Below are 55,804 nucleotides of genomic sequence, written 5' to 3' on the forward strand. Positions count from 1 at the left end.
CGGATCCGAGAGCACGGCGCGCGACCCCGGCCGGCAGATGGTCGCTCCGGGTGCGAACGCCTGCAGGTCGAGCGCGTCAACGTTGAGCTCGCGCGACACGGCCGGGTAGCTCGTGAACAACACCTGAAAGCCGCGGTCGAGCGTGAACCCGTCGACCGTGCGCGTGTCGACGCGCCCGCCGGTCGCGTCCGCCCGCTCGAACAGCGTCACGTCCGCGCCGGCCTCGGCGAGCCGAGCCGCCGAGACGAGCCCGGCGAGGCCGCCGCCGACGACGATGGCGTCTGTGTCCATGCGTCGGGGTTCGGTCGGCACGGATATAATGGTCGGCGAGTCGGCCTCGCCTCGTCGCGCGCGACGGCGAGAGGGAAGCGCTTAGTCGCCGCCGCCACAAGGGCGCACATGGACACGACGGAGGCGTTCGAGGGACTCGAGAGCGCGTCGTCGGGGCGCGTGTACGAGACGGCAGACCCCGCCGAACTCCCGGACGACGTGGGAGCGGTCGAACCGGCCTACGACTACGACGCCGTGGATCCGGACGCGTTGCTCACCGGAACCGCGGGTGACGGGGGTCCGACGCCCGGACACTGGCGGTACGACGCGTTGTTGCCGTTTCCGGCGTCGACGGCGGTTTCGGCGAGCGAGGGGCAGACTCCCCTCGTGTCGACGGCTCGGCTCGCCGAGGAGCTCGACGTCGCGGCCGTCTACGTCAAAGACGAGGGGCGTAATCCCACGGGAACCGTCCTCGACCGCGGCTTCTCCGTCGCGATGACCGCGGTCGCCGGCGTCGCCGAGAACCGAGACATCGAGCCGCTCGCGTGTGCCAGTCCGGGCGCCGGCGGGCAGTCGATGGCGGCGTACGCGGGCCGGGCCGACCTCCGATCGTACGCCTTCGTCCCCTCGCGGTGTCCGTTCTCCTGTAAGTCGATGACGAACGTTCACGGCGGCGACATGCGGGTCGTCGGGGGGCGGTATCCGGACGCGGTCGCCGCCGTCGACGACCAGCTCGAGACGACGTACACGGACCTGACCGCGTTCGCCACGCCGTACCGTCACGAGGGGACCAAGACGGTCGCGTTCGAGGTGGTGGCCGACCTCGGAGCGGCTCCAGACGTCGTCGTCGTCCCGACCGGGTCCGGCGAGGTCGTCACCGGGGTGTACAAGGGGTTCACCGAACTGACGCGGGTCGGCGCGATAGACGCGGTTCCGCGGGTCGTCGCCGCCCAGCCGAGTGGGTGTGCACCGGTCGCGGCGGCCGTCGAGCGAGGACTCACCGAGCCGGAGCCGTGGTCGACGCCGGACACGATCTGTGGCGAGTTGGAGGTGCCCGATCCGGCGGGCGGCCGGGCGGCTATCGAAGCGGTCACAGAGAGCGGCGGCACGGCGGTGGCTGTCGACGACGACGACATCTTGGCGAGCGCGGTCGCGGTCGCACAGAACGAGGTGATCGAGATGGGCGCGACCGGCGGGGCCGCGCCGGCCGGTGCGTGGGCGCTCGCTGAGGCCGGCGAGCTCAGCCCTGACGACACCGTCGTCCTCCTCAACAACGACGCCGGGCTCAAGACGCCAGACGTCCTCCGCAGCCACCTGATGGGTCAGGGTATCTGAGCGGTCAGGGCCGGTGCCGGGTCGCGCCGAGAAGTCCGAGTAGCACGGCGAGGACGGCGACCGGAAAGCCGAAGCCCGGCGCTGCGGCACCGGTCTCGGACGCCGTCGAATCGGCTTCTCCGTCGGCCGTGTCGGTCGACGTCCCGCCGTCGGCGCTCGGCGTCTCCTCGAACGCCGCGACCGCGTCCGCGATGGTCGTCGTCGCCTCGACGACGCTCCGCGGGGCTGGCTGGTTCATCCACTGAACCTCGACGACCACGACGCGGTCCGTCCGTCCCGCGGTCGTGCTGGCGTACGGCTCTTCGTCGAGGATCGGTGCGTCCGGGTCGGTCACCACCAGCACGTCCGGGTCCGCCTGCAAGACGACCTCGTCGGAGAGCTGCGGGTAGCCGGCGTACTCGGCAGCGACGTTCTCGAGTCCACCGACCTCCATCACCGCGGTGATGAACGTATCGCCCCCGGCGACGAAGCCGCCGCCGAGCGGATACAGTGCGGCCGGCCGGTCGATCCCCGCAGTACGGTTCCGCGTCGTGTTCACGGCCGCGCGCATCTCGGCGTTGGTGTCGGCCGCGGCCGCACAGGCGCCGACGAGTCGCCCGGTCGTCGTCGTCTTGTCGGCGATGTCCGCGATACTCGTCGCCGCGGGGAAGTGGTACACGGTGAGTCCGGCCTCACGGAGCGACTCGACCTGATCGGCGGAGGCGTTCGGTGCCATCACGAGATCCGGGTCCGCTCCGACCACTCGCTCGACGCTGACGCCGAGGCCCGCCGCGGAGACGTTCGTCCGGCGCGCTGTACCCTCGAGGTACGAAGCGTACTGAGTGACGCCGACGACGCGGTCGCGCGCACCGAGCTCCCACAGGGTCTGTGCGGCCGACGGGTTCGTCGTGACGATGCGCTCTGGAGGCGACTCGAGCGTCACGGTCCGGCCCGTCGCGTCCGTCGTCGACAGCGGGAACGAACAGGTCCCATCGTCGGTGTCGGTCTGTGGCACAGGAGCCGCCGATTGCGACGTCACCCCGGGTGACCGGTCGCCGGCTCCGGTCGGGTCGTCGGCTGCCGCCATCCCGACGGCACCGCCGACGAGGGCGACCACCACGAGCACGCCGGCGACGACCGCACGTTGGGTTCGCATCGGATCACCGAGGCGGCCGTGTCAATAAGTATTTACCTACTACAAGCGGTGTTGGATACCGAATGCGCGTCCGTCGTCGTGCGACCCTGTGGTCGCTCGCGCTCTCCGTCATACTCGCCGTCGCGGTGACGGTGAGCGCTGGCGTCGGACCCGTACGGATTCCACCGGCGACGGTCCTGCGAGTCGTCGCGAACGCGGTCGCGATCCCGGCCGGCGTCGAGTTTGGGACCGCCGGGGCCGGTCCGTTGGCGCTGCCACGGCTCGGCGTGGTGTATCAGTCGCCGTTCGCGTTCCCCGTCGACGACACACACCGTCGCATCGTCGTGTTGGTCCGGCTGCCGCGCATCCTGCTCGCAGCGCTCGTCGGCTTCGCGCTGGCAGCCGCCGGCACCGTGATGCAGGGGTTCTTCCGGAACCCGATGGCAGACCCCTCGATCATCGGCGTCTCGTCGGGTGCGGCGGCCGGCGCGGTCGCGTTCATCGTCTCGCCGGTCGCGCTCGTCGGAACGCTCTGGATACCGGGAGTCGGCGCGGTCGACGTCAACCTCTCACACGGCGCGGGGGTCAGCCTGTTCGCCTTCGCCGGTGCCCTCGTGGCCGCGTTCGGCGTGTACGCCATCGCGACCCGCCGGGGACGGACGCCGGTCGCGACGCTGCTCCTGGCGGGTGTGGCGGTCCAGACGTTTCTTGGCGCCGTCATCTCGTACCTCCAGCTGCAGGCGGGCGAGTCGCTCCGGCGGATCGTCGCCTGGCTGATGGGCCACCTCTCCGGTGCGACCTGGAGTGAGGTGCTCGTCGTCGGACTCGTCGTGCCGCCGTTGTTCGTCGTGCTCCTCGGGTACACCCGCGAGCTGAACGTCATGCTCCTCGGCGAGTCGGAGGCGCAGGGGCTCGGCGTCGACGTCGAGCGAACCAAGCGGGTGTTGCTCGCCGCGAGCGCGTTGGTGACGGCCGCCGGCGTCGCCTTCGCCGGGATCGTCGGCTTCGTCGGGCTCGTCGTCCCACACATGCTCCGGCTCGTCGTCGGGCCGGACCACCGGGTGTTGCTCCCGACGGCCGCACTCGCCGGCGGGACGTTTCTCGTCGCGGCCGATACAGTCGCCCGCGCCGGCGCGACCGAACTTCCGGTCGGCGTCGTCACCGCCGCCGTCGGGGCACCGTTCTTCGTCTACCTGCTCGACCGTCGCGAGGTGTACGAGCTGTGAGCGACGAGGTGTCAGCCACGGACGACGGTGCCAACGACGAGGCCGACGCGGAGCACCCCGTCGTCGTCCGCGACCTCGCGGTCTCGTACGGCGACGGCACCGTCGTCGAGGGGGTCGACCTGACGCTCGAGGCCGGCTCACTCGTCGGACTCGTCGGCCCGAACGGTGCCGGGAAGACGACCGTCTTGCGGGCGATACGGGGAGTCGTCGAGCGAGACGCGGGCTCGGTTCGACTCGACGGTGCACCCCTCGAGACGCTCTCGGCGCGCGCCGTCGGCCGTCGCGTCGCGAGTGTCCCCCAGGAGACGGGACTCTCGTTCGCGTTCACCGTGCGAGCGGTCGTCGAGATGGGACGGACCCCACACCGCGGGCGGTTCGAGGGGCCGGACGCGAGTGACGCCGACGCGGTCGAGAACGCGCTGGCGCGCACGAGGACGACGGCGTTCGCCGACCGACCGATAACCGAGCTGTCCGGCGGGGAGCGAAGTCGTGTACTCCTCGCACGCGCGCTCGCACAAGAGACGCCGGCACTGCTGCTCGACGAGCCGACGGCGAGCCTCGACGTGAACCACGCGGTGGAGACGATGGCTCTCATCCGGCGACTCGTCGACGACGGGCGCGCCGCGATCGCCGCGATCCACGACCTCGAGATGGCGGCCCGATACTGCGACCGGGTCGTGGTGCTCGCGAACGGCCGCGTCCGGGCGGCCGGCCCACCCGATGCCGTGCTCGATGCGGACACCGTCCACGAGGCGTTCGACGCCGAGGCGTTCGTCGGCCGCGCCCCTGCAACCGGCGGGCGAGCGGTGACCGCGTACCCGTCAACGGACGCCGCCGCCCATCGGGTTCACGTCGCCGGCGTCGGACCCGAGACGGCCCGGATCGTGGCGCGACTCGGCGCGGCCGGACACGACCTCTCGGTCGGCGTCGTCCCCGCCGGCGATGCCGCCGCACTCGCCGCCGCCGACGTCGATGCGACGGTCGTCTCGGTCCCGCCGTTCGCCGACGTGGACGAGTCGGCGCAGGCGACGGCGGTGGAACTCGCCGAATGCGCGGCCGTCGTCGTCGCAGTCACGGACGGCTCGGGGACGCTCACGGGTGCGATTCGCGAACGCGCGGACCTCGTGGTCGACACGGCGGACCCGCCGACCGACGAGACGCTCCTCGCGCGCGTCGCTGCGGCCGCTGGCTCGGACGCGTGAACCGCGGCGTGGTCGGCGCAGTCGACACCGCGACGACTTCCCGGAACGGATCGCCGCGGTCACACCCCGAGGCGGTCGAAGCGTCACGCTTTATCGCTCCGACCGTCTTCGTTCACCGATGACCGTTCCCTGCGTCGCGGTCGCGCGCGAGCGCGGCGAGGCCGTCCGGGCGCGACTCGCCGAGGCCGACGTGCTCGACGGGGACCACCAGATCGTCGTCGACGACGGGACGATCTACCTGCCGGTCACGGACCCGGCCGGACTCCCGGACCGCCTCGCCGATCGGGTCGTCGAGCGCGACGTCGCGGCACGAGACCGCCAGCGAACGCCCGCCGACGTGCTCGGCTTCGAGCCGTCGCTGGAGCGACTCGGTGACATCGTCATCGTCGACGAAGACGACCCATCGCGTGCGCGAGCCATCGCCGATGCGGTGATGGCCTCCGACCTCTCGTGTACGACCGTGCTCGACCGAGCGTCGCCGATCGAAGGCGCCCACCGCGTCCGCGAGTGGGACGTGCTCGCGGGCGAGGACACCGAAACCGTCCACCGTGAGTACGGCCACGCGTTCGCGCTCGACGTGGCGCGGGTGTACTTCTCACCGCGGCTCGCCACCGAGCGACACCGGGTGACGACGCAGGTGTCCGCCGGCGAGTGCGTGGTCGACATGTTCGCCGGCGTCGGGCCGTACGCGATCCCGATGGCCGACCGCGGGGCCGACGTCGTCGCCTGTGACGTGAACGAGGTCGCGGTGGCGTACCTCCGAGAGAACGCGGCTCGAAACGGCGTCGAAGACCGCGTGACGACGGTCGTCGGCGACGTTCGTGCGACGACCGACGCGTACGCGGACACCGCCGACCGCCTCGTGATGAACCTCCCGCACTCGGCCGACGACTTCCTCGAGACGGCCGTGTCGCTCGCGAGCGACGAGTGCGTGCTCCACTACTACGACATTCAACACGACGCCGACCCCTTCGGACCGGGTCGACGAGCGATCCAGGAGGCGGCCGGTTCGACGTACGACGTGTCCGTCGAAACCGAACGGGTCGTCCGGTCGTACGCCCCACACGAAGAGAACGTCTGTCTCGACGTTCGGCTGACGCGGCGGTGAACGCGGCCGCACGACGAACCATCGAAACCGTGACAAATTATATGATGGTAGAGCGCGAATCGACGCTTGCATGAGTGCCGACGACACCCCCGAGGCGCGAATCGAAGAGACGACGAGCTGGCCCGACCTGGCGATCAGCCTGTACGACCGGCTGACCGGTCGAAACGCGGAGATCATCTACGAGTTCGACGACATGAACGTCGAGGTGCCAAGCGGGACCGGCGACGACGCAGAACACGCGCACTGGCGGCTCGACGGGACCGTGCGAGTCACCACCCGTGAACAAGAGTGAGGCGCCGCTGAGCGTCGTCACCGACGACCTGTCGCTGGCCGTCGACGGCACCGAGTTCGACGTGCGGTCGACCGGTGATCGGCTCTTCGTGGAGGTGCCGACGGTTCGGGCGGCCGTGCGGCTCGCCCGGTCGCTGGCGAGTGAGGTGGACGCGGCCGGGCCGACCCGACTCCTCGTCGCGACGGACCTCAGCGTGGAGGTGCGCGTCAGAGGGCGAACCGTCGCCGTGCTCGGCTCGACCGCCCGGCCCGGTCCGGTGGCCCGGTGGCTCGACGTCGCTCCGGCCGAGCCGCGGGTCGCTGGCGTCCTCGGCGCCGGGTGGGACGGACTCTCGGCCGCCGTCGACACGGCGCGTCGAGTCGTCAGGTAGCGACTCACCGGATCGGTCGGGCCGCGGCGACCGACCACGACCGCGTTTTTTGCCGTCGTCCGTGGACGGCCGCGCCGCTCACGATGTGTCGCTCGCCGCAAGTGGGGTCGTCGTCCCCGGAGAGAGGCGGGGACGAACGCGTGTGCCCGGTACATGACAAGGATCCACAGCCGTGGACCGTCGGGGCCAGAGGCGACCTCGCGCTTGGCACGTCGGAGACGTCCGTCACACGTCGGCTGTGCTGACAGTGGAAGCCCGCGGCCGACGACCGGTGGGGTCGATCGCCGGCGCGGTCGTACCGCCCGACACGGGCACCGGTCGGGCAGACACCGTCGTGAAACCGTCCTCGAAACCGTGGCATGCGATCGGTGTCGTACGGCATACGCTCGAATTTCACACACATATTTAGCTGTTGTCCTTATACGTGATCCAATAATCGAGAGGATACTATCCGTTTCGTTCGTTCTCGTCGACGACCTCGATCCGGACGTCGGGCGGTCCACCCCGCGACGACGTCGGCCCCGTTCCGGAACCCTTATTTTCGTCTTCGGGGTATATTCGGTCGCGCGCCGGGGTAGCTCAGCTGGCAGAGCGATTCCTTCGTAAGGAATAGGTCGAGGGTTCAAATCCCTCCTCCGGCTCTTTTATCCGAACGACGTCAACTCAACCGGCCGTAGAAAACGCCCAATCGAGGAGTCGACGACGCCAGCTTGGTACGTGGCGCGCGCCTCGCGGGCCGCCGAAGGCGGGCTCGCGAGCGCGTGCGAGGGATGAGTGAGGGAGCGAAGCGACCGAGCGAATCGGCTGGGGAGGGTGTGGCGGTAACTGGTGTCCGGCTATCGCAGAGTCGTCTCGGTCACACAGCTACCGTCACACGCGTATTGGGGAGGGCGTGGCCTAGATGCTGTCCGTGTGCCGTGCGGTCATCTCACTCACACAGTCACGCTCACACGTGTATTGGGGAGGGCGTGGCAGTAAGTGGTACCCGGCGGTCGCACAGTCGTCCGACCCCCACAGCCACTACCGCGCGCACGACGCCGCTGCCTGCTCGAACGCAAGCCCGCGCGTGTCCTCGTCGGATCCAGCCATGTACCCGGCAGTACTCGGTCGTAATATAAACCCTCGCCGCCGATCCGACGAACGTGCGGTGTGTGACGACGACACGCCCACGTCCGCCGGCGATGATCGAACGTACACCGCTGCTCCGAGAGACGATCGATCAATATTAAGAATATAACGGCGGTCGTTATTACTTCAGAAGCGGTATCGGCGACGTATGCGTCCAACGTGTGAGACAGACGGCCGAACGGTGTACGAGTGTGTAGATTGTGGTGACCGAGCCGAGTCTCCGGGGCGGTGTGAGTGTGGCGGCGAGCTGTGGAACCTCAGTCAGTCGCGAGACCTGTGAGGGTGCGACAGCCCGCCCGACTCGCGCCAGGGTGCTCATCACGGTCCTGCGTCTGCTGTGTCGTCGCCTCCAGCGTCGGGCGGCGAGAGTCCGTTCTCTCGGCCGAGCCTACATCCGTCTAGGCTCCCGTCGTCCCGGAGCCCCGTGGCTGGTCTCCGTCGCCGTCCACTCGAGCTCCGCTGCGACTGCGCCCGTTTCATCGTGGCTACCTCCGCCCGAATCCGTGCGGTCCGTGTCGCGCAGGTCCCGGGATCGAGCGTGCCGTTCGCTCGACGGGGACATACTTCGGCGGCCGCGACGCGAGTTGCGCCGATCGTGGCCCGGTATCGGCGGACGTGCCCGACGTGGTGACGACCGACCGTCGGCTCAGTACGACTTCGCGAAGTACGCGGTTCGCTCTGCGGGGGCGTCACACACGGCACACGTCTCGTCGTGATCGTCGGTCACGAGCGGGTCGTCGGACTCGAACGGCACCATGACGATCTCGGCGGCCATCGGTTCTTTGATCGGTTCTTCACACGCTTCGTCGCCACACCACGGCGTCTTCACGTACCCGCCGTGTCGACCGAGCGTGCCGAGGATCGCCGCGCGGTCGTCGGCTTCGCGGACGGCCCCGTCGAGCGTCTCCTCGGCGGCCGCGTACAGCTTCGCGTACACCGCTTCTAGGTGCGACTCGACCGCGGCCTCGACGTCTGCGCGGGCCTCGACGGTCCGCTCACCGTCCGGGCGGTGGACGACGGTGAGCTCCTCGTCCGTGACCTCGTTCGGCCCGATCTCGACCCGGAGCGGAATGCCGTTGAGTTCGTGTTCGTTGAATTTGAACCCGGGGTTCCGCTCGTCGCGGTCGTCGAGGTCGACGCGGATGCCGGCGTCTTCGAGGGCAGCGGTGATAGCCTCGGCGTACGCGTGGACCTCGGCCTTCGTGTCCTCCTGCCAGATGGGGACGACGACGACCTGTGTCGGCGCCACCGTCGGCGGCAAGACGAGCCCCTGTTCGTCTGCGTGGGTCATTATCAGCGCGCCGAGCGCGCGCCAGGAGAGCCCCCACGACGTGGTGTGGGCGGTTCGGTCGGTCTCGTCCGTGTCCACGTACGTGATGTCGAACGCCTCCGCGAACGACTGCCCGAGGTGGTGTGAGGTCGCGCCCTGCACCGACTTCCCGTCGGGCATGAGCGCCTCGACCGTCGTCGTCGTCTCTGCGCCCGGGAACGCGTCGTGGTCGGGCTTCTGGCCGCGGAGTACGGGAATCGCGAGGCAGTCTTCGTACACCGACTCGTACTGGTCGAGCCGCATCAGCGTCTCGCTCCACGCGTCTTCAGCAGACGCGTGGGCCGTGTGGCCCTCCTGCCAGAGGAACTCTTTCGTGCGGAAGAACGGCTTCGTCTCCGTGGCCTCCCATCGGACGACCGAGCACCACTGGTTCACCCGCAGCGGCAGGTCGCGGTGGCTCCGGACCCACTGTGAGATGTACGGCGTGATGATCGACTCGGAGGTCGGCCGCACCGCGAGTCGTTCGTCGAGTGCGGCGGTCCCCGCCTCCGTCACCCACGCTACTTCTGGGTCGAATCCCTCGACGATGTCCTTTTCGCGCTCGAGGTACGACTCCGGAATGAACAACGGAAAGTACGCGTTCTGTACCCCCGTCGATTTGAACTTCGCGTCGAGGAAGGCTTGAAGCCGCTCCCAGACCGCGTACGCCCGCGGACGGGTGACGATGAATCCGCTCATGCCTTCGGGACCGTAGTCTGCGAGTCCCGCCTTTTGGACGACCTCGGCGTACCACTCCCCGGTGTTGTGCGATTTGGACTCGGTGATCCCGAGCTCTTGATCGTCGTCGCTCATTGTCCTTCAAAGCGAGAGTCGCGGGCTTAAAACGTCCGAAGGCGCGCGTCGACCCACCACACGGCTGCCGAGCCACACACCGAGTCATGCGCACATCGAGCCACATACCGAGTCACGCGCACATCGAGTCACATACCGAGTCACGCGCACATCGAGTCACGCGCCGACAGTGGACCACGGCCGACATACGGCGTGTTCCCCCGAGCCGACGCTGCGACCAGCGACAGCGACCGACGGCGCCGCTATCCGGTCCGTCCACGGGGCGCGCGCCTCGCGGGGCCGCCGCAGGCGGCCTCGCGAGCGCGTGCGAGGGATGAGCGAGGGAGCGACGCGACCGAGCGAATCGGCTGGGGAGGGTGTGGCTGAAACTTGTGTCCGGCGGTCGCGCGGTCGTCTCTGTCACACAGCCGCCAACGACGTATGCGAGTGAATCGGCCCGGGAGGGTGTGGCTGAAACTCGTGTCCGGGTGCCGTGGGTCGTCTCGGTCACACAGCCACCAACGACGTATGCGCGCGAATCGGCCCGGGAGGGTGTGGGGCTGAACGGAGCGTCCGGAAGTCGCGCGGTCGTCTCGGTCACACGGCCACTATCACACGCGCAGGGAGTGGGTGCGGCCACGTGGTGTCCGGGTACCGTGGAGCCGGCTCGATCACACAGGCGCCATGATCGCACAGGGTCGGTGCGCAAAGATGCGACGGGCGTAGGCACCGCATTACTAAAATCCGATCGCCACAATGCCTGCCCGATGACTGCCGATCACCTCGCCAGCGTGGACGAGCTACTGGACGAAGCCCTACGAAACGCCACCGACGCCGAGGTACGGTACGCGATTCGGAGTGCCCAACAACACCTCGTAGCAGTGTCACGAGATCCTGCCGACGACTGAACCCGACGGCGACGAGACGGAACGAACGCCCTCCGCTACCGGCGGTCAGTGCGGCGATTCGTCAAGTGTATCACTGAGTAGTATGCAGTGACGCCCATGCGACTCCCCCTCGGCTCGCGTTCGAGCAGCGAAGCGGCCCGCCCCGCGGGCAGTAGTGTCACACCGACCGCCGGTGGCCCCGCCGAGAGTGTCTACACGTCTCTCGTCGACCCGGTACGGATCGGCCGGACGCGCCGGATCGTAGCCGGCCGGTACGAGCCGCACGGAGAGGCGCTGGAGGTTGCGGTATGACCGTCGACCTCGAGGAGGCGATGGACGTCGTCGCGACCGACTCGCCGTTGGTCAACGCCGTCACGAACGCCGTCACGGTGAACGACGTCGCACAGGTGATTTTACATTGGGGCGGGCTACCGGTGATGGCCGACGACGAACGCGAGGTCGGCGACATGGTTGCTGCATCGGAGGCGTGTCTGTTGAACATGGGAACCGTAAGCGAGACAGGAGAGACGACGATGCTGGCTGCCGGCCGGGCGGCGAACGAAGCTGGCGTCCCGGTCGTCGTCGACCCCGTCGGTGCCGGCTCGACACCGACGCGGGACCGCGTCGCAACGCGGCTCGTCACCGAACTCGACGTGGCGATACTCAACGGAAACTACGGCGAGATTACCGCACTCACCGGCGACGAGGCGGCGGTCCGCGGCGTCGAATCGGTCGGCGAGTACCACGACATCGCGACGACGGCGGTCGCCTGCGCCCGCGAGTACGACACCGTCGTCGTCGCGTCCGGTGAGACCGACGTCGTGGCGACGCCCCAGACGGCGCACGAAGTGAGTGCCGGCCACCCACAGATGGGCACCGTCGTCGGAACCGGCTGCATGCTCGGCGGGTCACTCGCGACCGTCGCGGGCGCAGTCGAGGACCCCGAGCGAGCCGCGTTGGCCGGAACCGTCGGATTCGGCCTCGCCGGTGAAGCTGCGGCTGCAGGCGAGTTTGGTGCCGTCCACGGCCCGGCCAGCTACAACGTGGCGTTCAAAGACGCCGTCGCCGGCCTTCGCGACGTCGCCACCGACCCGGTAGACGACCGGATCGAGCAGGTCCTCGGTGTAGAACGCTAACCGAGGCCTTCCCGCCGGGGACGACTCGGGCCGCCACAGGTCGTACAGCGCGCCGTACGTTACAGGTCGTACAGCGCGCCGTACGTTACAGGTCGTACAGCGCGCCGTACGTTACAGGTCGTACAGCGCGCCGTACTTCGCTTCGACGTACGCGAGGAACGCGTCCGCGGCGAAGTCCTCGCCGGTCGCCTGCCGGACCAGCTCGTTCGTCTCGTAGCGGGACCCGTGTCGGTGGACGTGCTCACCGAGCCACTCGCGGAGCGGTTCGACGTCGCCGGAGGCGACCGACGACTCGAGTCCGTCGACGTCGTCCGTCGCCGCGTCGTAGAGCTGTGCCGCCATCACCGAGCCGAGCGAGTAGGTCGGGAAGTAGCCGAAGTTGGCGTGGCTCCAGTGGATGTCCTGGAGACACCCCTCCGCGTCGGTCTCGGGGCGAACCCCGAGGTACTCCTCGTACGCGTCGTTCCAGGCGGTGGGGACGTCCTCGACGGCGAGGTCACCGCGCACCAGGTCGCGTTCGATCTCGAAGCGGATCACGATGTGGAGGTGGTAGGTGAGCTCGTCCGCCTCGACGCGGATCAGGTTGTCCTCGTACACCTGGTTGACCGCCTCGTAGGCGTCCTCGACCGTGGCGTCGGTCGTCTCCGGGAGGCGGTCGTGTACCGCCGGCAGGAACGCCTCCCAGAACGCCCGGCTCCGACCGACGTGGTTCTCGAAGAGCCGCGACTGCGACTCGTGTACGGAGAGGTCCCGCGACTCACCGAGCGGCGTGCCCCACGCCTCTTTCGGGAGGCCCAGGTTGTACTGGGCGTGGCCGAACTCGTGGATCGTCGAGGTGAGCGCCCCGAGCACGTCGGACTCGTCGAACCGGGTCGTCACCCGGCAGTCGAACTGGTTCCCCGAGGTGAACGGGTGTGAGGAGACGTCGAGTCTGCCGCGGTCGAAGTCGTACGCCAGCAGCTCGAGCGCGTCGCGTGCGAGCGCCTCCTGGTCGTCGACCGGGAACGTCCCTTGGAAGGTGTCGACGGCGAGGTCGTGGTCCGACGCGCGGATCGCGTCGATCATCGGGACGAGCGCCTCTCGAAGCGACTCGAGTATCGACTCGGCCTGTGTGAGCGGGAGGCACGGCTCGTAGTCCTCGAACAACACCGCGTACGGGTCGCGGTCGGGGTCGATGTGTGTGGCGTACTCACGTTTGAGTTCGACGTTCCGCTCGAGGTACGGCGCGAACGCCTCGAAGTCGTCGGCGGCCTTTGCTTCTTCCCACGCCGCGAGCGCCTCGGTGCTCGCCTCGGAGATCTCCTCGACGAGTTCGACGGGGACGGCCGCGGACCGCTCGTGCTCGCGGCGGATCTCGCGGACGGCGGCGGCCTGTTCGTCGGTGAGCGACGCCGACTCGAGGGTGTCGAGCAGCGCCGCGGTGTCGTCGTCGGTGAGGAGGTCGTGACGCAGCGACGAGAGCGTCGAGAGCTGCTTCGAGCGGGCGGGCGTGCCCTTCGGCGGCATCATCACCTGCTGGTCCCACTGGAGGACGCCGGCCGCGCTGCCGACCGTGTTCCACCGGCGCGCGCGCTCCACGAGCGCCTCGTACGCGTCGGGGGCGGTGTCACCCTCGTCGGTGTCTACTTCGGTAGCCATCGTGGGCGTCCGTCCGTGCCCGAAGCGTAAGGAATCGACGGTCCCGGCGGCCGAGGAGTATTTGAGCGTGGGCGTGTACCTCCAGCTATCGAATGGCGACAGACAGCTACATCGACCTGCGCTCTGACACCGTCACCCGGCCGTCCGAGACGATGCGTGAGGCCGCCCGCGACGCGCCGGTCGGCGACGACGTGTACCGCGACGACCCGACCGTCGAGCAGCTCCAGGAACGAGCCGCCGAGGCCGTCGGCGCCGAGGCCGCCCTCTACGTTCCCTCCGGAACGATGGCGAACCAGATCGCCGTCAACGTCCACACCGAGCCGGGACAGGAACTGATCGTAGAGCGTGAGTCACACATCTACCGCTGGGAGCTCGCCGGGGCGTCGACGCTCTCCGGCGTCCAGACGCGCACGATAGACGCGGGTGACCGCTGTGTGCCGACGCCAGCGGCCGTCGCGTCGGCGCTCGTTGAGGAGGACCTGCACCGTCCGGGTACCGGGCTGTGTGCGCTCGAGAACACCCACAACTACCGTGGCGGCGTCGCAGTCCCGAAGTCGCAGATCGACGCCGCGGCCGAGGCGGCACACGACGCCGGGGTTCCCGTGCACCTCGACGGGGCACGCGTGTTCAACGCCAGCGTCGCGCTCGACACGCCGGCTCCCGAACTGCTCGAGGCGGTCGACAGCGTCACGTTCTGTCTCTCGAAGGGGCTCGGGGCACCGGTCGGGTCGATCCTGGCCGGCGACGCCGCATTCGTCGAGGAGGCCCGACGGGTGCGCAAGCTGTTCGGCGGCGGGATGCGGCAGGCCGGGATGATCGCGGCACCCGGACTGTGTGCGCTCGAGAACGTCGACCGGCTCGCGGACGACCACGCGAACGCAGACCGGCTCGCCGCCGGACTCGACGCGATCGACGGCGTGCGCGCGCCGGAGCCGGACACGAACATCGTCATCGCCGACACCGAGGCGGCGGGCGTGACCGCCGAGGACCTCGTCGAGGCGTGTGAGACGGCAGGGGTCGGCTGTGGCGCCTTCGACACGTACACCACGCGGTTCACGACGCACCTCGACGTCGACGCGGACGCCGTCGAGACGGCGGTCGATCGGGTCGCGACCGTCGTCGACGACCTCGCGGCGTGACGACGGGTCGTTCAACCGTCGCCGGCGACGACGGGTCGTTCGGCCGCCGCCGGCGACGACGGGTCGGGTTCCGGATCGTTCAACCGTCACCGGCGACGACGGGTCGTTCGGCCGCCGCCGGCGACGACGGGTCGGGTTCCGGATCGTTCAACCGTCACCGGCGACGACGGGTCGTATGGGAACCCCACTCGAACCCCGCGAGGCGCAGGTCGAGGCGGTGCTCGAGCGGCTCTACGAGGAGTACCCCGACTCGACTATCTCGCTGCGCTACTCGAATCGGCTAGAACTGCTCATCGCTGTGATCCTCTCTGCACAGTGTACCGACGAGCGAGTCAACGGCGTCACGGCCGATCTCTTCGAGACGTACGAGACGCCCGAAGAGTACGCGAACGCATCACAAGAAGCGATGGCCGCGGCGATCGACTCGATCACCTACTACAACAACAAAGCAGAGTACATTCGCTCGGCGTGTGCAGACATCGCCGAGAAGCACGACGGAGCGGTCCCGGATACGATGGACGAACTCACCGACCTCGCGGGCGTGGGCCGGAAGACGGCAAACGTCGTGCTCCAGCACGGTCACGACGTCGTCGAGGGGATCGTCGTCGACACACACGTCCAGCGGATCACTCGTCGACTCGGGATCACGACCGAGGAGCGACCACCACAGATCGAATCGGATCTCCTCGAGGTCGTCCCCGAAGACGACTGGCAGCAGCTCACCCACCTCCTGATCGACCACGGCCGGGCCGTGTGTACCGCGATCAACCCGGACTGCTCGGCCTGTGTGCTTGCAGATCGCTGCCCGTCGGCCAAGCCGGACGCCGACGTCGACCTCGCCAGCGGCGAGGAGTGGTGAGTGTGTTCGGAGGGCGCGAGAGGCCGAGACGAGCCGAGGCGGGCCACAATGTGCTGCCGACGGACCGCGCGACTGGTACGCGACCACCACGTGACTGGTGCGCGACCACCACACGACTGGTGCGCGACCACCACACGACTGGTACGCGACCACCACGCGATCGCCACGTGCCCGCCGGTATCCGCGTCATATAAGAACGGCCAGGGCGATCCCAGAACGATGGAGCACGGCTCGCGGGACGCGTTCACCCGGCTCGGAACGCTCGGGATCGAAGAGGAGTTCTTCATCGTCGACGCCGACGGCCGGCCGACCGGCGGCATCGACGACCTCGTCTACGGGCGAGAGCCGCCAGATGCCGTCCCCGATGGATTCGATCACGAGTTGTTCACGTGTACGATCGAGGCACAGACGCCGCTCATCGAGGACCCGAGCGACGCGCAGTCGGCGCTCGAAGCGGTCCGTGCGGCCCTCGTCGAACACGCCGCCGAAGACGGCTACGGCATCGCCGCGGCGGGACTACACCCGGCGGCTCGGTGGCGTGAGCTCGACCACGCACAGAAGCCGCGGTATCGATCGCAACTCGACCGGATCCAGTACCCCCAACACCGCAATACGACCGCGGGACTCCACGTGCACGTGGGCGTCGACGACCCCGACCGGGCAGTGTGGATCGCCAACCACCTCCGGTGGTACTGTCCGGTGTTGCTCGCACTCTCGGTGAACTCGCCGTTCTGGGACGGCTACGACACCGGGCTCGCGTCGGCTCGTGCGACCGTATTCGAGTCGCTCCCGAACACCGGCATCCCGACGGCGTTCGACGACTTCGACGACTTCGAACGCTTCGAGCGGCGGATGATCGACCACGGCTCGATCGAAGACCGTGGAGAGCTGTGGTTCGACGTGCGCCCGCACACAGAACACGGGACCGTCGAGGTGCGGGCGCCAGACGCACAGCGCGACCCAGCGAAGGCGCTGGCGTTCGCAGAGCTCGTTCACGCGCTCGTCGTCGACCTCGCAGAGCGACACGCCGACGGGGAGTCGCTGCCGACACCACGGCGTGAGCTGCTCGATGAGAACAAGTGGCGAGCGGTCAGGTACGGCCACGACGCCTCGTTCATCACGCGAGACGGGACGGGAACCGTCTCGCTCGAGACGGTCGTCGACGAGGTCTGCGACCGGCTCGGCGTCGACGGTGTCCGGGCCGTGTACGACGCCGAGAGCGGGGCTGACAGACAGCGTCGGATACACGAGCAGGAGGGCGTACAGGCGCTCTGTGCGGACCTGCTCGTGGAGCCGTGAGCGCCGGACCCGTGCCGTCGTCTCCCCGACGAGGAACGCTTTTGCCCGCGTAGAGCCATCACGCAGTATGGCCACGGACGACATCGGTGGCGACGAGGGAGACGTCGACGACGTCGACGACGAGGGGTCGGCTACGGAACGGACCAAAGCGGAGCTCAAACGGACCCGGGACCGGCTCGGCGAGGGCGCTGGCCGTGCCGTTCGGGAGTTCGACGACGGCATCGTCGACCTGCTGGCGTGGCTGCTCGACACCGAGACGCGAGCGCGCATCTACGTTTACCTCCGGGAGCATCCGGAGTGTACGAGCGACGAGATAGCAGAAGGGACGGGGCTCTACCCGAGCACCGTCCGCGAAGCGCTCGCCGAACTACACGAGGAAGGGACGGTCTCGCGCTCGAAGCGCGAGGCCGACGGGGCTGGCAACAATCCGTACGAGTACGAGGCCATCGCACCGAGCGAGCTCGTCCGTGGCGTGGTCGGTGACGTCCAAGCGGAACTCAACGCGGTGTTCACCCTCGACAGCCGTCTCGGCGGAGACACACCGGACGACGACGCGGCCGACCCGGTACAGATATCCGTCGCTGCACCAGACGCAGACGACGACGCGACCGACGACGCGACTGGCGGCACGACCGACGACGCAGCCGACCGACGACGGCCGGACGCAGATACCGCCTGAAGAGCCCGCACGTCGCCCTCGAACGCCGACACCCCGCGCGCGACCTCGGCCTGGGCAGTGGTCCAGCCGTCGTCGCTCGGTTCGTTGTGGGCAATTTAAGTTCCACCCGGCGTACGGTTGGGCATGAACGTCGCGCTCGGTGGCACCTTCGACCCCGTTCACGACGGCCACCGAAAGCTGTTCGACCGCGCGTTCGAACTCGGTGACGTGACCGTTGGCCTCACCACCGACGAACTCGCCCCACAGACCCGTCACGTCGACCGGTACGTCCGCCCGTACGAGGCGCGCGAACGCGACGTCGAAGCCGAGATTGCGCCGATAGCCGCGTCTCACGGCCGCGAGTTCACGATCCGACCGCTCGACGCACCGACGGGCATCGCGGTCGAGCCGACGTTCGACGCGCTCGTCGTCTCTCCCGAGACGAGAGGGGGCGCCGAACGGATCAACGAGATCCGTGAGTCGCGCGGTCGCGACCCCCTCGAGATCGTCGTCGTCGACCACGTGCTCGCCGACGACGGCGACCGTATCTCTTCGACTCGCATCCTCGCCGGCGAGATAGACGAACACGGTCGGCTCACGCCCGACCGAGCCGGCCGCGGCGCGACCCCACCGGAATGAGCGGTCGAGCGACCGACGAGCGCGCCGGACGCCGGCTCGAGCGCGCCGCGGCCTGGAGTCTCGTCGGCAGTGGGCTCACATTTGCCGGTGGGACGCTCGTCGGCCAGTCCGAACCCGTCGACGCCGTCTCCGGGGCAGCGACCGACCCGTTCGTGGTCGGGTGTGTCGTGCTCACACTCGTCGGCGTGGTCGGGTTCGCACGGACGGGTGCCGGAGGCGGACCGTCGACGCTTCTCGCGCTCGGTCCCGTGAGCGGGCTCGCGCTGTCGCAGGTCGGCTGGGGCGTCGATCCACGTCTCACCGTCGTCGTGACGGCCGCGACCGTCGGCACCGCGGCGCTCCTCGGTGGGGTTGGCGTCGTCACGGCTCGGGTCGCCGACGCGTCGCACCCCGAGCGCGCTCGGTGACTGTCACACGGTACGCAGAGACCGGAGCGCTCACGACTCGAGCGACCCGCGTAGCACCTTTGCCGCAACGAGCACCGGGTCCCACACCGGGCTGAACGGGGGAGCGTACGCGAGGTCCAGTCGCTCGACCGCCGCGACAGACAGCTCCGCGTGGATCGCGGTCGCGAGCGTGTCGATGCGCACGGCTGCGTGGTCGGTGCCGGCGATGCTCCCGCCGAGGAGTCGCCCAGAGTCGGCGTCCGCGACGAGCGTGACGTCGGTCTCGGCCGCCCCTGGGTAGTACCCTGACCGTGACCCGGCGGTGACCGTCTCGCTCACGGGGTCGAATCCCGCGTCGCGTGCTATCGTCTCGGTGGCGAGTCCGACCCGGCCACACTCCATCTCGAACGCCTTGACGACGGCCGTGCCGGCGACGTCACCGACCGGTGTTGGGTCACCCCCGACGGTCGCGCCGACCGCTCGGCCGGACCGGTTCGCCGTGAGCCCGAGTGGCATCCACGTCTCTTCGCCCGTCACCGCGTGTCTCGACGCCGCACAGTCGCCGGCCGCGTACACGTCCGGCTCGCTCGTTTCACCGTAGCGGTCGGTCCGGATCGCACCGTGAGGACCGCAGTCGATGCCTGCCCCGTCAACCACCGCGGTGGCGGGTTCGATGCCCACGCCGACGATCGCGAGCTCGACCGGGACGGTTCGACCGCCGGCGCGGACGCCCTCGACGCGGTCCCCACCGAGGATGGCGTCGACCGACGTTCCCGTGTGGACGGTCACGTCGTGTGCCGTCAGCGTCGAGGCGACGCGGTCGCCGACGGCCGCCCCGAACGGCGGGAGGAGCCTCTCGGACCGCTGAAACAGGTGGACGTCGAGGCCGCGTCCGCGGAGCGCTTCGGCCATCTCGACGCCGACGTATCCGCCACCGACGATCGCGGCGGCGTCGGGAGCGGGATGGGCGGCGGCGCGGTCGACGCGGTCGCGGTCGACCGCCGCGACGTCGGCTCTGTCCGGGTCGTACTCGTCCGGGTCGGCGATGTACGCGTCGATCGCGGCGGCGTCGTTCAGTCCGTGGAGGGTGAACGCGCCGGCGAGCTCCGACACGTCGAACGGGCCGGTGACGGCGTGTGCGCCGGTTGCGACGAGTGCCGCGCTGTACGGCTGTTCGCTCGTCGTGCCTCCCGGCGTCTGAACGTGAACCGTCTTCGTCTCCGGGTCGACGGCGGTCACCTCGTGGCCTCGCCGGAGGTCGATCCCGCGATCGTCGACGTCAGCCGGCGAGAGCGAGAGCAGGTCCGAGAGCCGAGACACCCGCCCCTCGACGAAGTACGGCGTGCCACAGTGTGCGTACGAGATGAACTGTCCGCGTTCGAAGACGACGACGTCGCGGTCGGGTCGCTCACGTCGGAACTTGCTGGCCGCGCTGAGCCCGGCCGCGTCGGCACCGACGACGACGAAGGGGTCCGTCATGTTCGTCGAGTCGACGAGGGCGGACAAAAAGCCATGGCGCGCGTGCGGCGGGCGAACACGCGCCGCCGGTGACGCCGGCCGAGGACGTCAGTCAGCTGTCACGAACCGTTGCCGCCTTCCGTTCCGCCTTCGACACCCAGCGCCTCGAACAGGTTCCGTCTGACCGCCTCTTCGGTGAGGTGTAACAGCGTGTCGCGGTTCCCGCCGCTCGTCTCGATGCCGGTGAAGATGCCGAGTGGAATCTCGACGTATCCCTGCGTGGAGTGGCCCGCCGCGTCGCCCATCTCTGCGAACGCCTCCTGAAGCACGTTGCCGATGTCGAGGCGGATGTCTTTCGACCGAGCGGCGAGGTAGATGTGGTCGTCTGCGATCCCGAGGACGGCCGTAGTGGTGATCCCCTCAAGATTGAGGAGGTGCTGGGCGGCCTGGGCGAGCGCCTCGCGGTCGCGGATGAATCCGGCGGTCGAAAAGAGGTGGCTCCCCTGCACCTGGCGGCTCTGGATCGCCTCGGCGAGCACGTCGAGCGTCTCCGGGGACATCGACGGCGACTCCACCTGCTCGAGGGTGTCGTGGTTCGCGAACGGGTGGAGGTACGCCGCGGCGGTGAGGTCACCCGGCGTGGTGTCGCGTTTGAAGTCGAGCGTCTCCGCGCGGATGCCGTACAACAACGCGGTCGCGACCGCCTCGGAGGGCGACTGGTCGAACTCCTGGAGGTACTTCGTGAGGATCGTCGACGTCGACGAGACGTTCGTCCGGACGTCGACGAAGCGCGCGTCCGGCGGGGCGTCCGACTCGAGATGGTCGAGGTAGACGTCTATCTCGACGTGTCCTGGGACGGCCGCCTCCTCGGCTGACTTCGCGAGGTCGACGGCGGCGACCGTGTCGTACTCCGCGAGCGGCGGGGTGTCGGCCCGCGACTGGAGGTCGATCCCGAGCAGGTTGACGAACGCGCGGTTCTCTTGGTGGCCCACGTCGCCGGAGTAGACGATGTCAGCTTCGACCCCGAAGCTCGCTGCTATCGCCTGGAGTGCGGTCGCCGAGGCGATCGAGTCTGGTTCGGGGTTGTCGTGGGTCAGGATCGCCATCGTGCCGTCCGTCTCCTCGATGATCTCGGCGAGCTGCCGAGCCATGTACTCGAGTTCACCCGTCTCGAGCGACTGGAGGGCGCTGTCAGCGATGACCGTCGAGGGGTTGATCACGACGTCGGCGCCGCGCTCGCGAAGCTCGTCCTCGCTCACCGGATCCGACGCACGGACGACGACGTACTGGTCGCCGCCGCTGTCGCGCACCGCCGACACCGCCTGCTTGTTGGCCTCGACGTCGGACGCGAGGATCAACAGGATGTCGCGGTCCTCGACCGCGTCGACGACGTCGGGCTCTGCGATGTCTTGGACGCGCGCGTTGAGGTCCTGATCCCGCAGTGCTTCGACGCGGTCTGCGTCGCGGTCGAGGATGAGCACGTCCTTGTCGCGCTCCGAGAGCGCGTCCGCGACCGCGTGCCCGACGCTTCCACAGCCGAGGATCGCGTATCGCGTGCGTGCGGAGCCGGATGCGCCACTACTCATTGTCCATCGGTTCCGCGGCACGCCACTTAACGAGTACGCTCTCACCCGAAACACGAGGGATCGGCCCGCCGTCGTCGCCGCGCCGCCCGTCGAATGAAAAGGGCTTTTACCCACACAGCGATACAAACTGATGAGGGCCGATAGCTCAGTCAGGGAGAGCGACGGACTCTTAATCCGTCGGTCGCGTGTTCAAATCGCGCTCGGCCCGTACACCATATATACGTTTTCCACCCTTTATTGGAGGCACATCGGATTGCGGCCCAGTCACTCAACCGCAGTGACGTCAGGGATCGACCGCAGAACGCGTCGATATCGCCGGAGTCCACGCCGAGGGACGCCGTCTCGGATGTGAACCACCAGCGGCGTTTCTGAAGCGGTATCCTCACTCCGGACGGCTCGGAGAGTCGCCGAACGATCGTGTTTACACCGATCTGTGGTGGCGCGCGCCTCGTGGACCGCGATAGCGTGTCCACGAGCGCGTGCGAGGGATGAGCGAGGGAGCGCAGCGACCGAGCGAATCGGCTGGGGAGGGTGTGGCGGTAATCGGTGTCCGGGTACCGCGAGCTGTCTCGGTCGCGAGTCGTCTCGACCACGGGCTGTCTCGGCCGCGAGTCGTCTCAGCCGTAGTCTCACGACTGCCGTATGCGAGCGAATTAGCCGTGGACACGCAGAAGTATCGTCGGGACGGGTGAGCCCGGTGGTCAGACACCTTCCTCGGCCCACTCGATGCGTCGGCAGGACGTACGTGAATACGACCGCGCGACACCCGGGCACCAGTTACCGCCACGCCCTCCCGGGCCGATTCGCTCGCATACGAGAGTGGCCGTGTGATCGAGACGACCGCGCGACACCCGGACACCACTTGGCCACGCCCTCCCCAGCCGATTCGCTCGGTCGCGTCGCTCCCTCGCTCATCCCTCGCACGCGCTCGCGAGGCCGCCTCCGGCGACCTCGCGAGGCGCGCGCCACGTGGTGTGATGGTCGTACACGCCACGCCGTCACGAGGTCACGCCGTATCGTGCACGATCCGAAGAGCGTTCGTGGAGTCCTCACCGAGTGGTTGGGCCACGTGCGTGTACCGTGCGGTAACGCTCGTCGGTGCCAGACGAAGAGCAGGCGACTGGCGCGTCGACGGAGTCGAACCGGCGTAGTTACCGGGCGTCACCCACGCACCGAACGCGCCCCAATAGCTATATTCCGTGGCTGGGACCGCTATCGCACGATGCACGCGCCGGGAGCCACCGAGGAACCCGTTCGAATCCTCCACGTAGACGACGATCCGGAGTTCGCGTCGATGGCGGCGACGTTCCTCGAACGAGCGGACGACGACTTCGACGTCGACGTGACGACGAGTCCCGACGAGGCGCTCGAACACCTCGCGAGCGAGCGAGTCGACTGCGTCGTCTCCGACTACGACATGCCCGAGCAGACCGGCGTGGAGCTGTTGTGTACCGTCCGTGAGACCCACCCCGACCTGCCGTTCGTGTTGTACACCGGGAACGGAAGCGAGGCGGTCGCCAGCGAAGCCATCGCGGCGGGCGTCACCGACTACGTCCGGAAGCAGACGGGCACGGGTCAGTACGCCGTCCTCGCGAACCGGATCACGAACGCGGTCGAACGGTACCGGGCCGACCGGGAGCTCGAAGACAGCCTCGAGCGACTCTCGTTGTTCGTCGAGCAGTCGCCGCTCGGGGTCATAGAGTGGAACGAAGCGTTCGAACTCGTGCGACTCAACGAGACGGCGACACAGATCCTGGGCTACAGCGAGGCCGAGCTGCGCGGCACGTCGTGGGAACAGATCGTCCCCGACGACGCCGGCGGACGGGTCGGTGAGACGGTAGACGACCTGCTCGCGGACCGCGGCGGCTACCACAGCGTCAACACGAACGTTCGACGGGACGGCGAGGAGATCGTGTGTGAGTGGCACAACCGCGTGGTCACCGGCCGTGACGGTGCCGTCGTCGCGGTCTTCTCACAGTTTCGCGACGTCACGGACCGAGTCGCCGAGACGAACGCGCTCGAGCGAACCGACGAGGTGCGTTCGACGCTGTTCGAGGCGCTCCCCGTCGGGGTGCTGGCCGAAGACGCCGACCGAAACGTCCTCGCGGCCAACGACTTCCTGTTCGACCTGCTCGGAACGCCGGGCAGCCCCGACGAGGCCATCGGGGCGGACTGTGAACGGTTGGCCGAGGCGGCCGCGGACGTCTTCGTCGACGCCGACGACTTCCCGCGGCGCATCGCCGAAATCGTGTCCGAGCGGGCACCCGTCGACGACGAGACGATCGCGCTTCGGGACGGTCGAACGGTCGAGCGAAGTTATCGGCCGACGCAGCTTCCCGGCGGCGGCGGCCACCTCTGGGTGTACCGCGACGTCACCGCAACGACGGAGCGCGAACGCGCGCTCGAGCGCGAGCGCGACCGACTCGACGAGTTCGCGAGCGTCGTCAGCCACGACCTGCGCAATCCGTTGAGCATCGCCGTCGGGCACACCCAGCTGCTTCGTGAGGAGTGTGACGCCACGCGCGTCGAGGCGATCGACGAGGCGCTCTCGCGGATGACGGCACTCGTGGACGATCTGTTGACGCTCGCCCGCGCCGGGGCACACGCGGGCGAGGTCGAACTGGTCGACCTCGAGCGCCTCAGCGAGGAGTGCTGGGCCACCGTCGCGACCGACTCGGCGGTGCTCCGAATCGACGGCGAATGCCGGCTCTACGCCGATCGGAGCCGGCTCAAACAGCTCGTCGAGAACCTCTTCGCCAACGCGGCCGAACACGGCGGCAGCGACGTGACCGTCACCGTCGGCGGACTCGACGACGGATTCTTCGTGGCGGACACCGGACCAGGGATTCCGGCGGCCGAGCGCGCCCGGGTGTTCACCGCCGGGTACTCGACCGACCGAGAGGGGACGGGGTTCGGGCTCACGATCGTCCAACAGGTCGCGGACGCCCACGGCTGGGAGATTCGTGTCGTCGACGCCGAGGGCGGCGGTGCGCGATTCGAGATCACCGGCGTGACGCCGGCGTGACGGCTCGGCTGGGATCGGGCAGGGTCCGTGGCCGAGGGCGCACCGGCAGTCGTGTGCTCGTGACCCGCGTCCGTTTTGTGCGCACGCGCCGAATCGCGGCGCATGAGTGCCGACCTCACAGAGAAGACCGACCGGTACGAGCGGATGCTCACCGAGGCGCTCGACGCCGCAGAGCCGCGTCCACCGGCGGAGTCACCGCTCGGCGTCGCGGCCGCGGAGGTCCGCGAGATGGCGTCGTCGTACCTCGCCGACGGCCGCCACTTCCGTGCGACCGACGACCCGGTGAACGCGCTCGCCTCGTTCTCGTACGGCTACGGGTGGCTGGACGCCGGCGTTCGGATGGGGCTGTTCGCCGTTCCGGCCGACACCGAACTGTTCACGACCTGAGCGTGAAGTTAAGTACTCGACGCAGAAGGGAGACGTATGAGTGAGGTCGCCGCCCTGACCGAGCGACTCGTGTCGATTCCGTCACACGACGACGAGACCGCCGCCGGAGACGCGATCGTCGACTGGCTCCGAGACGAGACCGACGCCGAGGTCGAGCGCGACGCCGTCGGAAACGTGATCGCGTACAGACGCGGCACCGGTTCGGACACGGACGAAAGCGCACCCGACGTCACAGCAGACGGTGACCGTCCGCTGTTCGCACTCGTCGGTCACCACGACGTCGTCCCCCCGGCAGCGCGGCAAACGACGGGCGAGGAGACCGAGGGAGCGTACGTCGTCGAACGTCGAGAGGGCCGGATATACGGCCGCGGGAGCGCCGACATGAAGGGCGCGGTCGCCGCGTGTCTCCTCGCGTTCAGGGACGCGTCGGTGCCGGCCGGTCGGGACCTCGCCGTCGCCTCGTTCGTCGGCGAAGAGACCGGCGGAGAGGGTGCGAGACACGCGATCAACGAGGGATTCGTCCCCGACTACGCGCTCGTCGCCGAGGGGTCGACGAACTACTCGAAGCCCGGCGTCACGGACGTCGCGGTCGCCCACAAGGGGCGTCGAGCCTCGACGCTGGCCGTGACCGGCGCGTCCGCACACGCCTCCGAGCCCGCCGCGGGCGAGAACGCGATCTACCGCGCCTGTGACGCGGTCGAGGTCGTCCGCGACCTCGACGCACCGGCGACGACGGTGGTCGGCGAGACGGTCACCGGCTCGGTCGTCGTCACCGAGTTCCACGGCGGCGACGCGTGGAACGTGATTCCGGACCGCTGTACGGTGACGATAGACGAGCGGACGGTCCCCGACGTGCGTGCAGACCTCTCGCAGGCGGCCGACCGCGCGGGCGTCGAGTGGGTCGTCGAGCAGGATCTGCCGCCGATGGGGTGTTCTGACGACGCGTTCGCGGCGGCGGCGCTCGAGGCGACGCGTGCGGTCCACGACGAGCGGGGACTCGACGCGCCAGCGCACGTCGTCAAGCCACACGCGACCGACGCGGGGTGGCTCGCCGCCGCCGGCACCGCGTGCGTGGTGAGTGGCCCGTCGGAGCCGGGTGAGGCACACACCGAGACGGAGAGCGTCTCGATCGACGTGCTCGAACGGTGTCAGGCGGCGTACACGCGGCTCGCCGAGACGACGTGGTAGCTCGGTGCGTGGCGGTATGGAAGGGGTTTTATGCGGCCCGATGAAAGTACGGCGCACTATGGGAGAGAAGTCGAAGGCGAAAAAGAAGCGACTGGCGAAGGCCGAGCGCCAGAACACCCGCGTACCCGCGTGGGTGATGATGAAGACGGACATGAACGTCACCCGAAACCCCAAGCGTCGCAACTGGCGGCGGAACGACCTGGACGAGTAGATGAGCACCGCAGAGTTCGAAGAGCGCGTCGTCACGGTCCCACTCCGCGACGCCAAACGGAAACCCGTCCAGCAGCGTGCAGACTACGCGATGAAGATCGTCCGCCAACACCTCGCGAAACACTTCTCGGTCGAGACCGACGAGGTCCGACTCGACGCCTCGGTCAACGAGGCGGTGTGGGCGAACGGCCGGCAGAACCCGCCGAGTACGCTCCGCGTCCGGGCGGCCCGCTTCGTCGAGGACGACGAGCCGGTCGTCGAGGCCGAGCACGCCGACTAACGTGTTACGGGCGACCTTCACCGGTTCGTCGTACGTGGGGGTCTTCGCCCGCGTCGTCGACGACCTCCTCCTCGTCAGACCGGACGTCGAAGACGACCTCGCAGAGACGCTCGGCACCGAGTTCGACGCGACCGTCCTCGCGACGACGGTCGGCGGCTCGAACACCGTCGGCTCGCTCGCGGTCGGCAACGAAAACGGCGTCGTGGTCTCAGCACGCGTGACCGACCGAGAGCGCGACCGGATCGCCGAGGCGGCCGACCGTCCGGTCGCCGAGCTGCCGGGCCGGATAAACGCCGCCGGCAACGTCGTGCTGGCGAACGACTATGGGGCGTACGTCCACCCCGACCTCCCTCGCGAGGCGGTGACGACGATCGGCGAGGCGCTCGACGTCCCGGTCGAGCGCGGCGACCTCGCCGACGTCCACACCGTCGGCACGGCCGCGGTCGCGAACAACACCGGCGTGCTCTGTCACCCGAACGCCCGCGAGCCGGAGCTGCAGGCGATCGAGGCGGCGCTCGACGTCCGCGCAGACGTCGGGACGGTGAACTACGGTGCGCCGCTCGTCGGTGCCGGACTCCTCGCGAACGACGAGGGCTACGTGGTCGGCGACGACACGACCGGCCCGGAGCTCGGCCGCATCGAAGAGACGCTCGGCTTCATCGACTAGGCTCGCCGTGCGGGCCGCGGCTCACACTTTAGGAAGATACTTCCCTGTCCCTACCGCAGTCGTGGACATGAGCACGTACACCGTGAGCGGACGGTTCCAGAGCCGAGACGGCTTCCAGCCGTTCACCAAAGACGTCGACGCCGAAAGCGAGTCGCTCGCCCGCGAGCGCATCTACACCCTCGTCGGGAGTCAACACGCCCGAAAGCGCACGCAGATCGAGATAGACGAGGTGTCCACAGCGTGATGGGTGGCGGTCAACAGCAGCTTCAGCAGCTCTCCCAGCAGCTTCAGGCGCTCGAACAGGAGATAGAGGCGCTCGAAGCCGAGATCGAATCGTATCGGAGCGAAAAGACGGAGATCGACGAGGCCGTCGAGGCGATCGAGACGCTCGAGACGGGGTCGACGGTACAGGTGCCGCTCGGCGGCGGCGCTCACGTCCGCGCGTCGATCGAAGACATCGACGACATCGTCGTCTCACTCGGCGGGAACTACGCCGCGACACAGCCACAAGACGACGCCATCGACGTCCTTCGGCGCAAGCAGGACGCCCTCGACGACCGAATCGAAGAGACCCAGGCGTCCGTCGACGAACTCGAATCTGAGAGCAGCGAACTCGAACAGCAGGCACAACAGATGCAACAGCAGATGCAACAACAGCAGATGCAGCAGCTCTCACAGGACGCCGACGAGGAGTGAGCCGTGTTCGACGGACTGAAAGACAAACTGCGTAGCTTCCGCGAAGACGTCGAGGAGACCGCCGACGTCGACGCGTCGACCGGTGCCGAAGCGACGGCCGACGGTGAGTCCGTGGCGGCTGCCGTCGACGGCGAGCCGACGGAACGCGACGCCGCCGGACGCGACGGTTCGGCCGGTGCCGCAGCCGACACCGAGTCCGCCGACGAGTCGTCGACACCGGCCCCCGATCGAGGCGACGAACGCGACGACGGGGCCGACGGAAGCGAGCCGAGTACCTTCCAGCGGGCGAAGGCGTTCGCGACCGGGCGCATCATCATCGAGGAAGCGGACCTCGAAGAGCCCCTGTGGGAGCTCGAGATGGCGCTCTTAGAGAGCGACGTGGAGATGAGCGTCGCCGAACAGATCCTCGACACCGTTCGCGAGACGATGCTCGGCGAGTCGAGACGTCAGGTGGAGACGACCGGCGAGCTCGTCGAGCAGGCGCTTCACGATGCCCTCCTCGAGGTGATCGGCGTCGGACAGTTCGATTTCGAGACACGGATCGAGGAGGCCGACAAGCCGGTCACGATCGTGTTCACCGGCGTGAACGGGGTCGGAAAGACGACCACGATCGCCAAGCTCTCGCAGTGGCTCGGCGATCGGGGTTACTCCTCGGTGCTCGCGAACGGCGACACCTATCGGGCGGGTGCCAACGAGCAGATCGCCGAGCACGCAGACCGGCTCGACCGCGAGTTGATCGCACACGAGCAGGGCGGCGACCCCACGGCCGTGATCTACGACGCCGTCGAGTACGCCGCTGCGAACGACGTCGACGTCGTGCTCGGCGACACGGCGGGCCGCTTACACACGAGCGACGACCTGATGAGCCAGTTGGAGAAGATCGATCGTGTCGTAGAGCCCGACCTAACGCTGTTCGTCGACGAGGCGGTGGCCGGTCAAGACGCCGTCAACCGCGCCCGTGAGTTCGACGCGGCGGCCGAAGTAGACGGCGCGGTGTTGACGAAAGCCGACGCTGACACCTCCGGCGGCGCGGCCATCTCGATAGCGTACGTTACGGGGAAGCCGGTGTTGTTCTTGGGCACTGGCCAGGGGTACGACGACATCAGACGGTTCGACCCAGAGGCGCTCGTCGACGACCTACTCGGCACGTGAGTTTGCCCCGTCACGTTGGACTTCCTCGGGAGCGAATCGCACACCGGCAGCGGGATCAGAACCCTTAACAGTTCACCGAGAGTTGTATATGATAGCGGGATGGGATAGCCAGGAGATTCCGCCGGGCTCATAACCCGGAGATCGGTAGTTCAAATCTACCTCCCGCTATGGCTTCGTTCGGTACGATTTTGTGACGCGCGCTGTCGCCCGCCGACCCGGAAGCGATTTCAGTCGGCCAGTCGTGTTCGCTGTATGGAGTACGAATCGAGTCTCGACCGCGCGATGGAGGCCGTCCCCGACTTCGACGGCTCCGACGAGCGGCTGTCGGTGCCAGACCCAGACATTCAAAAAGACGGGGCGTTCACCCGCCTGAACAACCTCTCGGCGATAGCCGACGCCCTGAGTCGCGATCCGGAACACGTTCACTCGAAGATACAACAGGAGCTCGGGACGGCCGGGCAGTACGAAGACGGCCGCGCCCGCTACAGCGGGAACTTCCGCGAGCGCGACTTCGCCGGGGCGATAGACTCGTACATCGAGTCGTACGTCACCTGCTCGGAGTGTGGGCTCCCCGACACCCGACTGGAGACGGAGAATCGGACGCCGATGCTGCGCTGTGAGGCGTGTGGGGCGTTCAGACCGGTCGCCAAACAGACGACGAGCACCACCAGTCACCAGGAGGAGGCTATCGAGTCGGGTAACACGTACGAGCTCGAGATCGTCGGCACCGGACGGAAAGGCGACGGCGTCGCCGAACGCGGGGAGTACACGATCTTCGTCCCCGGCGCCGAAGAGGGCGAGACGGTTCGAGCGTACATCAAGAACGTCTCGGGCAGTCTGGCGTTCGCCCGCCGCGAACAGTAGCTCCTCACCCGCTGGCGTCGAATTGCTCGAGTGCGACCTCGAGCATGTCCGGAGTGACGGGCTGAAACTCTTCGCGCTCGTGGGCGGGAACGTACCCGCGAACGTCGTTCCACGATCGTCTGGCGTACCGTGCGTCGAGCAGCACGCGGATCCCTCGTTCGTCTGCACCTCGAATCACGCGCCCTACGGCCTGGCGTGCCTTCCGGACGGCCGGGACGGTGAGCGCCGTCTCAAAGCCCTCGGAGAACCGACGGTCGTACGCCGCGATCACCGCTCTCGTTCGTGGCGCTTCGGTGTTGATTATCGGGACGCCACAGACGACCGCGGCGGCGAGCCGGTCGCCGCTGTAGTCGACGCCCTCCGTGAGCGTACCACGGAGGCTCGTCACCAACACCTTGTCTCCTCCCTCGAAGAACGAAGCCTTCAGCGACTCCGTCTCGCGGTCGTCCGACGACTCGTCGAGGAGGACTGGCTTATCGAGTCGCTCTTCGAGCGCCGTCGCCATCCAGCGCGCCTCGGTGTAACTCGGGGTGCCGACCAGGACGTTGCCGTCGCACGCGGCGACCCTCGCCGTCGCGTCGACGTACGCGAGTCGCGTCTCGGTCTCCTCACCGGGCGCCCCGCGATTGGCGTGGGTGAACTTCGGTGCGTCGACCGCGAAACTCGCCCGGTTCTCGGGAGGAAACGGCAGTCCGTGCGTCTGTTCGACGACGGGTCGGCCCTGGGCCGCGAGGTGGTCGAGGCCGGTCACCTCGCGGAAGACGTCCATCGGCTCGAGCGTCGCGCTCATCAGCACGCCGCCGCCGAACGCGGCGAGTCGGTCGCCGATCGCCGCGCTCGGGAGACAGTTGTACAGCGCGAGGCTCGCGGCGTGGGTCCGTCGCCACGAATCGGCGGGAGCCGTCTCGTCGTGGGTACTCTCGAGGCGGATCGCCCTGAAGAACGTCGTATGGTCCTCGCGGTACCACGCGGCGATCGTCCGACCGACTCCCGGCGCGGTGTAGCGTGCGTCCGTGTCCGCGATCGCATCGAGCGCGCGCTCGACGAATGCTCCCGCGGCTGGTGCGCGCGTCCACACCCGGTCGCCGTAGCCCGCGCGCTCGGCCCACCTCGAAATCTCGTCTCGGCCGGGCTCGGTCGGGTCCCGAAGCGGGACGTCGCGGTCCGTCTCGTCACTGCCCGACGCGCGCCAGTCCGGACGCGTCGCGTCGAGGTGAGCGGTGACCCGGCGGTCGAGCTCGTCACGGAGGTCGGCGTAGAACGCGCGGACGCGTTCGAGGTCTTCGAGAGTCACGTCGGCGTCGGCGAGTTCGGCACGGATCGTCTCGGCGTCGGCACCCGCAGCCGTCTCGGTCCGGTCGGTACCGGTGGTCGCGCTGTCGTCGCCGGGATCGGACGAGTCTGTGCTCAAGGTCAGTGGCTGTATCACGCGGGTGAGTTCGGTCACCGCGTCGCGCAGGCTCGCGTCGGCGACGCGGTCGCTGACGAGGTCACGGACGCGCGGCTCGAGCATGTGCGCTTCGTCACAGACGACGAACGTCGACTCGTCGAGGAGTGCCCCGGTGAACGTCGTGGTCGTCACGGGGTCGAACGCGTGGTAGTAGTTGCCGATCACGACCTCGACGGCCGGCACGAGCGCACCCATCACCGAGTGGGGACACGAGCCGTGACTCGCGGCGAGCCGGACGAGTTCGTCGGGACCGACGTGGCCGCGTGTCTCGTACTCGAACGGAACCGCTGCCTCCGGCCCCTCGCCGTCTTCCGGCAGGTCTTCGAGGTACCCGGCGTAGAACGGGCAGAACTCGGTGTCCCCGTGCGTCTCCGTCTCGGGTGGGTACGGGGTGGGCTCGCCGTCGACGGCGAGGAAGTCGGACGACGTGTCGGTGCTGCCACGCCCGCTGTCCGCCAGTCCAACCTGCCGGCTCCGCGCCGCGCGCGAGAGCGCGCCGGCCGTCGTCGTGCCGTCGTCGCCGATCAAGTTGCGGGTGCGCTCGCGGAGCCCGTCACACCGCTCGTACACGGTCCCGCGGTCGATACCGGCTCGACTCTCGCGGGCGTACGGGCACACGTCGGCTTTTCCGACGAGCGTGACGCCGGAGACCGGGTCGGCGCGCGCTGGGAGGTTCGCGTTGATCGTCTCGAGGTCGGACTCGAACTGGCGGAGCTGTTGTTTGACGCTGGTGAGCACGAACACGCGCTCGAAGGCGGAGTCGGGGTCGCGCACGCGATCGATGCCTGCGGTCAACGAGAGCATTGTCTTACCCGTGCCGCACGCGCCTTCGAGCGCGAGGAACCCACCTTCTTCGGCGGCGTCGATAGCGGCCTCGATGCCGTCGACCTGCTCGGGGTACGGCGTCGGGTGGCCGAAGACGTCGGTCCAACTCGGGTCGTTCGTCACTGGTCCGGGTTGTGCCTCATCTGGGATAAACGTTCACCGGGCCGCCCGTGTGGTCGGGTGAGGACCACTCGTCTCGACTCACGACCCGACGCCGCGCTGGCCAGGGAGGCCTCGGCTCGCGGCGACGACGACGAGTCCGACGGCGAGCGCGAGGACGGCCGCGGCCCCGCCGAGGAACGCGGTGTCGAACGCCACGCGCTCGACGGCGAGCCCGAGCGCACCGCTCCCGGCAGATTCGAGCAACAGGGCGACCCCGCTGAAGACGGCGTACGCGCTGCCACGCACGTCTGCGGGCAGCGAGTCGAGGAGAAACGTATCGGCTGCAGGAAACATCGCGTGGACGACGACCCCGAGCAGAGCCGTCGCGACGACGAGCGCCGGGACCGACTCGACGGCGACGAGCAGTCCGAGTGCGGCCGCGAACGAGACGAGGATGCCGATCAGGTACGGGACGTGTGGAAGCCGGTCGGCCAGCTGTCCGCCGAACCAGAACGCCGGGAGGCCGGCGGCGAAGACGACCGTGAGCAGGCCGTTTGCGAGTCCACCGGAGACCCCCTTCACCGTGGTCAGATACGTCACGTAGAAGTTGAACACGCCCTGCCAGACGAACCCGGGGGCCGCGACGACCACCACCACGAGGAGGACGATCCGCCAGTGGGTGAGTGCGGCGCGGAAGTTGCGGTCGGCACCGGCGCTCTCCGGAAGTGGACGTCGTCGAAGCACCGCGAGCAACACCGCGGTGACACAGAGCGCGGCGACGGCGAGCAGCCGGAAGACGTCGTTCCATCCGGCGACGACCAAGACGGCGACCACGACGCCCGGGGCGACGACGGCCGCGAGCTGGCTCGCCGCGCCGTGAATCCCGATGGCCCGGCCGCGACCGGTCGGAAACAACTCGGCGACGAGTGGAACGGCAGCGACGAAGTACGCACCCGACGACAGTCCGATGGCGAACGCGCCGGCTTGGAGCGCACGGATCGAGCCAGCGCCGCTCGTGAACGCCGCTGCGAGCGCGAGCGCGACGCCGGACCCCAACACGACGTAGTGACGCGGGACGCGGGTGAGGAGGTACCCGACCGGGATCCGCGGGAGGGCTGATCCGACCCACACGAGTGTCGTGACGGACCCGACGACTGCCGGGCTTGCGTCGAAGGTAGCGCCGATCGTCGGGACGAGCGGGGCGAACGAGACGCGACCGAGGTTGATCAAGAACACCAGCCCACAGAGCGTACCGAAAGTTCGTCGGGTCACGCACACACCCGTCGGTTCGGGCCGGTCACCGAACAGACCAGTGTCGCGACCGCCTCACACGCCACAGACGTCGAAGAGGTCGTCGAGCGCCTCGATCTCCCACGTCGGCCACACGTTGAGGTCCCAGTTTCGGCGGTGCGGGCGGCGGATGAACGCGGAGTCGACGCCGGCGTTTTCGGCGGCCTTCACGTCAGACTCGTTGTCGCCGACGAAGAGCGCGGAGTCGGCGTCGAGGTCACCGAGTGCCTGCTCGAGGTAGTGTGGGTTCGGCTTTCGCAGCTGGAGGCTGTGGATCGTCGGCTCGCGCCCATACGCGGCGCCGAATCGGTCGAAGCCGTCGAAGTGGTCGACGAGAAAGTCGACGGTCGCCTGCTGATTCGACGAGACGATCCCCATCTTTACGTCGAGGTCCGCGAGCGTTCCGAGGTCGTCGTACGGCGTCTTGCGTCCCGCGCGTGCTTCTGCCTGCTGGGCACGCGAGACCACGTCGTCGCGGGTGCGCCAGAAGCTGCCGGGGTCGAGGTCGTACGTCTGACAGACGGTCCCGACGCTTCCGGGCGTCGCACCGATCGTCATCTGCTCTACGTCGTCCGGGTCCGGGTCGTCGACGCCGCACTCCGTGAACGCGTCCCGGGTCGCCTCCCGGAGGACGTCAAAACGCGTGCGGCCGACGAGAACACCGTCGTTGTCGAAGACGACGGTATCGTATCTCATACGCGATATCCTCCCTCAAATGTTAAAAGGGTTTCAGTCGGCGACCCCGTGTTTCAGGACGATTTATGACACCAGTGGCTCGAAAAGCGGTATGCGCGTGAGCGTCATCGGCGGCAGTACGGCCACCGACGAGACTGCAGACACGGCGAGGCTGTTGGGGAGCGAGCTCGCGTCGCGAGGACATACGGTTGTCTGTGGTGGACTTGGGGGCGTGATGGAGGCAGTGTGTTACGGAGCTCGCGAGGCTGGTGGCGAGACGGTCGGCATCCTGCCGGGCGAGCACCGAACGGACGCGAACGAACACGTGACGGTTCCCATCGCGACCGGCATGGGGCACGCGCGGAACGCGCTCGTGGTCTTGAACGGCGACGCGGCGATCGCGGTCGCGGGCGCCCACGGCACGCTCTCGGAGATCGGGCTCGCACTCGCACACGGTCGCCCAGTTGCGGGGATCGGGACGCACGCTGTCGACGGAGTCGAAGCCGTGGCGTCGCCGGCGGCGGCCGTCGACTACGTCGAAGCGTCGGTCCGAGTGGACTGACGGATCGCGGTGGAAACTCGTTCGTCTCTCCGGCCGCGATGTAGGCCAGCTACCAGGTGTCGTGGAAGGTGTCGAACTCGATGGAGTCGAGCGGCTTCTCGCCGATCGCGGCCTCGTACTCGCCGGGCGTCAACATCGGTTTGTGAAAGCGCGGTCCGTCGTCGGTGGTGATCCGTGGACAGCCGGTGTTGACGAACGCGTCCATGTCGAAGTTCCGCAGGCGGTCCGGGGTCACCTCGTCCATCGTGATCAGGTAGGCGTCGTCGTTGGCGTCGACGATCTCGCGGGCCTGTTCCCACCGGCCCTGGCCGATCTTCGTACAGAATATCACGCCCCACTTCTGTGCGTCCATCGCCTTGTGGACCGCAGCGTACCGCTGTTTGAGGAACTGGTCGTGTTCGGCGATCGTGACGACGTTGTTCACCGGGTCGGCGATGACGACGGTCTTCTCGGGGTGTTCCATCGCGAGTCCGACCGGGTGGAACTTCCCGCCGCCGACGTACAACACCTGGTCTGCGGGGATGTCCGCGGAGGCGTAGTTGCAGCCGAGCACCTGTCCCTCCTTCGTGAGCCGGTCGTCGCCCCGCCGCGTGTGGACCTCGTAGCCGCGGGTCTCGAGCCAGTCGGTCATCTCCTCGAAGCGGTTCATGTGTTGTGCCGTCGTCACGAGACCGACGTCTGGGTCGTCGTCGGGGTCGGGCAGCTCCTCGAGCGACTCCTCCATGATCGGGAAGGGGTCGACGTTGGAAAACAGCGGCACGTAGACGATGCTGTCGGACTCTTTCATCGGGGTGTGTCCGAAGTGCACGAAGACGTCGGTTCGTCGCATCAGGTACGTGTCGAGGTCGCAGGCGCCGTAACACGGCTGCCCGGAGAGCATGAACGTCACGTCGTCTGGCGCGACCGCCCGGAGGTCGTCGGCGACGCTCGGTCCACGGCGTTTCAACCCCTCCGGAAACTGGAGCCCGACCTTCGTCGCGTCTCGCGTCTCGATCGCCTCGACGATCCGGTCGAGTTCGTAGTCCCACTCTCGGTCGTGTTTCAGCGACATCCCCGTCTTGGTGAGGTCACCCTCTGTCGACCCGCGACTCATGTTATCCCGGCTTGCGGGGCTGGACGGTTAAGCGACGCGTTCGACGGCGGCTGGTGTACCCACTCACGGTTACGCTATCGCAAAACGTGCGGCGAGCACGGTACATTCCCCGGCAGATCACGTCACCGCCCCGACAGACGACGGACGGGGTACCTCGATGGCCGAGCGTGGCCGGCGGTCGAGTAGACCCGACGGATACATCTCGTGGAGTCACGAACGGCCGTGTATGCCTGAGCTCCCGCTGGAGCACGTACACGTGCGGCCCGACGAACCGACCGATGGAGCGCCCGCCCCTGCGGTGGTCGTCCTCCACGGTCGGGGCGCAGACGAACGGGACCTCCTCCCGGTGGCCGCGTCGCTGCCCGAGTCACTCCACGTCGTGAGCCTCCGCGCACCAGATCCGTTACAGGGCGGGTACACCTGGTACGATCTCGACCTCTCGGCCGGCGGGCTACACCAGAGTCAACCGGATCCGGCCGACTTCGAGCGTAGTCTGCGACTCGTCGAAGACGCCATCGCGGGCGCCGTAGACGCCTACGACCTCGATACCGACCGACTCGGACTGCTCGGGTTCAGCCAGGGCGCAATCACGAGCCTCTCGCTGCTGCTCGAGTCGCCGTCGCGCTACGCGTGGGTCGTCGGACTCCACGGGTACCTCCCCGACTCACACGGCGCGCTCGAACCCTCCGATGTCGAGGGGCGGCGGGTCTTCGTCGGCGCGGGCGACGACGACCAGGTGATCCCCGCACACCGAAGCGCTGCGGCTGCCGATCGGCTGACGGCCCTCGGCGCGGCCGTGACCCACGAGACGTACCCGACCGGACACGGAATCGGTCGCGACGAGCTCACAGACGTGGTGGCGTTCGTGGAGTCGTCGATGTCGTGAACGCGACGCGCGTCGAGCGGGGGTCCCGACGACTCACTCGCCGTCGGCCGCACCGAGCGCCTCAGTACACCAGTGACAGAAGTCGAGCGTCGGGTCCGTCTCACGGCCACAGTGCGGACACTCGACCGTCGTCGACGCCGACCCCGGAGCCGAGGCGTTCGACGCCGACGCGGCAGAGACGGTCGTCGTCGATCGGCCACGGAGCCGATCCGCGAGGCCGGTCAGAGCCGTCTCGTCGACGGGCTCCGCGACCGAGTCGGCACCATCGGCCGCTCGATCTGCCTCGGACTCCTCGTACCGGCGGTTGTTGCGGACCGCGAGCACGTACGCATCGATGACGCTGGCGGCGACCACGGCCAGCCCCGGGGCGATGTCTGCGAGCGGCGGCGACTCCCGCGCGAGCAGCTGGTCGACCGCCGGCTCGGGGACGAAGAGGATCAACACGGCCGTGATCGCCGCGTACCACCCGAACGCCCGCGCCCACCGGCGGAGGTACGCGTGGCCGAGTCCAGAGATGACGATCGCTAGCAGCACGGCGAGCCAGGGTCGCCGTCGGCGAGGGTCGCTCATGAGTCGACGTACGAGCCGTGGTATCCTGTAGTTGTCCCTCTCTCGGCATCCGCTCTCGGTGTGCTTATACGCCGGAGGCGTCGACGGACGGTATGGTCGCCATCCCGACGACCGAACTGCTCACCGGACTCCGCATCGCCCTCTACGCCGTGGTGTACTGGGGCGGCGGCTTCGTCGTCGCGTACCTGCTCTACCGGCGATGGCGCGGGAGCGGCCCGCGCGACGACGAGACGTGAGTGGCGCTCGGCCACGCCGTGATCGGGATTCTCTCGACGGGTCGAACGGTCCGGTTCGGACACGCTTTTGCCGTCGCTCTACACAGGGGGTGCATGACCGACACCGCACTCGTCGTCGGCGGGACCCGCTTCATCGGCCGACACACGGTCGAGGAGCTGGCGGCGAACGGCTACGCCGTCACGACGCTGACTCGGGGGACCCACGTGAACCCGTTCGCCGATGACGACCGCGTCGACCACGTGACGGGTGACCGAACGGTCGACGCGGACCTCACGGCCGCACGCGACGCCGTCGACCCCGACGTCGTGATCGACTGTGTGGCCTACCGCCCGGCCGACGTCGAGGCGGCGATGACGATCTTCGCCGACGTCGACGCCTACGTGTACGTCTCCTCCGGGGCGGCCTACGGCGCAGAACACGTGCCAAAACGCGAGGGCGTGACACCACTCGAGTCGTGCACCCCGGTACAGGCCGTCGACGAACGCGACGCGACCTACGGGAACCGGAAGGCGGCGGGCGACCGCGCCGTGTTCGCCGCCGCCGAGGACGGTGTCGCCGCGACTGCGGTTCGTCCCTGTATCGTCTACGGGCCACACGACTACACCGAGCGGCTCGACTACTGGATCGACCGCGTACTCACGTACGACCGCGTCGTGGTTCCGGGCGACGGACAAAACCTCTGGCACCGGGCGTACGTAGCAGACGTCGCCAGCGCGCTTCGGATCGTCGCCGAGCGCGGCGAGCCCGGGTCGGCGTACAACGTCGGTGACCGGCGGGCGCTCACGCTCGCGGAGACGCTCGAGACGGTCGCCGCCGTCGCCGACGCCGACTGCACGATCGTCCCCGCCGGTCCCGAGGCGCTCGCCGCCGGTGGACTCACAGCGACGGACTTCGTCCTCTATCGCGAGTACCCGCACCTCCTCGAGACGCGCGCACTGGCCGACCTCGGGTGGGAGTCGACGCCCGTGCGCGAGGCGATGCGCCGGACGGTCGCGGATCACCGGGCGGCCGACCGCGACGGGCACGAGTGGGACCCCGGTCGCGACGCCGAGGAGCTGGTGCTCGAGGCGGCAGGAGAGTGACTCAGTACGCCGCGTCCCACCGCACCGGCTTGCGACGGTTGGGACAGTCGAGACACTCCATAGCGTCCATCGTGTCGACCGCGACGCTCGTCCCCTCACAGTTGCCACAGAGGTAGCCGTACCGGTCGGTGTGGTCGGCGTCGGCGTAGGCGGCGTAAAACGGCGCGAGCGAGCCCCGCTCACCGGCCTCGAAGTCGACGTGGACCGTCTCGCCGTCGGCCGTCTCGTAGACGCCGGCGGTGAGCCCGCCGGTCGCTTCGATCTGTTTTCGGTAGTGCTGTTCGTCGAACGCTTCGCCCCCGATCTCGACGGTTCGCTCGCCGGCAGGGTCGTATCCCTCTCGCTCGTAGAACGCGGTGCCGACCTCGTTGTCGGCGAGCACGGTTCCCTCGATGGCGTCGACGTCGCGGTCGCGAAGCGCGCGTTCCACGTGTTCGAGCAGGCGCGAGCCGATACCGGCGTTGCGGTGCTCGGGGTGGACGTGGAGCCAGTCGATCTCGCCGACGCGTTCGCGGCGGTCGACGACGTAGCTCTCGGCGAAGCCGACGACGTCTCCGTCGACGGTCGCGACGGGACAGACGGTGGTCTCGTCTGCGATCGTATCGCCGAGGTCGGACGTTCCGTACCAGTTCTCGACCGCCTCTCTGAGCAGCGGCTCACCGACCGCGTGCCCGTACGACGCCGAGAGCGACGCCAGCGCAACCTCGCGAATCGACTCGACGTCCGACGCGGTCGCAGCGCGGATCTCCATACGCCGCCATCACGGCGTGAGAACAAAAAGTCACCCCACCGTCGTCGCCGGTGGAACACGGCCCCCGACCGAACGCGTCAGGAGATCGAGTACGCGGCCGCCGCCATCAGCAGCATCGTCAGTGCGAACGCCAGCCCGAGCAGGTACGTGAGCGAGCGGTTCTCCCACCGGAGGTGCTGGAAGTACGCGATGATGAGTCCCGTCTTGACGACCGAGAGCGCCATCGTGCCGGCGAACGCCTGCTGGTAGGTGAACTCGAAGAACTCGACTTCGAAGAGGACGAAGTTGATCACCGCGGCGAGCAGGAGCGCGAGGTAGATGGCCGAGTACAGTTTGACTGAGTCGGACGCCATTGCAGAACTAATCGAGACACGCCGTTAAAGATGTATCCATCTGCACGACGACGCGCCCCCGTGTCGAGAGCGAAACGGCTATGATCGGCTCGTGCGTACATGTCGGTGGTCGCGGCACCCTCCCCGACCGAGTCACGTGGATCCGCTCGACCCAACCGACGACCTGCTCGAATCGCTCTACGTCGTGAACAAGGCCGCAAAGCGGCTCGCAGACGAGGCGACGGCCGCCTACGAGCGCGGCGACGTCACCGAGAGCAACGTGCAGTCGGCGCGAAAGGACGCCCTCTATCGGACCAAGACGCGCGTGCTGAATCGGATCGTCGTCGGCGACCCCTCGGCGGTCTCCGGCGAGTATCACGCGGTTCACGGCGACGTCTGGCTTCTCGTCGACGTGCGGGGGTGGACGTTCCACCAGCCGCCGCGGGCCTTCGGGAGCGACCTCACCGACCGGATCGAGACGACCAACACGGAGGCCGAGCCGCGGTCGGTCCCGTACGTGAGAGACCCCACAGCAACGCGGTCCGACCGGAGCCTGGCGGAGGCGCTGTCCGCGCTCGCCGCGCGTGGCGTCGACGCCAACGACCACCTCGCGCGCCCGACCGTCCTCGACGAACACGACCGGCTCGTCGACGTCAGGTGGTCGTGTTTGCGGTAAACGACCACGGGTCGGGTGACCCGTGGAACTCTCGCTGTTTTCTTTAGATGTCGCAGACGGGCGCTCGGGAGTCGCCGTCGCCGTCGTCGTTGGTCGAAGCCGAGCGTTTACCACGGTCGGTCCCAACTGGTGACGCAACGACAGATGTCACACACCGACACCCGCTCCGTCGGCGAGCTTGAGGCGCAGATCGGCGCGCTTGACGACGCCTCGCCGTCGGACCTGACCGCAGACGAGCGTGCACGCCTCACCGATGCGCTTGTCGCGCTCGCCGACGCGTACGGCGCTCGCGGCGACTTCCACGCCGAGACTAACGCGCTGTCGAGACTCGAACGACTCCACGCGGCTCACCCGGAGACCGAAGTAGACGTCCACCTCGCGACCGCGCTCGCGAATGCGACCGCCGTCCGTGACCGCGACGACGTCTACGAGACGAGCATCCAGCCCGACCGAATCGGCGAGTATCGCGACCGGATCGAGGCGCTCTACGACGACCGGAGCGTGCCGGCGATCGCGGCCCCACTGGCTCGAGCGACCGCAGAGACGATCCACGCGAACGCGAAGGCGGGACGACTCGACCGGGTCGGGCCGCTGTGTGAGCGACTGGAGGCGACGTACGAGGCTCACCCGGACCCCGACGTCGCCGCGTCGCTGCTCACGGGCTACGCTCACGCGGAGCGACACCTCGAAACGGGCGATGCCGAACAGACTGCGGGTGACAACGACCCGATCGACCGACTCGAGCGCGCCGAGACGTTGTTCGAGCGTCACCCGGACGCGGACGTCGCGGCGGGCTACGCCGGGGTGCTCGCCGGACGGACGAACCGCGACGCCGACCGAGGGGCCGTGGAGGCGATCGAGGGGCGAATCGCCCGAATCGAGGCGCTCGCACAGGGATACCCGGCCCGTGAGGCGGCGATCCGGGAGTGGCTTCCGATGGCGACCGCCAACGCGGCGCGCGCCGGCTTCGAGGCCGCCGACGTCTCTCGGGTCGACCACTGGACGCGCCAGACGGCCGAACACCACGAGGCGATCGGCACGCCGACGAGCGCGACGTGGCTGGCCGTCGCGACGTTCTTCGCCGGCCGAGCCGCGTTCTTCGACGGCGACGTCGAGACGGGCGAGGCGAGACTGGAGCGGCTCAGGGAGCTCGCCGACACCTACGAGAATCCGGTGTTCGACCACTGGCTCGGCCGGGCGATGTTCGATGCCGCTCGGGCGTACGTGGAGGCGAATCATGGCGAGCGCGCACGGTCGATGGCCGACGAGCTCGCGTCGTTCGCCGAGGGACATCAGGACCAGGCGGCGATCGAGTCCGGACTCGAGGGGCTGTACACGCATGCGCCCGCGACGTTCGACGACCCGTCGTTCGCTCCCGACGACGTCGAACCGGCCGCCGTGAGCGACGAGGGAGGGTCGTCTGGAACGACCGAGGCGAACGACGCTACGCCGGAGGCCAGCGGGTCTGCGACCGACGCGTCGGCGGCCGACCTCGTCGAGCGACGGGCCAGCGGTGGGTCGCAATCGCCCGTCGATTCGACCGAGTCGACGACCGAGCTCGGCGAGCCCACCGCGGCGGCGGCCGACCGGGAGGTCGACCGCGACCGGATCGACGCGTTCGAAGACGCCCTCGACGCCGCAGAGACGGCGGCCGACGACGGGGGCTGTGGCTCGTGTAGTGACGACGGGTGCGGGAGCTGTGGCACCGACCCCGACCTGAACGACCCGGCCAGTGCGCCCGTGATCGCCGCAGCGGTCCTCGGCGTGGTGGTCGCCGGCGTCTCCGTCCTCTACTCGCTCTATCGGCTGGGGTCGTACGCGGTCGGGTGGCTGCGAGAAGACGCGAGCTGAGCGGCTCGCGTTCGACGTTCCGAAACCCTTACTCTCGGGCCGTCGTACCGACACGTATGACAGAGACGTCGGACGCCCCCGACGACACGAGCGATGACGGGTCGGTCGTCGACCCCGCGGAGGTGGAACACGTCGCGGAACTGGCCCGCGTACGCCTCGACGACGACGAACGCGAGCTGTTCGCCGAACAGTTTGCGGAGATCCTCGACGCCTTCGCGGCGCTCGATGAGGTTCCTGAGATGGACCGCGAAGAGCCACTCGTGAACGTAATGCGCCCCGACGAGGTCGACGAGAGCCTCAGCCAGTCGGCGGCGCTCGCGAACGCCGAGGAGACCGAAGACGGCTTCTTCGTCGGTCCGAAGGTGTCGTGATGGCCGTCGACTACAACGCGTTCATCACCGAGGCGTCAATCGACGGCGACGACGACGGCCCGCTCGCGGGAACGACGGTCGCGGTGAAAGACAACATCTCGACCGAGGGCGTCGCGACGACCTGTGGTTCGGACATGCTCGCCGACTACGTCCCCCCGTACTCCGCGACGGTCGTCGAGCGGCTCACCGACGCGGGCGCGCGAATCGTCGGCAAGACCAACATGGACGAGTTTGGAATGGGGACGACTACGGAGACATCCGCGTTCGGTCCAACCCGGAACCCGGCCGACCCCGAGCGCGTCCCCGGCGGGTCCTCCGGCGGTTCGGCGGCGGCGGTGGCGGCCGGCGAGGCAGACGTCGCGCTCGGCTCCGACACGGGCGGCTCCGTGCGGTGTCCGGCCGCGTTCTGTGGGGTCGTCGGGATCAAACCCACCTACGGACTGGTGTCGCGGTACGGACTCGTCGCGTACGCCAACTCGCTCGAACAGATCGGACCGATCGCCCCGACGGTCGCGGAGGCCGCCGCCGTCCTCGACGTGATCGCCGGGCCGGATCCGAACGACGGGACCACCCGCGACCCGAACGCCACAACGGACGGCGACGTCTCGACAGACTACGCTGCGGCGGCCGACGGTGACGTCGAAGGGTTGACCATCGGAGTCCCCACAGAGCTGTTCGACGGCGCCGACGAGCGGGTGGTCGAGACGGTCGAGGCGGCCATCGACGACCTCGTCGCGGCGGGCGCGACGACGACGACGATTTCGCTTCCGTCGGTCGAACACGCCGTCGAAGCGTACTACGTGATCGCGATGTCGGAGGCCTCCTCGAACCTTGCACGGTTCGACGGGGTGCGATACGGCCACCGCGCCGAGGCCGACGGGAACTGGAACGAGTCGTTCGCGGCGACCCGCGAGGAGGGCTTCGGCGCCGAGGTCAAACGCCGTATATTACTCGGGACGTACGCGCTCTCTGCGGGGTATCACGACGAGTACTACGCGAAAGCACAGGACGCCCGCGCCTGGGTTCGCCAGGACTTCGAGGCCGCCTTCGAGACCGTCGACGTGATCGCCTCGCCGACGATGCCGGTACTCCCGTTCGAGTTGGGCGAGAGCCTCGAAGACCCGCTGCGGATGTACCTCGCCGACGCGAACACGACGCCGGTGAACCTCGCGAACCTGCCGGCGATCTCGGTGCCGGCGGGCGAGGCCGACGGGCTCCCGGTCGGGCTCCAACTCGTCGGTCCCGCCTTCGAGGAGGCGACCGTGATTCGTGCGGCCAGCGCAGTCGAGGGTGAATGAGTCTGACGGACGAGGAGCTGGACCGCCTCGCCGACGTGGTGCGGCTCCAGCCGACGAAGAACGCCGAACTCGAGGACGCCTGGGGCGTCGACGGCGGCAGCGCGGTCCACCGCTACCTCGAAGACCACCTGAAGGAGTACTACTACCGCGACGACGACAGTCTGATCCGCGCGACGGCCGAGGCGAACGACCTCGTCGACGTCGAACCCGGGATCGAAGCGGACGCGGTCGCCCGGGGCGACGCGCCGGACCGGATCTCGGTTCCGCGGCTCGAAGCGCAGGTGTTCGAAGTCGTCGCGGGCCCCGACGAGCGGTCACAGTCCGTGGTGAGCGTGCTTTCGGCGCTCCGTGAGGCGTTCGACGTCGACCCCGAGGCGGGGGCGGTTCGACGGGCGCTCCGACGGCTCGAGCGCAAGAACGTCGTCGACGTCGAGTACCGGACGGTGCCGACGTTCCGGCTCGCCGTCGACCGAGACGCGGTCGAGGTCGCCGTTAGCGACGAGGAGACGACCGGCGAGTGAGGGCCGCCTCGGTGCCGCCCGACGACCGAATCTCAAGGTTGAATGCCGACGAGCGGCTACACCGGCTATGACCGACCAACAGCTACGAAAGGAGGCCCACGACGTTGACGTCACCGTGTGGGTTGGTAAAGCCGGCGTCGAGGCCGTCGTCGACGAGCTCGCGGACCAGCTCGACGAGCGCCGACTCGTGAAGGTGAAGTTTCTGCGTGCCGCCCGCGGCGGCACGACCACCGACGAGCTGGCCGACGCGCTCGCCGCAGACGCCGGGGCCGACCTGATCGAGACGCGCGGGAACACGGCTGTCTTTCACTGATCGCCGGCCGAGTCGGTGACGATCCGGTCGCCGACACCGGTGCGGCAGCCGGCGTCACCGATAGTAACCGACTAGTGAGTCCGCCCGGTGTCTGGGGCATGGACGTGGTCATCGTCGGTGCCGGTGAGGTCGGGACGAGCATCGCCGCCAGCCTCGCCGCGGACCACGAGGTCGTCGTGATCGACGTCGACGCAGACCGCGCAGAACAGCTCAAGTACGAGCTCGACGTGCTCACCGTGGCGGGCGACGGCACGACCGCGGACGTGCAGACGACCGCTGCGGTCGGCGACGCGGACATGCTCATCGCCTGTACCGACGACGACCGGACCAATCTCGTCACCTGCGGGACCGCGAAGACCCTCGGTGACGCGTTCACCATCGCGCGCGTCAAGAGCACCGAGTACCTCAGGACGTGGGAGGCCGCAGAGCGGGCCTTCGGCGTCGACTTCATGGTGTGTACCGACCTCCAGGCCGCAGAGAACATCGTCCGCGTTATCGGCCTCCCGTCGGCGATCGACGTCGACCCGTTCGCGAACGGACTCGTCCAGATGGCCGAGTTCGAGATCGCCGAGGAGAGCCCCGTCGCGGGCCAGACCGTCGCCGAGGCCGACCGATTCGAGTCGCTGACGTTCGTCGGCATCTTCCGCGACGACGAGATGGTGCTTCCCCGCGGTGACACGGTCATCTGTGCTGCGGACCGGGCGGTCGTGATCGGGAGTCCCGAGAGCGTTCACCTGTTCGCGACGGACGTGGCACCCGAGGCGACGCCGGACCGGGCCGACGAGATCGTGATCGTCGGCGGCAGCGAGATCGGCTACCAGACCGCACGGCTGCTCGAAGAACGGGCGTTTCGTCCGCGGCTCATCGAGCGAGACGGCGAGCGAGCGCGGTCGCTCGCCGAGGACCTCCCGAACACGATCGTGATGGAACACGACGCGACGGACGCGGAGTTTCTCGCGCGCGAACACGTCGACGAGGCAGACATCGTCGTCACCGCGCTCAGCTCCGACGAGAAGAACCTCCTCGTCTCCGTGCTCGCGAAGCGGATGGGCGTCGAACGCGTGATCGCGGTCGTCGACAGCCCGGACTACGTGACGGTGTTCGAAGAGATCGGGATCGACATCGCGATCAACCCCCGGACGGTCACCGCAGAGGAGATCACCCGGTTCACCTACGAGAGCATCGCCGAGAACATCGCGGTCCTCGAGAACGACCGCGCCGAGGTGCTCGAACTGGAGCTGACGGAGGGGTGTGAGCTGGTCGGGCAGCCGGTCGCCGACCTGGTGGAGTCGATCGACGTTCGATTCGTCATCGGCGCGATCACCCGCGACGGCGAACTCGTGACCCCCCGAGGCGACACCGTACTCCGCCCGGGCGACCACGTGGTGCTCCTCGTCGACACCGCAGGCGTGAGCGAGATCGCCTCGCTGGCGTGAGATGGCGGACAGATCGCGGATTCGCGTCGACTGGCGGGCGAGCGTGAGCCTCCTCGGCGACGTCCTCGGCGGCCTCGCGGTTCCGCTTTTGATCCCGGTCGTCGTCGCGCTGTACTACGGCGAGTCGCTCGCACCGTTTCTCGTGACCATCGCCGTCACGCTCGCGCTCGGAGGGGCCTGTCGGCACCTCGCGGGAGCCGACGGCACGCTCGGCCCGCGAGAGGCGTTTCTCGCGGTGTCGCTCGTCTGGCTCCTCGTCGCCTGTGTCGGGGCGATCCCCTTCGTCGTCGCCGGCGTCGGGACGGTCGCACACCCGGTGAACGCGCTGTTCGAGTCGATGAGTGGGTTGACGACGACCGGAGCGACCGTCCTCGTCGACTTCGGCGTCCACTCGCGGTCGGTGCTGATGTGGCGGCAGGTGATCCAGTGGCTCGGGGGGCTCGGTATCCTGGTGCTCGCGACCGCGGTGCTCTCCGAGCTCGGCGTCGGTGGCGCCCAGCTGATGGAGACGGAGTCACAGACCCGCGACGTGGACAAGCTCACGCCGAAGATATCGGAGACGGCACAGCTCATCTGGGGGCTCTACCTCGGACTCACGCTGCTCGCGGCGCTCACCTACCTCGCACTCGGGCTCGCCGTCGACCCGCAGATGGGGCCGTACAACGCGGTCGCACACGCGTTCACCTCGGTCGCGACCGCCGGCTTCTCACCCGAGCCGCAGAGCGTCGGGGCGTTCCACCCGATCGTGCAGTGGGCAGTCGTCCCGTTCATGCTGGTGGGTTCGACGAGCTTCGTGTTGTTGTACCTCGCGCTCACCGGCGAGCCGATGCGGCTGTTTCGAAACGAGGAGTTCCACTTCTACCTCGGCGTGATCGCGGCGCTCGCGGCGCTCGTCGCCGTCTCGATCACGCTCGACCCGTCGACGACGCTCGGCACCGAGGCGACGCTGCGACACGCGGTGTTCACCGTCGTCTCTATCGTGACCACGACGGGCTACGCGAGCATCGACTACGTCGAGTGGGCGCCCGCGGCCAAACACCTGCTGTTCGCGGGCATGTTCGTCGGCGGGATGGTTGGGTCGACGACGTGTTCGATCAAGTCGCTCCGATGGCTCGTCGCACTGAAGACGTTCCGACGCGACCTGTACACCGCTATTCACCCGGACGCGGTCCGGCCGGTTCGCATCGCCGGAGAACCCGTGGACGAACGCACCATCCGCGACATCTACGCGTACCTCCTGGTGAGCATCGTGTTCGTCTTCGCGCTCACCGTCGTGATCGTCGTCGACGCCGAGCGCGCCGGATCGCGCGTCTCGGAGTTCGAGGCGATGGGTGCCGCGGCGACGACGTTCCTCAACATCGGTCCCGCCTTCGGCGACGCCGGCCCGTACGGCACCTTCGCGACGTTTCCGATGACGACCCGCGGCGTGATGATCGTCCTCATGTGGATCGGCCGGATCGAGATCGTCCCCGTACTCGTGTTGTTCACCAGGGCATTCTGGACGTCGTGACCGGGCGATCGTCGCGACGGCTCGCCTCACCACCGGCGCGAACGGCGCGTATCGACGGCTACTTATCCGGCCCGCGGACACGATACGTCACTTCCTCGCTCGGGGGTGACGACGATGACACGCACCATCGACAGCCGCGCGACGCTCAGCTACGTCGGGAGCGTCGTCAAGTACCTCTCGGCGGCGATGATACTCCCGCTCCTCACGGCGGTGATCTACGGCGAGGACGTCTGGGTGTTCGCGGCGGCGATGGCGACGGGGATCGCCCTCGGCGCCGCCCTCGAGCGGGTCGACCCGGAGCCTGACCTGGGGCCGCGCGAGGGGCTCGCGGTCGTCGCGCTCGCCTGGCTGGCCGCGGCCGTCGTCGGTGCCGTGCCGTACGTACTCGCCGGCTACGGCGACGGCTCGGCGCTCGCTCACCCGGTGAACGCGCTGTTCGAGTCGATGAGCGGGTTCACCACCACGGGCGCGACGGCGACCGCCGAACTCGGCGTGGCGAACCACTCGCACGCGGTGTTGCTCTGGCGACAACTCACCCAGTGGCTCGGCGGGATGGGGATCATCGTCCTGATGATCGCGATCCTCCCGGAGCTCGCCGTCAACGGAGCCCAACTCATGCGATCTGAGGCCCCCGGCCCGGAGCTGCAGAAGCTGACCCCACGCATCGCCGAGACCGCGCGGGTGTTGTGGGTGCTCTACGTCGGCGTCACGCTGCTCTTCGTCGTCGTGCTGTACGCGTTACACCTCGTCGGAGTAGCCCCGAACATGACGGCGTACAACGCGCTGGCACACGGCTTCTCGACGCTGCCGACGGGTGGCTTCTCGCCGGAGGCAGACAGCATCGCCGCCTTCTCGCCGGTCGTCCAGTGGGCGTTCGTCCCGTTCATGGTGCTCGCCGGCGTGAACTTCGCGCTGTTCTGGTACGTCTTCCGCGACGAGGTCGACGCGCTGGTCGAAAACACGGAGTTTCGCGTCTACCTCGGTGCTGTCGTCGCGATGAGTGGCGTCCTCGTCGCCGCGCTGTACCGTGGTGGTGCGCCACCGACCGAACTCGGCGGGGTCACGGAGGGCGTCGCCGGAACCGCACTCAGACAGGGCGTGTTCCAGATCGCCTCGCTGCTCAACTCGACGGGATTCGCCACCGCTGACTTCGCACAGTGGGAGACCCACACCCAGTTTCTACTACTGTTCGCGATGTTCATCGGCGGATCCGCGGGCTCGACCGGCGGAGGGATCAAGGTGATACGGTGGCTCATCCTGTTCAAGACGCTCCGGCGGGAGCTGTACACGACGGCAAACCCCGACGTGGTGCGGCCGGTCCGGCTCGGCGGGTCGGTGGTTGACGAGGACGTCGTCCGCGGCATCCTCACGTTCACGCTGTTGTACCTGTTGTTGTTCGCGCTCGCGGCCGTGTTCATCGAACTCGACACGGCGCGGGCGGGGACACCGCTCTCTGGAACCGAAGCGGCCGCCGCGTCGCTCGCGACGATCGGCAACATCGGTCCGGGGCTCGGTCCGCTCGGGCCGTTCGGGAGCTACGAGTTCCTCCCGAGCACGACGAAGCTCCTCATGGTGTTCCTCATGTGGATCGGGCGGCTCGAGATCGTGCCCGTGTTGGCGCTCTTCGTCGCTGGACTCGAGGAGTGACCGGACTCGGCCGTGCGGGCACCGGTGTCATCGCCGACGCGGTCGACCAGCAACCGTATCCCACGCCGGCCACAACGACGAGACATGACTCCCCTCGGTAGCGGGTTGCTCGTCGTCGGACTCCTCGTCGGGGGGTGGCTGTGTCGGTTCGCGTACGCGGTACACCGACCGCCCGACCGGCTCGGTCGTCGTGCGCTGGCGGTCGTAGCCGGCACCTTCGGGGGCGGCTGTGTGGTCGCCGCACTCGCCGGGCTCTCGCCGGCGCTTCTCGCCGTCCGGGGCCCGAGTGAGTTGTGGCCGCTCGTCCTCCTGGTGACGTGGAACCTCGCGGCTGCGCCGTGGATCGTCTTCGCCCTGCGGTACACCGGAACCTGGCCGACGATCAGCCGTCGGTGGACGCTCGCGCTCACCGCGCCAGTCCTGCTCGTTCCCGTGCGGGTCGGCGTCCAGATGAGCGGGCTCGACGTCCCCGCCGTCGTGACCAGGTACGCCGCGACGGTCGTGTTCGCGTACGTGCTCTCGCTCGTCGTCGCGGGGTGTTATCTGTTGCTCCGGCAGACGAGCGGCTACAGACACCTCTCACAACGACAGGGGATCGCACTCTCGGCCGTCCCGATCGGCTCGCTCCTCCTGTGGAACCTCGGGTCGCTGGCCGTGCGGGGGCCGACACAGGAGGGAGCGTTCGCCGGCGGGGCGGTCGTGATCGCCGGCGGGTTCGCCGCCGCCCGGTACCGCTACGACCTATTCGAGTCGATGCCGGCGGCCGGCACCCTCGGTGAGAGCGCCCTCGTCGATGAGACCGACGATCCGATGTTCGTGGTCGACCCGGACGGACAGGTGATCACGCAGAATCGAACGGCCGTCGAGACCCTCACGGCGACGCCGGACGGATCGGTCGACGCGACCTTGCGCGACGTCGTCGGCCACGAGCGCGACGCGCTCGGCGAGGCGACCACGGTCGAACTCACCACCGTCGACGGCACCCGGCGGTACGACCCACAGCTGTCGACCGTGCGGGATCCGGCCGGAAACGAACTGGCGACCGTGTTGAGCTTTCGAGACGTGACCGACCGGGAGCGCAGACGGGAGCGACTCGCGGTGCTGAACCGGGTGCTCAGACACAACCTCCGGAACCAGGTCGACGTGATCAAGAGCCACGCCGAGGCGCTCCCGGCGGCCGCGAGCGATCGGCGGGAGGCCATCTGCGCCGCCGGAGACGAGATAGCGGCGCTCGGCGAGCGAGCCCGCCGGATCGACCGCTGTATCGAGGCCGACGACACCATCGAGCGGGTCGACCTCACCGCGGTCGTGGAACGCGCCCTCGACCGCACGGCGGACGAGACGGCCGTCGCAGTGACGACCGAGCTACCCGAGACGGCGGTGGTGAGAACGAACGACCGGGCGATCACGAGTGCCGTCGAGAGCGCACTCGACAACGCGCTGGCCAACGCAGACACCACGGTCGAACTCGAGATCGACCCGACGGCGTCCGGCTACCGCATCGGAATCGCAGACGACGGACCGGGGATCCCCGAAGACACGCTCGAGTCGCTTCGGACGGGAGAAGAGACGCCGCTGAACCACACGGTCGGGCTCGGGCTGTGGGAGCTGAAGTGGGCCGTCACAGCGATCCGCGGCGAGCTACGACTCGACACGACGGACGGGACGCTCGTCGAGATTCGGCTACCAGGGGCGTGACGCGTGCCCGGGCGTCGGGGGTTCACGACGCAAGGCGGCGAACGGTCGTCCAGGCGGTGACTCTCGGTGGCACCGCGTAGACAGCGTCAGCAGGGGAGCGTGTTGGCGGGTCCCCGGTGCCTCTGTGGAGGGCCACGACGAGCCTACCGGGGGAATCGCCGGGGGCGTACCGGGGGAGTCGCCGGGGGCGTACCGGGGGAGTCGCCGGGGGCGTACTGGGGGAGTCGCCGGGAGCGTACCGGGGGAGCCACCGAGAGTGTGCCGGGGGAGGGTGCCCGGCATCGGAGACGAGGGGGCTGTAACCCGTCGTGTTCGACGACGGGTGCCGACTACTCCGCGTGGACGTCACATATACCTGCAGCGTGTGTTTCGTCGCGCGCAACGACGCGGACGGTGCCGACTCGTCGGCGGTGCGGCGTCAGCGATCGGCCTCGAGCGTCGCGTCGATGCTGCCGCCGTCGAGCGAGACGGAGAGGTGCTCGGCGACGGCGACGTACTGGTCGCGGTGGTGACCGTCCGGGTCGAGCCGGTGTTCGCTCGTGACGAGCCCGGCGTCCTCGAGGTCGTTGAGCCGGCGATACGCAGTCGCCCGCGAGACGCCGGCCACGTCGGCGACGGCACGACCCCCGCGGGGGCGCTCGGATACGGCCTCGAAGACGCGTCGGGTGTACGCGTCACCGAGGAGGTCGAGGAGGGCCTCGGGAGACGGCGGTGAGTCGGACGACTCGGTACGGCGGCGCGTCAGTGCGTGGCCTGCAGCCATACACGAGTCGTGTGTTCGAACCCACATGGGTAGCGAGGCTCACTATCCAGACGGGCGACACGCGCGGCGTCTGCGTATGCAGACGGCCGCCGACGCTCGCGGTCACCGAAACCACTTAACGGACTCCCGACCGAACCGACGAACACGCGATAGTATGCCGGACACAGACACAGAGCCTCGGGTGCTAATCGTCGACGACGAACAGGAGGTCGCCGACGCCTACGCGCTCCGGCTTCGCGACGTGTGTGCTGTGACGACCGCGTACGGCGGCCGTGAGGCGCTCGCCGCAGTCGACGACCGCGTGGTCGACGTCGTGCTCCTCGATCGACACATGCCCGACGTCTCCGGCGACGACGTGCTCGCGACGCTCCGCGACCGCGAGTTCGCAGGCCGGGTCGTGATGGTGACTGCGGTCGACCCAGACGTGAACGTGGTCGACCTGCCGTTCGACGACTACCTCTGTAAGCCGATCGACCGCGCGGACGTTCGGTCGGTCGTCGACCAGCAACGACAGATCCTCGCCTACGAGACGCTCGGCGAGTACTTCCGAGTGAAGTCGACGGAGCTCGTGCTGTCGGCACAGACGCCGTCCGGTGAGCCGACGGGCTCCGGCGAGGACGAGGCGATACGCGAGAAGGCGGACCGCTTAGAGCGACGCGTGCGGCGACTGCTCGAAGACGAGACGGTCCTGACGGAGTTCGAGGCCGTCGACCGGACGCTGGCGTGACCCGGCGGATCGCACGGTCGCCACGTCCAGCCCTCAGGCGTCCTCGTCTTCGGTCGTCTCGTAGTACGCGTCGAGGAGCTTCCGCTGGCTCGCGCGCAGGTGATACAGGAGCGTCGAACCGGTGATGCCGAGCGAGTCTGCGACCTCCTCCGCGGTGCTTCCTCGCGGCGACTCGAAGTAGTCTGCGAGGTAGGCCGTTCGAAGCACCGTCGCCTGTCGCTCGGTGAGTCGGTCCGAGAGCTCGTGCTGGAGCCGGCGGGCGGTCGCCGGCGAGCGAGCCCGGTCACGACGCGCGAGCACGGTCGCGGGCTCGTCGCCACCGAGCGCCGTCGCCATCCGTCGCACGCTGGCTTCTGCGGGCATCTCGACACACACGCGGCCGGTGCCGTCCTCGACGGTCGCCGTTCGAACGGTCCCGCCGCGAGCCACGGCGAGGCCGAGCGGCGTCGCGTCGTCGAGGGCGAGTTCGATCCGTCCCCCCTGGTCGCCGTCCGCCCGGATCACCCGCCCTCGTAGGACGGCCGACAGCCCGTCCGCGGCGTCGACGACGTCGTGCGGGTCCGCCACGGCCACGGAGAGGAAACAGATGAGCGTGCCGTCTCCGTGTGGCACCGTCCCCTCGAGCGTCAGTGTCGCGCCGCAGGCCCGGCCGAGCGAGACGAGCGGAGCGGTCGACGGGAGCTCGAACGTCACCTCGGTGTGTGTGTCGTCGAGGAGCAGTCGCTGATTGCGGGCGGCGGTGATCGCCAGCCCGGCGAGCTCACCGAGCGCCTCGAAACTCGCGCGTTCGTGCTCGCTGAACGCCTCCTGTGTGTCGGCGTACACCCCGACGACACCGTAGACGGTAGCGCCGTACACGAGCGGCAACGCGAGCACGGACTGTACGCCGTCTGCGAACCCGGCGACTCGGAGTGACTCGGGGACGGTTTCGTCGTCGCTCATCGAGTCGACGACGTGCAGCTCGCCCCGGTCGACTGCTCGCTGCTCCGGGACGTCTGCGCCCCGCTCGACGGCGTCCCGAACCGCCTCGAAGGTCGCCCCCTCGCGTCCCGTGACGTCGTCTATCCGGAGCCCCGCGTTCGCGTCGGCTCGTCCGCCGACCCAGGCGAACCGGTACTGGTCTGCGGCTCCGAGCCGGTCACAGATCGTCGTCGTGATCTCGTCTCGGGACGTCGCATCGACGAAGTCGGTGAGGATGTCGGCGATCAGACGGTCGACGACCGCGACACGCCGGTGTTCGGCGGCGAGCCGTTCTCGGGCTCGTTCGGTTCGTCGCTGCTCGGTCACGTCCTCGACGTACACCGTCGCGTCCGCCGCCGTCCGCGTCGACGGCATCGGAACCACGGAGACCGACAGCCACCGCTCGACGTCGGGATAGTACTCCTCGACGGCGACATCGGTCACCGACTCGCCGCCGAGTGCCGCCGGAACCGAGTTGGGCATCGACTGCGGGAACACCGCTTCGACCGGGTCGCCACGCGGATCGGAGACCGCGAGCAGTCGGGACGCCTCGGCGTTGCACGCACGGACGATCCCGTCGCGGACGGTGAGCACGCCGATGGGTGCACACTCGAGGGCGTCGTGCATGCTCAGTCGGCCGCGTCGAACGCCAGCTCGATGCGTGCGCCACCGGCCGCGCTCTCGGTGACCGAGACGTTCCAGTCGTGTGCCGCCGCGATCCGGTCGACGATGGCCAAGCCGAGACCGGTGCCATCCCCGTCGACGGTGTAGCCCGGCTCGAGCACGGACGTGCGCTCGTCGCGAGGAATCCCGGGCCCGTCGTCGTCGACGACTATTCCGGACGACGCGCCGGCCATCGCGCGTACCCGGACGGTCCCCTCGTCGGCGCCGTGCTCGATGGCGTTCCGAAAGAGGTTCTCGAACAGTCGCTCGAGCCTGTCGGGGTCGGCGCTCGGCTCCGGCAGGGCGTCGTCGAGCCGTATCGTCCACCCGTCCGTCTGCACCGCCTGCCACGCGTCTTCGACCGTCGACCCGACCGAGACGGCGGGGTCGAGGTTCAACGCCCGCTCGCCACGGGCGAGCGTCAAGACGTCCCGAATGATTCGCTCCATGCGGCCGTGAGCGTCTGCGACGGCGTCGAAGTGTTCGCTCGCCCCCGTCTCTCGAGCGGCCTTGAGGTGTGCGCCGGCGACGTCGAGTGGATTGCGCAGGTCGTGGCTGATCGCACCGGCTACCGGCTCCACCTCGGATCCCTCGGTGACGGCCGCGGCGTCGTGAGCGACGAAGAGGATCGTTCCGCCGTGGTCGTCCGCCTCGAGCACCTGTACGATGTACCGCTGATCGGCTGCCGACGCCCGATTGAGCGCGACGGTCTCTCCGGCGTGAAGCCGGCCGGACACGTCGTCGTCGGTCGACGCCGCCGTGTCGGTGAGTCGATCGAACACGGCCGAGAGGGGTCGGTCTTCGTCGACGCCGATCTGCGTCTCGAAGGCGTCGTTCGTCGCCGTCACCGTCGGCGTCCCCTCCCGTATCTCGTACGCACACGCCGGGTCTGGATGTGCGTCGAGCGATACCGCCAGGCCGTGTGCGTCGCTCATCGTCGTCCCGACCGAACCGAGGGCGTTCTCCGTCGGCTGGCCATCGTGCATCCACTACTCGTGCGAGCGCAGTTAACGACTGTCCACGATCGCACGCTCCGAAACACCGGCGTGATGTCGCCCGTCGATCACGTGAACGCTCGCTCGAAGGTCCGGACGCCGTCGTCGGTGCCGACGATGACCAACTCGTCACCGGGTTCGATCGCCGTGTGCGGGCCGACGTCGGTGACGACCGCGTCGTCGCGTTCGACCGCCATCACGGTACATCCGGTCTCTGCCC

Annotated in this window: 57 protein-coding genes and 3 tRNA genes (2 of these 60 only partly in view); 43 read left to right on the forward strand and 17 right to left on the reverse strand. The window is 68.6% G+C overall.

The window, feature by feature from the left end; genetic code table 11:
• Nucleotides 1–291, reverse strand: the beginning of a protein-coding gene (locus ACNTAO_RS02260; RefSeq protein WP_435160321.1) for an NAD(P)/FAD-dependent oxidoreductase. It extends 1,029 nt beyond the left edge of the window; only the first 291 of its 1,320 coding nucleotides appear in the window; it begins with the start codon at nt 289–291; the stop codon falls past the left edge of the window.
• A 108-nt stretch (nt 292–399) separates the two neighbouring features.
• Between ACNTAO_RS02260 and ACNTAO_RS02265 the strand changes: the two genes are divergently transcribed.
• Nucleotides 400–1,605: a threonine synthase gene (locus tag ACNTAO_RS02265; protein ID WP_435160322.1), complete on the forward strand. Its 1,206-nt coding sequence runs from the start codon at nt 400–402 to the stop codon at nt 1,603–1,605.
• Nucleotides 1,606–1,609: 4 nt separating this feature from the next.
• Here ACNTAO_RS02265 and ACNTAO_RS02270 read toward each other — a convergent pair whose 3' ends face one another.
• Nucleotides 1,610–2,740: a PGF-CTERM-anchored ABC transporter substrate-binding protein gene (locus tag ACNTAO_RS02270; RefSeq protein ID WP_435160323.1), complete on the reverse strand. Its 1,131-nt coding sequence runs from the start codon at nt 2,738–2,740 to the stop codon at nt 1,610–1,612.
• A 62-nt stretch (nt 2,741–2,802) separates the two neighbouring features.
• Here ACNTAO_RS02270 and btuC point away from each other — a divergent pair, with 62 nt between their 5' ends.
• From btuC to ACNTAO_RS02305, 7 genes are all read left to right on the forward strand, one after another.
• On the forward strand, nt 2,803–3,945 hold the full coding sequence (gene btuC, locus ACNTAO_RS02275) for a vitamin B12 ABC transporter permease BtuC (RefSeq protein WP_435160324.1): 1,143 nt from the start codon (nt 2,803–2,805) through the stop codon (nt 3,943–3,945).
• On the forward strand, nt 3,942–5,147 hold the full coding sequence (locus ACNTAO_RS02280) for an ATP-binding cassette domain-containing protein (RefSeq protein ID WP_435160325.1): 1,206 nt from the start codon (nt 3,942–3,944) through the stop codon (nt 5,145–5,147). The genes btuC and ACNTAO_RS02280 overlap by 4 nt, the downstream gene beginning before the upstream one ends.
• 118 nt (nt 5,148–5,265) lie before the next feature.
• Nucleotides 5,266–6,255 (forward strand): class I SAM-dependent methyltransferase, encoded by a 990-nt coding sequence (locus ACNTAO_RS02285; protein WP_435160326.1) that lies wholly within the window; start codon nt 5,266–5,268, stop codon nt 6,253–6,255.
• 70 nt (nt 6,256–6,325) lie between these two features.
• Nucleotides 6,326–6,547 (forward strand): hypothetical protein, encoded by a 222-nt coding sequence (locus ACNTAO_RS02290; RefSeq protein ID WP_435160327.1) that lies wholly within the window; start codon nt 6,326–6,328, stop codon nt 6,545–6,547.
• Nucleotides 6,534–6,917 carry a peptide ABC transporter ATP-binding protein gene (locus tag ACNTAO_RS02295; protein WP_435160328.1) on the forward strand — a complete coding sequence of 128 codons (384 nt, stop codon included), beginning with the start codon at nt 6,534–6,536 and terminating at the stop codon, nt 6,915–6,917. The genes ACNTAO_RS02290 and ACNTAO_RS02295 overlap by 14 nt, the downstream gene beginning before the upstream one ends.
• Before the next feature lie 568 nt (nt 6,918–7,485).
• Nucleotides 7,486–7,558, forward strand: a tRNA-Thr gene (locus ACNTAO_RS02300).
• Between the two features lie 635 nt (nt 7,559–8,193).
• On the forward strand, nt 8,194–8,325 hold the full coding sequence (locus ACNTAO_RS02305) for a rubrerythrin-like domain-containing protein (protein WP_435160329.1): 132 nt from the start codon (nt 8,194–8,196) through the stop codon (nt 8,323–8,325).
• A gap of 366 nt (nt 8,326–8,691) precedes the next feature.
• Here ACNTAO_RS02305 and proS read toward each other — a convergent pair whose 3' ends face one another.
• Nucleotides 8,692–10,167 carry a proline--tRNA ligase gene (gene proS / locus ACNTAO_RS02310; RefSeq protein ID WP_435160330.1) on the reverse strand — a complete coding sequence of 492 codons (1,476 nt, stop codon included), beginning with the start codon at nt 10,165–10,167 and terminating at the stop codon, nt 8,692–8,694.
• Between the two features lie 746 nt (nt 10,168–10,913).
• On the opposite strand from proS, the gene ACNTAO_RS02315 reads away from it, so the two are divergent.
• Complete coding sequence (locus ACNTAO_RS02315; RefSeq protein ID WP_435160331.1) at nt 10,914–11,054, forward strand: hypothetical protein; 141 nt, start codon at nt 10,914–10,916, stop codon at nt 11,052–11,054.
• A gap of 287 nt (nt 11,055–11,341) precedes the next feature.
• On the forward strand, nt 11,342–12,169 hold the full coding sequence (gene thiM, locus ACNTAO_RS02320; protein ID WP_435160332.1) for a hydroxyethylthiazole kinase: 828 nt from the start codon (nt 11,342–11,344) through the stop codon (nt 12,167–12,169).
• A gap of 111 nt (nt 12,170–12,280) precedes the next feature.
• Here thiM and ACNTAO_RS02325 read toward each other — a convergent pair whose 3' ends face one another.
• Nucleotides 12,281–13,807, reverse strand: coding sequence for a carboxypeptidase M32 (locus tag ACNTAO_RS02325; RefSeq protein WP_435160333.1), 1,527 nt, complete (start codon nt 13,805–13,807; stop codon nt 12,281–12,283).
• A gap of 92 nt (nt 13,808–13,899) precedes the next feature.
• Here ACNTAO_RS02325 and ACNTAO_RS02330 point away from each other — a divergent pair, with 92 nt between their 5' ends.
• The 6 genes from ACNTAO_RS02330 (at nt 13,900) to ACNTAO_RS02355 (ending at nt 18,808) form a co-directional block, all read left to right on the forward strand.
• Entirely contained in the window at nt 13,900–14,946 is a 1,047-nt protein-coding gene (locus ACNTAO_RS02330) for a threonine aldolase family protein (protein ID WP_435160334.1), read from the forward strand.
• A gap of 175 nt (nt 14,947–15,121) precedes the next feature.
• The gene (gene nth, locus ACNTAO_RS02335; RefSeq protein ID WP_435160335.1) at nt 15,122–15,805 is read left to right on the forward strand and encodes an endonuclease III; all 684 of its coding nucleotides are present in this window, start codon (nt 15,122–15,124) and stop codon (nt 15,803–15,805) included.
• 219 nt (nt 15,806–16,024) lie between these two features.
• On the forward strand, nt 16,025–17,104 hold the full coding sequence (locus tag ACNTAO_RS02340) for a glutamate--cysteine ligase (RefSeq protein WP_435160336.1): 1,080 nt from the start codon (nt 16,025–16,027) through the stop codon (nt 17,102–17,104).
• Between the two features lie 67 nt (nt 17,105–17,171).
• Nucleotides 17,172–17,783, forward strand: coding sequence for a helix-turn-helix domain-containing protein (locus ACNTAO_RS02345; RefSeq protein ID WP_435160337.1), 612 nt, complete (start codon nt 17,172–17,174; stop codon nt 17,781–17,783).
• Nucleotides 17,784–17,906: 123 nt separating this feature from the next.
• On the forward strand, nt 17,907–18,401 hold the full coding sequence (locus tag ACNTAO_RS02350) for a phosphopantetheine adenylyltransferase (RefSeq protein WP_435160339.1): 495 nt from the start codon (nt 17,907–17,909) through the stop codon (nt 18,399–18,401).
• Nucleotides 18,398–18,808 (forward strand): hypothetical protein, encoded by a 411-nt coding sequence (locus ACNTAO_RS02355; protein WP_435160341.1) that lies wholly within the window; start codon nt 18,398–18,400, stop codon nt 18,806–18,808. Before ACNTAO_RS02350 ends, ACNTAO_RS02355 begins: the two co-directional genes overlap by 4 nt.
• A gap of 30 nt (nt 18,809–18,838) precedes the next feature.
• On the opposite strand, the gene ACNTAO_RS02360 is transcribed toward ACNTAO_RS02355, so the two are convergent.
• Both ACNTAO_RS02360 and ACNTAO_RS02365 read right to left on the reverse strand, forming a co-directional pair.
• On the reverse strand, nt 18,839–20,266 hold the full coding sequence (locus ACNTAO_RS02360) for an FAD-dependent oxidoreductase (RefSeq protein ID WP_435160342.1): 1,428 nt from the start codon (nt 20,264–20,266) through the stop codon (nt 18,839–18,841).
• Between the two features lie 98 nt (nt 20,267–20,364).
• Entirely contained in the window at nt 20,365–21,831 is a 1,467-nt protein-coding gene (locus tag ACNTAO_RS02365; RefSeq protein ID WP_435160343.1) for a DHH family phosphoesterase, read from the reverse strand.
• A 134-nt stretch (nt 21,832–21,965) separates the two neighbouring features.
• Here ACNTAO_RS02365 and ACNTAO_RS02370 point away from each other — a divergent pair.
• From ACNTAO_RS02370 to ACNTAO_RS02425, 12 genes are all read left to right on the forward strand, one after another.
• Nucleotides 21,966–22,039 (forward strand) — tRNA-Lys (locus ACNTAO_RS02370).
• 1,014 nt (nt 22,040–23,053) lie between these two features.
• Complete coding sequence (locus ACNTAO_RS02375; RefSeq protein WP_435160344.1) at nt 23,054–24,856, forward strand: PAS domain-containing sensor histidine kinase; 1,803 nt, start codon at nt 23,054–23,056, stop codon at nt 24,854–24,856.
• A gap of 102 nt (nt 24,857–24,958) precedes the next feature.
• Nucleotides 24,959–25,243: a DUF357 domain-containing protein gene (locus ACNTAO_RS02380; RefSeq protein ID WP_435160345.1), complete on the forward strand. Its 285-nt coding sequence runs from the start codon at nt 24,959–24,961 to the stop codon at nt 25,241–25,243.
• Nucleotides 25,244–25,279: 36 nt separating this feature from the next.
• Entirely contained in the window at nt 25,280–26,431 is a 1,152-nt protein-coding gene (locus tag ACNTAO_RS02385; RefSeq protein ID WP_435160347.1) for a M20 family metallopeptidase, read from the forward strand.
• Nucleotides 26,432–26,489: 58 nt separating this feature from the next.
• Nucleotides 26,490–26,642, forward strand: a complete 153-nt coding sequence (locus ACNTAO_RS02390) for a 50S ribosomal protein L39e (RefSeq protein ID WP_435160348.1) — start codon at nt 26,490–26,492, stop codon at nt 26,640–26,642.
• A complete protein-coding gene (locus ACNTAO_RS02395; protein WP_435160350.1) occupies nt 26,643–26,921 on the forward strand; it encodes a 50S ribosomal protein L31e in 279 nt (92 codons plus the stop codon).
• 1 nt (nt 26,922) lies between these two features.
• Nucleotides 26,923–27,588 (forward strand): translation initiation factor IF-6, encoded by a 666-nt coding sequence (locus ACNTAO_RS02400; RefSeq protein ID WP_435160351.1) that lies wholly within the window; start codon nt 26,923–26,925, stop codon nt 27,586–27,588.
• Nucleotides 27,589–27,655: 67 nt separating this feature from the next.
• A complete protein-coding gene (gene rpl18a, locus ACNTAO_RS02405) occupies nt 27,656–27,832 on the forward strand; it encodes a 50S ribosomal protein L18Ae (protein ID WP_435160352.1) in 177 nt (58 codons plus the stop codon).
• Nucleotides 27,832–28,284 carry a prefoldin subunit alpha gene (pfdA, locus tag ACNTAO_RS02410; protein ID WP_435160354.1) on the forward strand — a complete coding sequence of 151 codons (453 nt, stop codon included), beginning with the start codon at nt 27,832–27,834 and terminating at the stop codon, nt 28,282–28,284. Before rpl18a ends, pfdA begins: the two co-directional genes overlap by 1 nt.
• A gap of 3 nt (nt 28,285–28,287) precedes the next feature.
• The gene (ftsY, locus tag ACNTAO_RS02415) at nt 28,288–29,436 is read left to right on the forward strand and encodes a signal recognition particle-docking protein FtsY (RefSeq protein ID WP_435160355.1); all 1,149 of its coding nucleotides are present in this window, start codon (nt 28,288–28,290) and stop codon (nt 29,434–29,436) included.
• A gap of 93 nt (nt 29,437–29,529) precedes the next feature.
• Nucleotides 29,530–29,604 (forward strand) — tRNA-Met (locus ACNTAO_RS02420).
• A gap of 84 nt (nt 29,605–29,688) precedes the next feature.
• Nucleotides 29,689–30,300, forward strand: a complete 612-nt coding sequence (locus ACNTAO_RS02425; protein WP_435160356.1) for a translation initiation factor IF-2 subunit beta — start codon at nt 29,689–29,691, stop codon at nt 30,298–30,300.
• A gap of 4 nt (nt 30,301–30,304) precedes the next feature.
• On the opposite strand, the gene ACNTAO_RS02430 is transcribed toward ACNTAO_RS02425, so the two are convergent.
• From ACNTAO_RS02430 to ACNTAO_RS02440, 3 genes are all read right to left on the reverse strand, one after another.
• On the reverse strand, nt 30,305–32,698 hold the full coding sequence (locus tag ACNTAO_RS02430) for an ATP-dependent DNA helicase (RefSeq protein WP_435160357.1): 2,394 nt from the start codon (nt 32,696–32,698) through the stop codon (nt 30,305–30,307).
• Between the two features lie 78 nt (nt 32,699–32,776).
• The gene (locus ACNTAO_RS02435; RefSeq protein WP_435160358.1) at nt 32,777–33,949 is read right to left on the reverse strand and encodes an MFS transporter; all 1,173 of its coding nucleotides are present in this window, start codon (nt 33,947–33,949) and stop codon (nt 32,777–32,779) included.
• Between the two features lie 54 nt (nt 33,950–34,003).
• Entirely contained in the window at nt 34,004–34,663 is a 660-nt protein-coding gene (locus tag ACNTAO_RS02440) for an HAD family hydrolase (protein WP_435160359.1), read from the reverse strand.
• A gap of 91 nt (nt 34,664–34,754) precedes the next feature.
• Here ACNTAO_RS02440 and ACNTAO_RS02445 point away from each other — a divergent pair, with 91 nt between their 5' ends.
• A complete protein-coding gene (locus ACNTAO_RS02445) occupies nt 34,755–35,204 on the forward strand; it encodes a TIGR00725 family protein (RefSeq protein WP_435160360.1) in 450 nt (149 codons plus the stop codon).
• Nucleotides 35,205–35,253: 49 nt separating this feature from the next.
• Here ACNTAO_RS02445 and dph2 read toward each other — a convergent pair whose 3' ends face one another.
• Entirely contained in the window at nt 35,254–36,297 is a 1,044-nt protein-coding gene (dph2, locus tag ACNTAO_RS02450; protein WP_435160362.1) for a diphthamide biosynthesis enzyme Dph2, read from the reverse strand.
• 226 nt (nt 36,298–36,523) lie between these two features.
• On the opposite strand from dph2, the gene ACNTAO_RS02455 reads away from it, so the two are divergent.
• A complete protein-coding gene (locus tag ACNTAO_RS02455; protein ID WP_435160364.1) occupies nt 36,524–37,183 on the forward strand; it encodes an alpha/beta hydrolase in 660 nt (219 codons plus the stop codon).
• Between the two features lie 33 nt (nt 37,184–37,216).
• Here ACNTAO_RS02455 and ACNTAO_RS02460 read toward each other — a convergent pair whose 3' ends face one another.
• The gene (locus tag ACNTAO_RS02460) at nt 37,217–37,753 is read right to left on the reverse strand and encodes a DUF7575 domain-containing protein (protein ID WP_435160365.1); all 537 of its coding nucleotides are present in this window, start codon (nt 37,751–37,753) and stop codon (nt 37,217–37,219) included.
• 92 nt (nt 37,754–37,845) lie between these two features.
• Here ACNTAO_RS02460 and ACNTAO_RS02465 point away from each other — a divergent pair, with 92 nt between their 5' ends.
• Nucleotides 37,846–37,989, forward strand: a complete 144-nt coding sequence (locus ACNTAO_RS02465; protein ID WP_435160366.1) for a hypothetical protein — start codon at nt 37,846–37,848, stop codon at nt 37,987–37,989.
• Nucleotides 37,990–38,082: 93 nt separating this feature from the next.
• Nucleotides 38,083–39,072 (forward strand): NAD-dependent epimerase/dehydratase family protein, encoded by a 990-nt coding sequence (locus ACNTAO_RS02470; RefSeq protein ID WP_435160367.1) that lies wholly within the window; start codon nt 38,083–38,085, stop codon nt 39,070–39,072.
• 1 nt (nt 39,073) lies between these two features.
• On the opposite strand, the gene ACNTAO_RS02475 is transcribed toward ACNTAO_RS02470, so the two are convergent.
• Nucleotides 39,074–39,823: a GNAT family N-acetyltransferase gene (locus tag ACNTAO_RS02475; RefSeq protein WP_435160368.1), complete on the reverse strand. Its 750-nt coding sequence runs from the start codon at nt 39,821–39,823 to the stop codon at nt 39,074–39,076.
• A 77-nt stretch (nt 39,824–39,900) separates the two neighbouring features.
• On the reverse strand, nt 39,901–40,176 hold the full coding sequence (locus ACNTAO_RS02480) for a cytochrome C oxidase subunit IV family protein (RefSeq protein ID WP_435160369.1): 276 nt from the start codon (nt 40,174–40,176) through the stop codon (nt 39,901–39,903).
• A 136-nt stretch (nt 40,177–40,312) separates the two neighbouring features.
• On the opposite strand from ACNTAO_RS02480, the gene ACNTAO_RS02485 reads away from it, so the two are divergent.
• The 10 genes from ACNTAO_RS02485 (at nt 40,313) to ACNTAO_RS02530 (ending at nt 51,476) form a co-directional block, all read left to right on the forward strand.
• The gene (locus tag ACNTAO_RS02485; RefSeq protein ID WP_435160371.1) at nt 40,313–40,831 is read left to right on the forward strand and encodes a hypothetical protein; all 519 of its coding nucleotides are present in this window, start codon (nt 40,313–40,315) and stop codon (nt 40,829–40,831) included.
• A gap of 144 nt (nt 40,832–40,975) precedes the next feature.
• Nucleotides 40,976–42,682, forward strand: a complete 1,707-nt coding sequence (locus tag ACNTAO_RS02490) for a hypothetical protein (protein WP_435160372.1) — start codon at nt 40,976–40,978, stop codon at nt 42,680–42,682.
• Between the two features lie 56 nt (nt 42,683–42,738).
• Complete coding sequence (gatC, locus tag ACNTAO_RS02495; protein WP_435160373.1) at nt 42,739–43,053, forward strand: Asp-tRNA(Asn)/Glu-tRNA(Gln) amidotransferase subunit GatC; 315 nt, start codon at nt 42,739–42,741, stop codon at nt 43,051–43,053.
• Complete coding sequence (gene gatA / locus ACNTAO_RS02500; protein WP_435160374.1) at nt 43,053–44,351, forward strand: Asp-tRNA(Asn)/Glu-tRNA(Gln) amidotransferase subunit GatA; 1,299 nt, start codon at nt 43,053–43,055, stop codon at nt 44,349–44,351. The genes gatC and gatA overlap by 1 nt, the downstream gene beginning before the upstream one ends.
• Entirely contained in the window at nt 44,348–44,872 is a 525-nt protein-coding gene (locus ACNTAO_RS02505; protein WP_435160375.1) for a DUF5797 family protein, read from the forward strand. The genes gatA and ACNTAO_RS02505 overlap by 4 nt, the downstream gene beginning before the upstream one ends.
• A gap of 67 nt (nt 44,873–44,939) precedes the next feature.
• Nucleotides 44,940–45,185, forward strand: a complete 246-nt coding sequence (locus ACNTAO_RS02510; RefSeq protein WP_435160376.1) for a YhbY family RNA-binding protein — start codon at nt 44,940–44,942, stop codon at nt 45,183–45,185.
• Nucleotides 45,186–45,283: 98 nt separating this feature from the next.
• The gene (gene trkA, locus ACNTAO_RS02515) at nt 45,284–46,621 is read left to right on the forward strand and encodes a Trk system potassium transporter TrkA (protein WP_435160377.1); all 1,338 of its coding nucleotides are present in this window, start codon (nt 45,284–45,286) and stop codon (nt 46,619–46,621) included.
• A gap of 1 nt (nt 46,622) precedes the next feature.
• A complete protein-coding gene (locus ACNTAO_RS02520) occupies nt 46,623–48,131 on the forward strand; it encodes a TrkH family potassium uptake protein (protein ID WP_435160378.1) in 1,509 nt (502 codons plus the stop codon).
• Nucleotides 48,132–48,245: 114 nt separating this feature from the next.
• Nucleotides 48,246–49,778, forward strand: a complete 1,533-nt coding sequence (locus tag ACNTAO_RS02525; RefSeq protein WP_435160379.1) for a TrkH family potassium uptake protein — start codon at nt 48,246–48,248, stop codon at nt 49,776–49,778.
• 84 nt (nt 49,779–49,862) lie between these two features.
• Nucleotides 49,863–51,476 (forward strand): ATP-binding protein, encoded by a 1,614-nt coding sequence (locus tag ACNTAO_RS02530; protein ID WP_435160380.1) that lies wholly within the window; start codon nt 49,863–49,865, stop codon nt 51,474–51,476.
• A 418-nt stretch (nt 51,477–51,894) separates the two neighbouring features.
• Here the strand turns inward: ACNTAO_RS02530 and ACNTAO_RS02535 are convergent, their stop codons facing one another.
• Nucleotides 51,895–52,239: an ArsR/SmtB family transcription factor gene (locus ACNTAO_RS02535; RefSeq protein WP_435160381.1), complete on the reverse strand. Its 345-nt coding sequence runs from the start codon at nt 52,237–52,239 to the stop codon at nt 51,895–51,897.
• 154 nt (nt 52,240–52,393) lie between these two features.
• Here ACNTAO_RS02535 and ACNTAO_RS02540 point away from each other — a divergent pair, with 154 nt between their 5' ends.
• Entirely contained in the window at nt 52,394–52,966 is a 573-nt protein-coding gene (locus tag ACNTAO_RS02540) for a response regulator transcription factor (protein WP_435160382.1), read from the forward strand.
• Between the two features lie 33 nt (nt 52,967–52,999).
• Here ACNTAO_RS02540 and ACNTAO_RS02545 read toward each other — a convergent pair whose 3' ends face one another.
• The 3 genes from ACNTAO_RS02545 to ACNTAO_RS02555 all read right to left on the reverse strand — a co-directional run.
• Complete coding sequence (locus ACNTAO_RS02545) at nt 53,000–54,553, reverse strand: bacterio-opsin activator domain-containing protein (RefSeq protein ID WP_435160383.1); 1,554 nt, start codon at nt 54,551–54,553, stop codon at nt 53,000–53,002.
• Nucleotides 54,554–54,555: 2 nt separating this feature from the next.
• A complete protein-coding gene (locus ACNTAO_RS02550) occupies nt 54,556–55,575 on the reverse strand; it encodes a sensor histidine kinase (protein ID WP_435160384.1) in 1,020 nt (339 codons plus the stop codon).
• Nucleotides 55,576–55,652: 77 nt separating this feature from the next.
• On the reverse strand, nt 55,653–55,804 hold the 3' portion of the coding sequence (locus tag ACNTAO_RS02555) for a potassium channel family protein (RefSeq protein ID WP_435160385.1). It continues 1,483 nt past the right edge of the window; 152 of the gene's 1,635 nt are visible here — the last part of the coding sequence; its start codon lies off the right edge, out of view; the stop codon is at nt 55,653–55,655.

Origin of the sequence: Halorubrum zhoui (assembly GCF_051194155.1) — an archaeon.
In the GTDB taxonomy this organism is placed as follows: Archaea; Halobacteriota; Halobacteria; order Halobacteriales; family Haloferacaceae; genus Halorubrum.

Coding starts and splice junctions, on each gene's coding strand:
- ACNTAO_RS02265 (WP_435160322.1), top strand. CDS start 400: ATGGACACGACGGAGGCGTTCGAGGGACTCGAGAGCGCGTCGTCGGGG.
- ACNTAO_RS02270 (WP_435160323.1), bottom strand. CDS start 2,740: ATGCGAACCCAACGTGCGGTCGTCGCCGGCGTGCTCGTGGTGGTCGCC.
- btuC (WP_435160324.1), top strand. CDS start 2,803: ATGCGCGTCCGTCGTCGTGCGACCCTGTGGTCGCTCGCGCTCTCCGTC.
- ACNTAO_RS02285 (WP_435160326.1), top strand. CDS start 5,266: ATGACCGTTCCCTGCGTCGCGGTCGCGCGCGAGCGCGGCGAGGCCGTC.
- ACNTAO_RS02290 (WP_435160327.1), top strand. CDS start 6,326: ATGAGTGCCGACGACACCCCCGAGGCGCGAATCGAAGAGACGACGAGC.
- ACNTAO_RS02305 (WP_435160329.1), top strand. CDS start 8,194: ATGCGTCCAACGTGTGAGACAGACGGCCGAACGGTGTACGAGTGTGTA.
- proS (WP_435160330.1), bottom strand. CDS start 10,167: ATGAGCGACGACGATCAAGAGCTCGGGATCACCGAGTCCAAATCGCAC.
- ACNTAO_RS02315 (WP_435160331.1), top strand. CDS start 10,914: ATGACTGCCGATCACCTCGCCAGCGTGGACGAGCTACTGGACGAAGCC.
- thiM (WP_435160332.1), top strand. CDS start 11,342: ATGACCGTCGACCTCGAGGAGGCGATGGACGTCGTCGCGACCGACTCG.
- ACNTAO_RS02325 (WP_435160333.1), bottom strand. CDS start 13,807: ATGGCTACCGAAGTAGACACCGACGAGGGTGACACCGCCCCCGACGCG.
- ACNTAO_RS02330 (WP_435160334.1), top strand. CDS start 13,900: ATGGCGACAGACAGCTACATCGACCTGCGCTCTGACACCGTCACCCGG.
- nth (WP_435160335.1), top strand. CDS start 15,122: ATGGGAACCCCACTCGAACCCCGCGAGGCGCAGGTCGAGGCGGTGCTC.
- ACNTAO_RS02340 (WP_435160336.1), top strand. CDS start 16,025: ATGGAGCACGGCTCGCGGGACGCGTTCACCCGGCTCGGAACGCTCGGG.
- ACNTAO_RS02345 (WP_435160337.1), top strand. CDS start 17,172: ATGGCCACGGACGACATCGGTGGCGACGAGGGAGACGTCGACGACGTC.
- ACNTAO_RS02350 (WP_435160339.1), top strand. CDS start 17,907: ATGAACGTCGCGCTCGGTGGCACCTTCGACCCCGTTCACGACGGCCAC.
- ACNTAO_RS02355 (WP_435160341.1), top strand. CDS start 18,398: ATGAGCGGTCGAGCGACCGACGAGCGCGCCGGACGCCGGCTCGAGCGC.
- ACNTAO_RS02360 (WP_435160342.1), bottom strand. CDS start 20,266: ATGACGGACCCCTTCGTCGTCGTCGGTGCCGACGCGGCCGGGCTCAGC.
- ACNTAO_RS02365 (WP_435160343.1), bottom strand. CDS start 21,831: ATGAGTAGTGGCGCATCCGGCTCCGCACGCACGCGATACGCGATCCTC.
- ACNTAO_RS02375 (WP_435160344.1), top strand. CDS start 23,054: ATGCACGCGCCGGGAGCCACCGAGGAACCCGTTCGAATCCTCCACGTA.
- ACNTAO_RS02380 (WP_435160345.1), top strand. CDS start 24,959: ATGAGTGCCGACCTCACAGAGAAGACCGACCGGTACGAGCGGATGCTC.
- ACNTAO_RS02385 (WP_435160347.1), top strand. CDS start 25,280: ATGAGTGAGGTCGCCGCCCTGACCGAGCGACTCGTGTCGATTCCGTCA.
- ACNTAO_RS02390 (WP_435160348.1), top strand. CDS start 26,490: ATGGGAGAGAAGTCGAAGGCGAAAAAGAAGCGACTGGCGAAGGCCGAG.
- ACNTAO_RS02395 (WP_435160350.1), top strand. CDS start 26,643: ATGAGCACCGCAGAGTTCGAAGAGCGCGTCGTCACGGTCCCACTCCGC.
- rpl18a (WP_435160352.1), top strand. CDS start 27,656: ATGAGCACGTACACCGTGAGCGGACGGTTCCAGAGCCGAGACGGCTTC.
- pfdA (WP_435160354.1), top strand. CDS start 27,832: ATGGGTGGCGGTCAACAGCAGCTTCAGCAGCTCTCCCAGCAGCTTCAG.
- ACNTAO_RS02425 (WP_435160356.1), top strand. CDS start 29,689: ATGGAGTACGAATCGAGTCTCGACCGCGCGATGGAGGCCGTCCCCGAC.
- ACNTAO_RS02440 (WP_435160359.1), bottom strand. CDS start 34,663: ATGAGATACGATACCGTCGTCTTCGACAACGACGGTGTTCTCGTCGGC.
- ACNTAO_RS02445 (WP_435160360.1), top strand. CDS start 34,755: ATGCGCGTGAGCGTCATCGGCGGCAGTACGGCCACCGACGAGACTGCA.
- dph2 (WP_435160362.1), bottom strand. CDS start 36,297: ATGAGTCGCGGGTCGACAGAGGGTGACCTCACCAAGACGGGGATGTCG.
- ACNTAO_RS02455 (WP_435160364.1), top strand. CDS start 36,524: ATGCCTGAGCTCCCGCTGGAGCACGTACACGTGCGGCCCGACGAACCG.
- ACNTAO_RS02460 (WP_435160365.1), bottom strand. CDS start 37,753: ATGAGCGACCCTCGCCGACGGCGACCCTGGCTCGCCGTGCTGCTAGCG.
- ACNTAO_RS02465 (WP_435160366.1), top strand. CDS start 37,846: ATGGTCGCCATCCCGACGACCGAACTGCTCACCGGACTCCGCATCGCC.
- ACNTAO_RS02470 (WP_435160367.1), top strand. CDS start 38,083: ATGACCGACACCGCACTCGTCGTCGGCGGGACCCGCTTCATCGGCCGA.
- ACNTAO_RS02475 (WP_435160368.1), bottom strand. CDS start 39,823: ATGGAGATCCGCGCTGCGACCGCGTCGGACGTCGAGTCGATTCGCGAG.
- ACNTAO_RS02480 (WP_435160369.1), bottom strand. CDS start 40,176: ATGGCGTCCGACTCAGTCAAACTGTACTCGGCCATCTACCTCGCGCTC.
- ACNTAO_RS02490 (WP_435160372.1), top strand. CDS start 40,976: ATGTCACACACCGACACCCGCTCCGTCGGCGAGCTTGAGGCGCAGATC.
- gatC (WP_435160373.1), top strand. CDS start 42,739: ATGACAGAGACGTCGGACGCCCCCGACGACACGAGCGATGACGGGTCG.
- gatA (WP_435160374.1), top strand. CDS start 43,053: ATGGCCGTCGACTACAACGCGTTCATCACCGAGGCGTCAATCGACGGC.
- ACNTAO_RS02505 (WP_435160375.1), top strand. CDS start 44,348: ATGAGTCTGACGGACGAGGAGCTGGACCGCCTCGCCGACGTGGTGCGG.
- ACNTAO_RS02510 (WP_435160376.1), top strand. CDS start 44,940: ATGACCGACCAACAGCTACGAAAGGAGGCCCACGACGTTGACGTCACC.
- trkA (WP_435160377.1), top strand. CDS start 45,284: ATGGACGTGGTCATCGTCGGTGCCGGTGAGGTCGGGACGAGCATCGCC.
- ACNTAO_RS02520 (WP_435160378.1), top strand. CDS start 46,623: ATGGCGGACAGATCGCGGATTCGCGTCGACTGGCGGGCGAGCGTGAGC.
- ACNTAO_RS02525 (WP_435160379.1), top strand. CDS start 48,246: ATGACACGCACCATCGACAGCCGCGCGACGCTCAGCTACGTCGGGAGC.
- ACNTAO_RS02530 (WP_435160380.1), top strand. CDS start 49,863: ATGACTCCCCTCGGTAGCGGGTTGCTCGTCGTCGGACTCCTCGTCGGG.
- ACNTAO_RS02535 (WP_435160381.1), bottom strand. CDS start 52,239: ATGGCTGCAGGCCACGCACTGACGCGCCGCCGTACCGAGTCGTCCGAC.
- ACNTAO_RS02540 (WP_435160382.1), top strand. CDS start 52,394: ATGCCGGACACAGACACAGAGCCTCGGGTGCTAATCGTCGACGACGAA.
- ACNTAO_RS02545 (WP_435160383.1), bottom strand. CDS start 54,553: ATGCACGACGCCCTCGAGTGTGCACCCATCGGCGTGCTCACCGTCCGC.
- ACNTAO_RS02550 (WP_435160384.1), bottom strand. CDS start 55,575: ATGCACGATGGCCAGCCGACGGAGAACGCCCTCGGTTCGGTCGGGACG.